Source organism: Neobacillus soli NBRC 102451, from assembly GCF_001591665.1.
Taxonomy (GTDB): domain Bacteria; phylum Bacillota; class Bacilli; order Bacillales; family Cytobacillaceae; genus Neobacillus; species Neobacillus soli.
The window spans coordinates 115344-173014 of sequence record NZ_BCVI01000039.1 but is presented as its reverse complement, the minus strand read 5'-3'; the positions used below and the strand labels follow the sequence as shown (position 1 = coordinate 173014).

General features: G+C 39.6%; 57 protein-coding genes and 1 riboswitch (1 of these 58 only partly in view). Of the genes, 23 read left to right on the top strand and 34 right to left on the bottom strand.

Features of this window, described 5'->3' with window-relative positions; all coding sequences use genetic code 11:
- Positions 1 to 206: 206 nt before the first annotated feature.
- Positions 207 to 293, bottom strand: a riboswitch (cyclic di-GMP riboswitch).
- A gap of 259 nt (positions 294 to 552) precedes the next feature.
- The 6 genes from BSO02S_RS14395 (at position 553) to BSO02S_RS14370 (ending at position 2567) form a co-directional block, all read left to right on the top strand.
- Positions 553 to 774: a spore germination protein gene (locus BSO02S_RS14395; protein ID WP_066068451.1), complete on the top strand. Its 222-nt coding sequence runs from the start codon at positions 553 to 555 to the stop codon at positions 772 to 774.
- Positions 775 to 791: 17 nt separating this feature from the next.
- A complete protein-coding gene (locus BSO02S_RS14390) occupies positions 792 to 1046 on the top strand; it encodes a spore germination protein GerPB (protein WP_066068448.1) in 255 nt (84 codons plus the stop codon).
- A 71-nt stretch (positions 1047 to 1117) separates the two neighbouring features.
- Positions 1118 to 1741 carry a spore germination protein GerPC gene (gene gerPC / locus BSO02S_RS14385; RefSeq protein ID WP_066068445.1) on the top strand — a complete coding sequence of 208 codons (624 nt, stop codon included), beginning with the start codon at positions 1118 to 1120 and terminating at the stop codon, positions 1739 to 1741.
- Complete coding sequence (locus tag BSO02S_RS14380; RefSeq protein WP_066068440.1) at positions 1731 to 1913, top strand: spore germination protein GerPD; 183 nt, start codon at positions 1731 to 1733, stop codon at positions 1911 to 1913. Before gerPC ends, BSO02S_RS14380 begins: the two co-directional genes overlap by 11 nt.
- Before the next feature lie 2 nt (positions 1914 to 1915).
- Positions 1916 to 2305: a spore germination protein GerPE gene (locus tag BSO02S_RS14375; protein WP_066068437.1), complete on the top strand. Its 390-nt coding sequence runs from the start codon at positions 1916 to 1918 to the stop codon at positions 2303 to 2305.
- A 43-nt stretch (positions 2306 to 2348) separates the two neighbouring features.
- Positions 2349 to 2567 carry a spore germination protein gene (locus BSO02S_RS14370; protein WP_066068434.1) on the top strand — a complete coding sequence of 73 codons (219 nt, stop codon included), beginning with the start codon at positions 2349 to 2351 and terminating at the stop codon, positions 2565 to 2567.
- Positions 2568 to 2604: 37 nt separating this feature from the next.
- On the opposite strand, the gene addA is transcribed toward BSO02S_RS14370, so the two are convergent.
- The 5 genes from addA to BSO02S_RS14345 all read right to left on the bottom strand — a co-directional run bounded on the left by addA (position 2605) and on the right by BSO02S_RS14345 (position 12246).
- Positions 2605 to 6390 carry a helicase-exonuclease AddAB subunit AddA gene (gene addA, locus BSO02S_RS14365; RefSeq protein WP_066068431.1) on the bottom strand — a complete coding sequence of 1262 codons (3786 nt, stop codon included), beginning with the start codon at positions 6388 to 6390 and terminating at the stop codon, positions 2605 to 2607.
- Positions 6383 to 9877, bottom strand: a complete 3495-nt coding sequence (addB, locus tag BSO02S_RS14360) for a helicase-exonuclease AddAB subunit AddB (RefSeq protein ID WP_066068428.1) — start codon at positions 9875 to 9877, stop codon at positions 6383 to 6385. Before addB ends, addA begins: the two co-directional genes overlap by 8 nt.
- 167 nt (positions 9878 to 10044) lie before the next feature.
- Entirely contained in the window at positions 10045 to 10599 is a 555-nt protein-coding gene (gene lepB, locus BSO02S_RS14355; protein ID WP_066068424.1) for a signal peptidase I, read from the bottom strand.
- Positions 10589 to 11254, bottom strand: coding sequence for a TVP38/TMEM64 family protein (locus BSO02S_RS14350; RefSeq protein WP_066068420.1), 666 nt, complete (start codon positions 11252 to 11254; stop codon positions 10589 to 10591). Before BSO02S_RS14350 ends, lepB begins: the two co-directional genes overlap by 11 nt.
- Positions 11255 to 11304: 50 nt before the next feature.
- Positions 11305 to 12246: an LCP family protein gene (locus tag BSO02S_RS14345; RefSeq protein WP_066068416.1), complete on the bottom strand. Its 942-nt coding sequence runs from the start codon at positions 12244 to 12246 to the stop codon at positions 11305 to 11307.
- A 267-nt stretch (positions 12247 to 12513) separates the two neighbouring features.
- Here BSO02S_RS14345 and BSO02S_RS14340 point away from each other — a divergent pair, with 267 nt between their 5' ends.
- A complete protein-coding gene (locus BSO02S_RS14340) occupies positions 12514 to 12879 on the top strand; it encodes a YhjD family protein (RefSeq protein WP_066068413.1) in 366 nt (121 codons plus the stop codon).
- A gap of 19 nt (positions 12880 to 12898) precedes the next feature.
- Here the strand turns inward: BSO02S_RS14340 and BSO02S_RS14335 are convergent, their stop codons facing one another.
- Positions 12899 to 13459, bottom strand: a complete 561-nt coding sequence (locus tag BSO02S_RS14335; protein WP_235846925.1) for a competence protein ComK — start codon at positions 13457 to 13459, stop codon at positions 12899 to 12901.
- Between the two features lie 193 nt (positions 13460 to 13652).
- Between BSO02S_RS14335 and BSO02S_RS14330 the strand changes: the two genes are divergently transcribed.
- On the top strand, positions 13653 to 13889 hold the full coding sequence (locus BSO02S_RS14330; protein WP_066068410.1) for an IDEAL domain-containing protein: 237 nt from the start codon (positions 13653 to 13655) through the stop codon (positions 13887 to 13889).
- A 277-nt stretch (positions 13890 to 14166) separates the two neighbouring features.
- Here BSO02S_RS14330 and BSO02S_RS14325 read toward each other — a convergent pair whose 3' ends face one another.
- The 11 genes from BSO02S_RS14325 to hemE all read right to left on the bottom strand — a co-directional run bounded on the left by BSO02S_RS14325 (position 14167) and on the right by hemE (position 27638).
- Positions 14167 to 15438 (bottom strand): M48 family metallopeptidase, encoded by a 1272-nt coding sequence (locus tag BSO02S_RS14325; protein ID WP_066068407.1) that lies wholly within the window; start codon positions 15436 to 15438, stop codon positions 14167 to 14169.
- A gap of 98 nt (positions 15439 to 15536) precedes the next feature.
- Positions 15537 to 15845 carry an AzlD domain-containing protein gene (locus BSO02S_RS14320; protein WP_066068404.1) on the bottom strand — a complete coding sequence of 103 codons (309 nt, stop codon included), beginning with the start codon at positions 15843 to 15845 and terminating at the stop codon, positions 15537 to 15539.
- Positions 15835 to 16566, bottom strand: a complete 732-nt coding sequence (locus BSO02S_RS14315) for an AzlC family ABC transporter permease (protein WP_066068401.1) — start codon at positions 16564 to 16566, stop codon at positions 15835 to 15837. The genes BSO02S_RS14320 and BSO02S_RS14315 overlap by 11 nt, the downstream gene beginning before the upstream one ends.
- A 100-nt stretch (positions 16567 to 16666) precedes the next feature.
- Entirely contained in the window at positions 16667 to 17443 is a 777-nt protein-coding gene (locus BSO02S_RS14310) for an enoyl-CoA hydratase-related protein (protein WP_066068398.1), read from the bottom strand.
- 69 nt (positions 17444 to 17512) lie between these two features.
- Positions 17513 to 19075, bottom strand: a complete 1563-nt coding sequence (locus BSO02S_RS14305) for a fatty acid--CoA ligase family protein (protein WP_066068395.1) — start codon at positions 19073 to 19075, stop codon at positions 17513 to 17515.
- 403 nt (positions 19076 to 19478) lie between these two features.
- Entirely contained in the window at positions 19479 to 20468 is a 990-nt protein-coding gene (gene lplA / locus BSO02S_RS14300; RefSeq protein WP_066068392.1) for a lipoate--protein ligase, read from the bottom strand.
- 16 nt (positions 20469 to 20484) lie between these two features.
- A complete protein-coding gene (locus tag BSO02S_RS14295) occupies positions 20485 to 21219 on the bottom strand; it encodes an MBL fold metallo-hydrolase (RefSeq protein ID WP_066068390.1) in 735 nt (244 codons plus the stop codon).
- Positions 21220 to 21309: 90 nt separating this feature from the next.
- Positions 21310 to 23949: a YhgE/Pip domain-containing protein gene (locus tag BSO02S_RS14290; protein ID WP_066068387.1), complete on the bottom strand. Its 2640-nt coding sequence runs from the start codon at positions 23947 to 23949 to the stop codon at positions 21310 to 21312.
- A gap of 197 nt (positions 23950 to 24146) precedes the next feature.
- Positions 24147 to 25592 (bottom strand): protoporphyrinogen oxidase, encoded by a 1446-nt coding sequence (hemY, locus tag BSO02S_RS14285; RefSeq protein WP_066068385.1) that lies wholly within the window; start codon positions 25590 to 25592, stop codon positions 24147 to 24149.
- A 39-nt stretch (positions 25593 to 25631) separates the two neighbouring features.
- Positions 25632 to 26564 carry a ferrochelatase gene (hemH, locus tag BSO02S_RS14280; RefSeq protein WP_066068382.1) on the bottom strand — a complete coding sequence of 311 codons (933 nt, stop codon included), beginning with the start codon at positions 26562 to 26564 and terminating at the stop codon, positions 25632 to 25634.
- 27 nt (positions 26565 to 26591) lie between these two features.
- Positions 26592 to 27638: a uroporphyrinogen decarboxylase gene (hemE, locus tag BSO02S_RS14275; protein WP_066068379.1), complete on the bottom strand. Its 1047-nt coding sequence runs from the start codon at positions 27636 to 27638 to the stop codon at positions 26592 to 26594.
- A gap of 249 nt (positions 27639 to 27887) precedes the next feature.
- Between hemE and BSO02S_RS14270 the strand changes: the two genes are divergently transcribed.
- Both BSO02S_RS14270 and BSO02S_RS14265 read left to right on the top strand, forming a co-directional pair.
- The gene (locus tag BSO02S_RS14270) at positions 27888 to 28385 is read left to right on the top strand and encodes an antibiotic biosynthesis monooxygenase family protein (protein ID WP_066068376.1); all 498 of its coding nucleotides are present in this window, start codon (positions 27888 to 27890) and stop codon (positions 28383 to 28385) included.
- 167 nt (positions 28386 to 28552) lie between these two features.
- Positions 28553 to 29950 carry a type 1 periplasmic-binding domain-containing protein gene (locus tag BSO02S_RS14265; protein ID WP_066068374.1) on the top strand — a complete coding sequence of 466 codons (1398 nt, stop codon included), beginning with the start codon at positions 28553 to 28555 and terminating at the stop codon, positions 29948 to 29950.
- Between the two features lie 429 nt (positions 29951 to 30379).
- Here BSO02S_RS14265 and BSO02S_RS14260 read toward each other — a convergent pair whose 3' ends face one another.
- The gene (locus tag BSO02S_RS14260; protein ID WP_066068371.1) at positions 30380 to 31015 is read right to left on the bottom strand and encodes a phosphatase PAP2 family protein; all 636 of its coding nucleotides are present in this window, start codon (positions 31013 to 31015) and stop codon (positions 30380 to 30382) included.
- A gap of 139 nt (positions 31016 to 31154) precedes the next feature.
- Between BSO02S_RS14260 and BSO02S_RS14255 the strand changes: the two genes are divergently transcribed.
- Positions 31155 to 32333, top strand: a complete 1179-nt coding sequence (locus BSO02S_RS14255) for a M20 family metallopeptidase (protein WP_066068368.1) — start codon at positions 31155 to 31157, stop codon at positions 32331 to 32333.
- 25 nt (positions 32334 to 32358) lie between these two features.
- On the opposite strand, the gene BSO02S_RS14250 is transcribed toward BSO02S_RS14255, so the two are convergent.
- The 3 genes from BSO02S_RS14250 to BSO02S_RS14240 all read right to left on the bottom strand — a co-directional run bounded on the left by BSO02S_RS14250 (position 32359) and on the right by BSO02S_RS14240 (position 35104).
- Positions 32359 to 33084 (bottom strand): EcsC family protein, encoded by a 726-nt coding sequence (locus BSO02S_RS14250; RefSeq protein ID WP_066068365.1) that lies wholly within the window; start codon positions 33082 to 33084, stop codon positions 32359 to 32361.
- Positions 33085 to 33159: 75 nt separating this feature from the next.
- Positions 33160 to 34371: an ABC transporter permease gene (locus BSO02S_RS14245; protein WP_066068362.1), complete on the bottom strand. Its 1212-nt coding sequence runs from the start codon at positions 34369 to 34371 to the stop codon at positions 33160 to 33162.
- On the bottom strand, positions 34364 to 35104 hold the full coding sequence (locus BSO02S_RS14240) for an ABC transporter ATP-binding protein (protein ID WP_066068359.1): 741 nt from the start codon (positions 35102 to 35104) through the stop codon (positions 34364 to 34366). The genes BSO02S_RS14245 and BSO02S_RS14240 overlap by 8 nt, the downstream gene beginning before the upstream one ends.
- A 594-nt stretch (positions 35105 to 35698) precedes the next feature.
- Between BSO02S_RS14240 and BSO02S_RS14235 the strand changes: the two genes are divergently transcribed.
- Together BSO02S_RS14235 and BSO02S_RS14230 are read left to right on the top strand one after the other, a co-directional pair.
- A complete protein-coding gene (locus tag BSO02S_RS14235) occupies positions 35699 to 36118 on the top strand; it encodes an HIT family protein (RefSeq protein WP_066068356.1) in 420 nt (139 codons plus the stop codon).
- Positions 36119 to 36269: 151 nt separating this feature from the next.
- Positions 36270 to 36803: a tryptophan transporter gene (locus BSO02S_RS14230; RefSeq protein ID WP_066068353.1), complete on the top strand. Its 534-nt coding sequence runs from the start codon at positions 36270 to 36272 to the stop codon at positions 36801 to 36803.
- A gap of 69 nt (positions 36804 to 36872) precedes the next feature.
- Here the strand turns inward: BSO02S_RS14230 and yhzF are convergent, their stop codons facing one another.
- Entirely contained in the window at positions 36873 to 37064 is a 192-nt protein-coding gene (yhzF, locus tag BSO02S_RS14225; RefSeq protein ID WP_066068349.1) for a membrane protein YhzF, read from the bottom strand.
- Positions 37065 to 37317: 253 nt separating this feature from the next.
- On the opposite strand from yhzF, the gene BSO02S_RS14220 reads away from it, so the two are divergent.
- Entirely contained in the window at positions 37318 to 37893 is a 576-nt protein-coding gene (locus tag BSO02S_RS14220; protein ID WP_066068484.1) for an HTH-type transcriptional regulator Hpr, read from the top strand.
- Here BSO02S_RS14220 and BSO02S_RS14215 read toward each other — a convergent pair.
- Positions 37890 to 38240: a DUF1878 family protein gene (locus BSO02S_RS14215; protein WP_066068346.1), complete on the bottom strand. Its 351-nt coding sequence runs from the start codon at positions 38238 to 38240 to the stop codon at positions 37890 to 37892. The genes BSO02S_RS14220 and BSO02S_RS14215 overlap by 4 nt on opposite strands.
- Positions 38241 to 38485: 245 nt before the next feature.
- Here BSO02S_RS14215 and BSO02S_RS14210 point away from each other — a divergent pair, with 245 nt between their 5' ends.
- Positions 38486 to 38665 carry a hypothetical protein gene (locus BSO02S_RS14210; protein WP_066068343.1) on the top strand — a complete coding sequence of 60 codons (180 nt, stop codon included), beginning with the start codon at positions 38486 to 38488 and terminating at the stop codon, positions 38663 to 38665.
- Between the two features lie 96 nt (positions 38666 to 38761).
- On the opposite strand, the gene BSO02S_RS14205 is transcribed toward BSO02S_RS14210, so the two are convergent.
- Positions 38762 to 38854 carry a YjcZ family sporulation protein gene (locus tag BSO02S_RS14205; protein WP_066068341.1) on the bottom strand — a complete coding sequence of 31 codons (93 nt, stop codon included), beginning with the start codon at positions 38852 to 38854 and terminating at the stop codon, positions 38762 to 38764.
- A gap of 212 nt (positions 38855 to 39066) precedes the next feature.
- On the opposite strand from BSO02S_RS14205, the gene BSO02S_RS14200 reads away from it, so the two are divergent.
- The gene (locus BSO02S_RS14200) at positions 39067 to 39945 is read left to right on the top strand and encodes a peptidylprolyl isomerase (RefSeq protein WP_066068338.1); all 879 of its coding nucleotides are present in this window, start codon (positions 39067 to 39069) and stop codon (positions 39943 to 39945) included.
- 39 nt (positions 39946 to 39984) lie between these two features.
- On the opposite strand, the gene BSO02S_RS14195 is transcribed toward BSO02S_RS14200, so the two are convergent.
- From BSO02S_RS14195 to BSO02S_RS14170, 6 genes are all read right to left on the bottom strand, one after another.
- Positions 39985 to 40173, bottom strand: coding sequence for a sporulation YhaL family protein (locus tag BSO02S_RS14195; RefSeq protein WP_084375027.1), 189 nt, complete (start codon positions 40171 to 40173; stop codon positions 39985 to 39987).
- Between the two features lie 117 nt (positions 40174 to 40290).
- Positions 40291 to 41235 carry a 3'-5' exoribonuclease YhaM gene (gene yhaM / locus BSO02S_RS14190; RefSeq protein WP_066068336.1) on the bottom strand — a complete coding sequence of 315 codons (945 nt, stop codon included), beginning with the start codon at positions 41233 to 41235 and terminating at the stop codon, positions 40291 to 40293.
- Between the two features lie 52 nt (positions 41236 to 41287).
- A complete protein-coding gene (locus BSO02S_RS14185) occupies positions 41288 to 44290 on the bottom strand; it encodes an AAA family ATPase (RefSeq protein ID WP_066068333.1) in 3003 nt (1000 codons plus the stop codon).
- Positions 44291 to 44306: 16 nt separating this feature from the next.
- Positions 44307 to 45527 carry a metallophosphoesterase family protein gene (locus BSO02S_RS14180; protein WP_066068330.1) on the bottom strand — a complete coding sequence of 407 codons (1221 nt, stop codon included), beginning with the start codon at positions 45525 to 45527 and terminating at the stop codon, positions 44307 to 44309.
- A 109-nt stretch (positions 45528 to 45636) separates the two neighbouring features.
- A complete protein-coding gene (locus BSO02S_RS14175; RefSeq protein ID WP_066068327.1) occupies positions 45637 to 46890 on the bottom strand; it encodes an ABC transporter permease in 1254 nt (417 codons plus the stop codon).
- Entirely contained in the window at positions 46883 to 47782 is a 900-nt protein-coding gene (locus tag BSO02S_RS14170; RefSeq protein WP_066068324.1) for an ABC transporter ATP-binding protein, read from the bottom strand. Before BSO02S_RS14170 ends, BSO02S_RS14175 begins: the two co-directional genes overlap by 8 nt.
- A 124-nt stretch (positions 47783 to 47906) precedes the next feature.
- Between BSO02S_RS14170 and BSO02S_RS14165 the strand changes: the two genes are divergently transcribed.
- On the top strand, positions 47907 to 48092 hold the full coding sequence (locus BSO02S_RS14165) for a YhzD family protein (protein ID WP_066068322.1): 186 nt from the start codon (positions 47907 to 47909) through the stop codon (positions 48090 to 48092).
- A gap of 41 nt (positions 48093 to 48133) precedes the next feature.
- On the opposite strand, the gene BSO02S_RS14160 is transcribed toward BSO02S_RS14165, so the two are convergent.
- The 4 genes from BSO02S_RS14160 to BSO02S_RS14145 all read right to left on the bottom strand — a co-directional run bounded on the left by BSO02S_RS14160 (position 48134) and on the right by BSO02S_RS14145 (position 52203).
- A complete protein-coding gene (locus BSO02S_RS14160; RefSeq protein WP_066068318.1) occupies positions 48134 to 48925 on the bottom strand; it encodes an enoyl-CoA hydratase in 792 nt (263 codons plus the stop codon).
- Between the two features lie 102 nt (positions 48926 to 49027).
- Positions 49028 to 50647: a long-chain fatty acid--CoA ligase gene (locus tag BSO02S_RS14155; RefSeq protein ID WP_066068313.1), complete on the bottom strand. Its 1620-nt coding sequence runs from the start codon at positions 50645 to 50647 to the stop codon at positions 49028 to 49030.
- A 188-nt stretch (positions 50648 to 50835) separates the two neighbouring features.
- Complete coding sequence (locus BSO02S_RS14150; protein ID WP_066068310.1) at positions 50836 to 51705, bottom strand: Cof-type HAD-IIB family hydrolase; 870 nt, start codon at positions 51703 to 51705, stop codon at positions 50836 to 50838.
- Between the two features lie 150 nt (positions 51706 to 51855).
- Positions 51856 to 52203, bottom strand: a complete 348-nt coding sequence (locus BSO02S_RS14145) for a YlbF/YmcA family competence regulator (protein WP_066068307.1) — start codon at positions 52201 to 52203, stop codon at positions 51856 to 51858.
- Between the two features lie 219 nt (positions 52204 to 52422).
- Here BSO02S_RS14145 and BSO02S_RS14140 point away from each other — a divergent pair, with 219 nt between their 5' ends.
- The 6 genes from BSO02S_RS14140 to BSO02S_RS14115 form a co-directional block, all read left to right on the top strand.
- Entirely contained in the window at positions 52423 to 53808 is a 1386-nt protein-coding gene (locus BSO02S_RS14140; protein ID WP_066068306.1) for a YheC/YheD family endospore coat-associated protein, read from the top strand.
- Entirely contained in the window at positions 53805 to 54908 is a 1104-nt protein-coding gene (locus tag BSO02S_RS14135; protein WP_066068304.1) for a YheC/YheD family endospore coat-associated protein, read from the top strand. Before BSO02S_RS14140 ends, BSO02S_RS14135 begins: the two co-directional genes overlap by 4 nt.
- Entirely contained in the window at positions 54886 to 56250 is a 1365-nt protein-coding gene (locus BSO02S_RS14130; RefSeq protein WP_066068301.1) for a YheC/YheD family endospore coat-associated protein, read from the top strand. The genes BSO02S_RS14135 and BSO02S_RS14130 overlap by 23 nt, the downstream gene beginning before the upstream one ends.
- Positions 56247 to 57290, top strand: a complete 1044-nt coding sequence (locus tag BSO02S_RS14125) for a YheC/YheD family endospore coat-associated protein (RefSeq protein ID WP_066068298.1) — start codon at positions 56247 to 56249, stop codon at positions 57288 to 57290. The genes BSO02S_RS14130 and BSO02S_RS14125 overlap by 4 nt, the downstream gene beginning before the upstream one ends.
- A 76-nt stretch (positions 57291 to 57366) precedes the next feature.
- Entirely contained in the window at positions 57367 to 57576 is a 210-nt protein-coding gene (locus tag BSO02S_RS14120; protein ID WP_066068296.1) for a YheE family protein, read from the top strand.
- 74 nt (positions 57577 to 57650) lie between these two features.
- A protein-coding gene (locus BSO02S_RS14115) for a hypothetical protein (protein ID WP_066068294.1) crosses the window boundary here: on the top strand, positions 57651 to 57671 show its beginning. 171 nt of this gene lie beyond the right edge of the window; only the first 21 of its 192 coding nucleotides appear in the window; its start codon is at positions 57651 to 57653; its stop codon lies beyond the right edge, outside the window.

The window sequence follows — 57671 nt, the reverse complement described above, 5'->3', positions numbered from 1 at the left end:
GTCTCTTTTTATAGAAAAAAGCCTCACGTTTGCAACGAACGCAAGGCTACAATAACAAATTCTTTCAAAACCAAAATCTTTATCTCCATAAAATAAAAATAACCCCACCTATACCGAAAAAGGGGGGGTTAGTAGACATAGAACAACTATATACACCTAGAGAACCTATGTGAACATAGCATATCTAATATGAAACACCCTGATCTTTCGGTAACTGGCTGGCGTAGTGCAAATGCACCTTAGCCCCTGTAGCTTTGCGTCACTGATTTTCATCAGCTTTGCCTTTATCGAGACTCAGTGTTTATTTTTCCGACTGATCTCTTACTCACATAATAGAACCTTTTCACTTTAGCGAATATCCTACTAATTTATCATTTTTCACGAAAAATAATAAGCCTTTATTCCTATTTTTTATTAATACGCTTATAAAAATGTATAATCAGCGTAAATATGCTCTACCCCCTTGCAACTACTTTATTTGGGCAAATGATTCACATTACATTCGCCCAGTCATAAGATGTAAAAGACCATACTACAAAAAGGGTGTTAATCATGCCAGCCATTGTTGGAGTTGCGCAAGTCCTTACGCTGGGGAACAGTTCTGTTTTCCACATTGGAGATGTCTATAAAATCATGCCATTCTCTAATGCAAAAACCTTCTCAGGTGCTGGTTCGTTTAATACCGGCGAGAGGTTAAACGTCGAAAACAAAGTAAGTTCTACAAATACAATTGATCCGGATACTCTTGATCAAGGAAACTTCCTTAATATGTGATAAATGGGTGGTCTAACATGAATTTTTATATCCAGCAGTCCATTCAAATTCATTTCATCAAAATTGGAGGGATTACCAATTCCTCCGTCCTGCAAATTGGCAGTGCCGGGATTATTAAACCTGCCGCCTATTTGTATAATACCGGGGGATTTACACATGCTGCGCCATCCGCATTTAAACCTTTAGGAGGGGAGCAGCCATCCACTCTAATGGAAGCACCTGCAGTTCCATTACAAGCCCCGGTAAGAAGGCTGGAAAAGAACTCCTTATGATGTTAACTGACTTCAAATTTGGATGTTACAATGTGCAGAGAGAGATGGAGAGCACATAGTGAGGTGATAAAATGTACCAAGATGTTTATCAATACCTTCAATGGCTACAGATGTGTATTCAAGCACAAGAGAAAAGAATCAATTCTCTGGAAGAGACCGTCAAAAAAATGAGCGAAGAAATAGTGCAATTGAATGAAAAGAAGTCCATCCATGTTGATAGAATTGAATATAAATTTGATCAATTGAAGGTCGAGACTCTTGAAGGCACATTAAACATTGGCTTGAATCCTTCCGACTTATCCGGAATCGAAGATTTCGCGGTACAAAATCAATCACTAGCAACCCCCTTTTCTCCTAAAGCGCAAATGCAAAGGTCGATGAAAATCGAAGAGGCCATATATCGATATTTAGAAACAGACTTACCACAAATCATTGAGGATACTCAAAAACGGTTAAGTATGGAACCTGGTGAAGCCTACTTATCCTTCATAAAAGAAGATATTATTAAACAACTGCCTAACCGGATTGAATATCATCTAAAAGCTCACAATGTCCAAAACCGTTCTTCTGAGAATGGCACCGACACTGACATATTAATCATTGAAGCCTTAAAACAGGAAGTCCAAAATGGCGTATTTATCTTTTTAAATCATCTGCCTGAAAATGTGAAAGGAATGAAGACGAATGAACTTTGAAGTCTATAATCGGGATCTTTGTGTAGAAAACATAAAAATCACAGGGGTAGCAAGCTCCTCCCTCGTATTGATTGGAGATACCGAATCCATTCAACTGGCATCTACATTTGACACGCCGGCGGAATCATTAATAATCGGACCATTTGTCCCATTAGCACCGGAAGTGACCTGAGTATGCTGAAGCGCACTTCCTTTGTAGACAAAATTCATATAGATATTGTATCCTACTCCTCTATTTTACAAATCGGTGATTCCTCCATCGTTAATGGACTGTCACGGGCCCTTGCTGTTCAAAGAGAAGCGGAAATTGATTTCGGATATGAAGGAAGCTTTTCTGCTTATCCTGTTTTTACTGAACCCATTCCCTTTCAGCCGCTTAATGAGCCTGTAACACTCCTAACACACAATCCCACGCCATTAATTAAGGTAAATAAAATTGATATCATCGGGATTTCGTCCGCTTCCATATTGCACGTTGGAAACAGTAAACATATATCGATGGAAGCAAGGATTAAGCACATCAGACAGTTGCTGCTGGAAGGACATGAACAAGATCTGGTATAAAAGCATACGTTACTTTATAGGCTAATTGAAAAGGATGTTTGCGATGCCAGCGATAATTGGTCCAGTACAAATTGTTAATGTGGGTGGAGGAATTGTGCAATTTGGCGATACCGTTTATATCTCACCAAAGAGCAGCACCAAAACATATGCTGGCTCTGGAGGTTTTAATACGGGGGGACTTATTGTAACGAATAATGGCTTAAGCGGTACCAACGTACTTGATACGAATCTAATTGACCAGCCGATTGCCGGGAATAATTAAAATGACATAAACCATCTCAATGGTCTATGTCATTTTTTTATTCTTGATTCAAATATAATATATGGGCACCGTCGAAGAAAAATAGGTAGCGTTCACTTACTTTCCTTTTCCAAATCTGTTCGATTGCCTTTGTATATAAGTTAATTTGGAGCCTATATCTATCTTCCAGGATTGGTTTAGCTTGTTCGAAGCCGCCCTTATACCGGTCAGTAATTCCATCCGATTTATAATCAATCAAAACTAGGCCGTTTTCATCCTCAAAGACGCAATCAATAATCCCTTGAACAAACACGGATTCATCTTCATCCGTCCATGACGGGTAAACCTCATGGGCAGGCATGGAGAGCGTGAAAGGAATTTCCCTGTTAATTACTTTAGCATTGAAATATCTTTTCCCTAGCTCTGATTGAAAGAATTGAACGATCAAACGTCGATCAATAACGTCAGCTTGCTCATGTGTCAGCAATTCATTGTTAACCATCGATATTAATTGTTCCGCAATCGATTCTTCACTAACTGCTTTTGTCAAATCTACATGCTGCATTACTAGATGCATAGCTGTCCCCCGTTCAGCAGGGGTTAATTGTTTTTCCTGCATAAACTTGGGCCGTTTTAGAATGGATTGTTTAAATTTATGAACAAGGTCTGTACCGCTTTGTTCATCAGCAATTTCCTGCCCTCGTTTTATTTCAGAAACCGATTGCTTCGAATGATGGGTCGCAGCGTTGGGGTAGGAATATTTCCAAGCTAAGCGCGACTTAATTTCTTCATCAAAAGGTGACTTTACGGGAACCTTTGCCCCTGTTTGAACCATTTCCAGGAATTGATCTTCTTCCATTTCTAAGGCTATTTCCTGACTTGTAATTTCTTCAGCACTAAGTAGTGAAATTTTCCAGGAAGAGGGATGGCCCGTGATTTCCTCTGGAACAAGGACATTGGTTTCTCCCGTAACTCTTAATTCTCCGCAGTCGTGATGACGAATAAGTGCAGGACCAATCCAATCGATATAGCTCATCGCAGATGCCCGCTCATAATCCTTTAGCAGCCATTCGGTATTCGCGGAAACGTCATTCCATTGGTCGATTTTTTTCGCCGCATCCTTTAATGTGGCTGTCACATACAGCCTTTCTTTCGCCCTCGTCATCGCCACATATAACACGCGCATTTCTTCCGCGAGCATTTCCATTTTCTTTTTTCGCTTAAAAGCTATTTGCGGCAACGATGGATAGGAAATTCTTTTCTCCACATTTACATACTTGGCAGCAAATCCATATTCTTTATCGAGCATATATGATTTGCGAATATCGGCGATATTAAAGTTTCGCGCCATCCCCGCCATGAATACGACGGGAAATTCAAGTCCTTTACTGCTATGGATGGTCATAACCCGAACAACATCCTCTTGCTCACCAAGTGCCCTTGCTGCCCCGAGGTCGTTCCCTCTTTCGATCATTCGCTCGATAAAACGTAAAAAGCGGAATAAGCCGCGAAAGGAGGTTTGTTCGTATTGGCGCGCTCGATCGTATAAGGCCCGTAAATTGGCTTGGCGCTGCTTCCCTCCTGGCAGGCCGCCTACAAAATCATAAAACTGTGTGTCGCTGTATAACTGCCAAATTAATTCCGAAAGTGAGCCTTGTCTTGCCATTGACCGCCATTCTGTCAGTGAATCATAAAAATGGCGGACTTTTTCAAAAAAAGCCTCTGTCGTTTCGTCTGTTTTGCTCCGGCAAAAAGCGGAAACCGCCTCCCAAAAAGTACCTCGCTTCTGATGGATGCGAATTTTCGAAAGCTCTTCTTCGTTTAGTCCGATAATCGGCGAACGTAGTACAGATGCTAATGGGATATCTTGGTATGGATTATCGATAACCTTGAGCAGCGACATCATGATGGCCACTTCGGTTGCTTCAAAATAACCAGTTGAAAGGTTTGCGTAAACGGGTATCCCTTGCTGCTTGAACTCTTCGATGATTTGTGGTGCCCAGGTCATCGAACGGAGCAGGATCACCACATCCCGATACATCAAGGGTCGATTCGATTTTGATTTCGTATTATATACAGGAGCACCGCTCGATACCAATTCCTTTATCTTAGCTGCCATTACCCGCGCTTCTAATTGTGATTGTTCGAGGTCTAAAACATCAAATTCTAGCGCCTCGGTCTCAGTCTCTGCTGATGCATCTGACGGCTTTTCTGTCTTTTCCGCGTTTTGATCAATTAGCAGAAGTTCGACAGGAAATGGCTCATCCTCTGGATACGGTGCACCGGTACGTAACTCTGCCGCCTCATCGTACTCGATTTCACCCACCTTAACTCCCATGATTTGTTTAAATAAATAATTTGTCGCCTCAAGTACTTCCTTCCGGCTTCTAAAATTACGAGCTAAGTCAATGCGCAATCCGGATGGTTCACCGTCAACAGTAAAACGATTATACTTTCCTAAAAAGAGGTTAGGCTCAGCCAATCGAAACCGGTAAATTGATTGCTTGACATCACCGACCATAAACAGGTTGCCATTCCGCTCATCTTCTTTCGTTACCAGCTTTAGGATTGTCTCCTGGACCATATTTGTATCTTGGTATTCATCACAATAGACCTCTATAAAATGCCTTCGATACGCTAAGGCTGCTTCAGATGGAAGGAATTGTCCCTCAGGCGAGCTTTCATCTTTCAAAATTTCAAGGCAGTAATGCTCCAAATCTGCATAGTCAACAAGCCCTTTTTCCCTTTTTACCCTTTCAAAACGCTTAGAAAATCCTTTTACAAGCTGGACAAGCGTGTCGACTAATGGAAGCATCTCCTCCATATCACGTAAAAAGCTTTCCGGCTTACGGGAGAAGAGTTCTTCTTTAATGTCTTGAATTTTCTTCTTTGCTTTGTCACGCAAATTTTGAGCTTTATCTGTCAGCTCTTTATCATAATGGTCGCCCTTCACCTGTTTTGCCCTTGAAAAAGAACAGGTCTGCATCGCCTGATAAAGTGCCGACCATGAGTCCCGCTGCGCTAATATAAGCGTATCAATGACGTTTAGGTCATCCAAAAAGCTTTCCGCTTTTGGTGCCGGACCGCCTGGAAGCTTTGTTAGCTCTAATCCCCGCTTAATCATATCCTTAGCTGCTTCTAGCTGCAATTCAATATCAAAAAGGAGTGCCTTAATAAAAGGGAGTTCTTCTAAATTTGTGATTGCGCCAACATCATACATGTCAATAATTGAGTGCAAATATTGCTCCGGCATAGGGTTTGAACGGGCAAAATCGTAAATAGACCGAACAATATCCCTTAATGCATCGTCACTGCGATCACTTGTAAACGAATCAACCAATTTGAAAAAGGGCTCATTATCTTTTTTCCCATATTCGTCTTCAAAGAGTTCCTCCATTACCTCATCTCTGATTAATTGCGCCTCTGTTTCATCGGCAATTCTAAAACCAGGGTCCACTTCGATTAAGTAATAATATTTACGGATAACCTCCATGCAAAAGGAATGAAGCGTAGAAATAGATGCTTTATTCAATAAGCTAAGCTGTTTTCTTAAATGGCGGGACTTTGGATCCTCATCAATCGCTTTATCTAGCGCTTCACCAATCCGATGCCTCATTTCCGCTGCCGAGGCATTTGTAAATGTCACTACCAATAATTCATCGACATTGATTGGGTCTTCCACCGAAAGGATTTTTTGGATAATCCTTTCCACTAGGACAGCCGTTTTCCCCGAGCCGGCTGCGGCCGCAACGAGGATATCCTTATTTTTCGCCATAATTGCTTTCCACTGGTCTGCTGTCCAGGTAACATTTTCAGGCATTGGCGGAATCAGAAAATTACTCATCACGGTGTACCTCCTCCCGAATTAACTCAAGGACCTTTTCGTTTGAAAGCGGTGTAAGAACTCGATATGGATCGCTTTCAACCAATACATCTATTTGGCAAACTGATTTATAAGGGCAAAATGTGCAGGCTGTTTTATCTTTTCGTTTATATGGATCAATTTCCACATGCCCATCAATAATGGCGTTCCCCGATTTTTGATACAAGTCTCTGACATAATGTCTTAAATCGTTAAAATTCTCCATACTTGCTACTTTAGAGCGCTTCGTTAAATTTCCATCTTTTTTGATACCAGCTGAAATAATTTGTGAATCTCCGGATTCAAGCGTTTGATCCATCAGCCTAATCACATTTTGATCATTTAGTAATAAGCCATTCATTTTGAACTTCTTCATGATTTCCTTTTCAATCTCATCCATTGTAAGCATTCTTTTTGAGCTAATCAGTGGATTATGAACATGGAAATAAAGAACACCTGCAGGGCTCGCCTCCATCTCGACTAATTCTTTTGAATAGGTCATGACAATATCCAAATACGTTACCATCTGCAAGGAAAGACCATAATATACATCGCTCAAATCCACATCTTTTTCACTGGATTTATAATCAATGACCCGTAAAAAGACATGGTCGTCATCGCCCTTGGCTTGATCGACCCTGTCAATCCGTCCGGCTAGTTCCATTCGCTTACCATTTTTCAATGCAAAGCTTAATGGCGGCAGCTTTGCATTTGCTCCAAAGCCCAATTCCAATCCAATTGGCGAGAACCCGCTGACTTTTGCATGTTCACTCAATACGAGGGAGGCACGGGTAATAATTTGTTCCAATTTCCGTTTGATATAATGATGACGCTCCGAGCTCAGCAAAATTTCATTTTGCAATCTTGGTGCTAAGGCATTGACGGCCTCTCTCGACAATTCCTCACATTGCTGCTTAGAAAGCCCTGCCCAAGAAATCCTCCGCTCATTGACAGTATCCGAAATATGTTTAATGGCTGCATGAAATAATTCTCCAATATCAGGGGCTTCCAAACGATAGATTTGCCGCTCGCGCAGCTTTAATCCATGCTGGACGAAATGGGTAAAGGCACAGCTGTTAAATAATTCCATTCTTGATACACTCGCCTGAATGGTTTCTCCATACAATTCATCCGCCGTCTGTTTTGAAAGCTGGATCGTCCTATTCATGTAAAAAAGGCTTGAAAATACCTTTTGAGCCTTTTCCTTTCCAGAACTCTCAAGATAATAGTTATAAACATCCCACCATAGGACGGAAATGGGGTAATGCCGTTTTTTCAATTGCAGCTGTGCATTGAGATAGGATAATGTAGTTGTAAAGTTAGAAACAAAGCTTAGCTGATCTGCTTCCGGTAATTCAGCAGGGTCTGTGACATAATACCGCTCACTTGCCTCTGGAAACATATCTCTTATTCTCTTAATATACGAAGAAGGAATTAACGCTTTTCCTTCTTCATTGGCGAGCGGATAGCTGATATAGAGCATATCAGATGGTGCTGTAAAGGCCTTATAGGCTAGAAAGTTTTCATCGAGCAAGCGTGTACGGCTGCTTGGTGCGACATTGATACCCGCGGTAACCAGCATTTCCCGGTCTTCGTCAGAAAGGATTCCTTCATCTGTGATTTTTGCAGGCAATACTCCTTCAGTAACTCCCACCATGAAGGTCACCTTGATGTCCGTCAGCCTTGACTTTTCAAAATCACCAATCAAAACCTGATCCAATGCTGGAGGGATAAGCGAAAAATGTAAGGATTCAAACCCAGCCTCTAAAACAGCGGCAAATGACTTTACCGTATTGGGCTCGTCTCCAAGGATTTCGACATATTGGTCCAGAAGGTCAATAACCGCATTCCACACTTGTTCATGCTCTCGCATCTTAATAAGATCGCCTTTTGCCTCAGCGTCAGTTTTCCAGGCTTCCAGCTTTGCTGGAATATCCAATTCTTCCAAAAATAAATAGATAGCTTCACAAAGCTTCCTCCCTGAGTCGGCTTTTTTCAATCGTCTTGAAAGCCGTAGGATTGGTGCAGTTACCATGAGCTTTAATTCATTTAACTCTTGTTCCATCTTTTTTTCAGCATCCGTTTGGATAGTTGCCTCTAATTCCAGCCCTCTAAAACGCCGGTATCTCCAACGATCCTTTTTCGTCCATTTACTTCCGTTTATCCCGTAGGCCAGCACATAGTTTTCGAGCCTGTCCATCTTCTCACGCATTTTTACAGGACTTTCCTGCAGGGGGTATATTAATTCCGTCTTAATCATTCTGAAAACTGATTCATAGCGCCAATAAGTATTAATCACTTCAAGGCTTGAGCGAATTAATTCAATAAGCGGATGATTTAGCATAGTCCTTTTTTGATCGATAAAATAAGGAAGCTGATAATCGTTGAAAACAGGTTCAACAATATCATGATAGTCCCCGCCATTTCTAATTAATAACGCGATATCCCGATATCGGTAACCCTTTGACTGAACTAAATGGCGAATTTCTCGTGCAATGCCTTCAATCTCTGCACGTCGATTGGCTGCTTGGCAAATATTAATGCCTGTCCCGCCATAAAATGAGATAACCGGGCGGGCATCAAAGTTTTTCTCTAAATGCGATAATGAAGGCTGATTCCATTTTTTTTGTTCTTTTAGAATTACTGGCTGATCCATTCCAATGCCTTCAGCCCTTGCTAAATCATAGATGTTATAGCAGGTCTCACCCGAGGCGCGGAATAAATCAAGCTCGTCCGGTGCGGAATCAAAAAATAAGCGTTCTGTCGTCACCGCGATTGACACACGTTTACAATGCTTCATTAATTCCGCCATCACTCGATATTCCTGCGGTGAGAATTGATAAAAACCGTCAATATAGATTTCGGCCTCTTTTAAGTAAGCGGAGGCTGATATTTTCTCCGCTAGGAGGCGAAAGTAATCTTCTGAATCAATGTATTTTCCAAAGACCTCGTCTTCAAATTTCTGATAGATAAGTTCCAAATCATTTAATTTATCGTGTAGTGCTTTTGAAACGGATGTTTCACCACCGAATTGTAATGAACCTTGGATGATCTCCTCCGGTCGGATACAATATCGTTTAAATTCGGTGATCATTTGCTCTACTTGTTGGACAAATCCATTCTTATCTGCGGCCCGCTGGAAAAGCTTTAGCTGCTCCTTTTGATCATCAATAATTTTGCGGATTAACATACTCATCCCAACGCTGCTTAAATGGATTCGGCTAATACCGCCCGTTTCCTGCAGTATTCGCCACGCCAAACGGGAAAAGCTATATACCTGAGCACGAATCATGCCGCCGCTTGCCGTCTGCGCTGCCAAGCGATATTCTGATGAAAACGTCATCTGGTCAGGAACGATATAAATAATTGGCGGGCCTTCTGGGTTTTCCTCAAGCCGTATCCGTATTTCATCAAGAAACATCGCTGTTTTACCGGTTCCTGACCGTCCACTTACCATTCTTAGAGACATAAGATTAACCTCTCTTCTCTCAAAAACTCTTATCTCTCATTCTACCATATTATAAGCACAAACGTTTGGATTAACTCGAATAGATTATCACCAAAAATGGTAATTCTATGATTTAATCAGAAAAAAAACACGACCTTTATTATCGTGCTTTCCCCTAGAAAATATATTTAAAAATGAATATCCATTTCATTTAATGGCCAGTAGCGTAAATCAACTTTTCCGACAACCTGGTTTGCCGAGATGAAACCAAATTGACGGCTGTCCCAGCTCCCTAATCGATTATCACCAAGGACAAATAATTTTCCATCCGGGACCTTATTTTCACCGGTAATTTCTTTCAAACTAAAATCACCAGTTATCTTAATGCCAGGTGATGACTGTTTATAGACATTTAAAAATGACTCCTCATACTTGTGTCCGTTAACATACAAGCGATCGTCGCGATATTCAATTCTATCCCCCGGCAACCCGATGATTCGTTTGACAAAATCCTCCTTGGAATTGGCATGAAAAACAATGACATCAAATCTATTTAATTCCCCAACCTGATAACCTAGTTTATTGACAACCAGCTTATTCCCATCCTGGAGTGTCGGCATCATCGATTCGCCTTCTACTATATAATTTGAAAAGAAGAATGTACGTATAAAAGCAAAAATAATGATTCCTATTGCAAACGCCTTAACCCATTCCATACCTTCCCTTTTCCATTCAATCTTCATTAAGACTCCTCCTTTTCTCCTGCTCTTTGTTTCTATCTATTTCTTCATTATGGTCAGTTTCTGTACCCTTATTCAATCTAACTTCAATTCTTTTACCAGCATACCAAAGAATGAAAATAACAAATAAAACCATGACCGTTCGAAAAGGCTTTGTAATCAATGACTGTATATCATAACCAATAAAGCTAATGGTAAAAATCATCACCATTTTCCCGATACACACAGCCAGCATATATTGGGCTGTACTTATTTTCGAAAGACCAGCAACAATGTTTACGACCGCGGAGGGGGTAAATGGGAAGCATAGCAGTAAAAAGAGTGGACCAAACCCATGACGTTCCACCCAATCCATCAGTTTGCGGACTTTCGGATGCTTGGACAAAAAAGAAAATAACCTTTTCTGCCCATACCTTCTTATTAGTAAAAAAACAAGCAATGCCCCGATGCAAGCTCCAAGCCATGAGTATAAAAATCCTAACCAGAGTCCAAAGGCGCTTGCATTGGCCATTACAAATATAAACAAGGGGAGAAACGGCAAAAATGCTTCAAGGACAATCAGCAATATGCCAGGTAAAGGGCCGAGGGCTCGATATTCCTGTATGAGACTCATTATATGTTCAAGTGTAAACCAAGCTTTTAGCGATTCAAAGTCCATACTTTTTTCCCCTTTAATTATTTTTCTCACACTTATAGCAAGTGAATTGTTTACTTTGTAATAAATTGATGGAGTGCCTGTTTATTTTTTTCAACATCGATATCTAATACGGCTCCTTCCCCCTGTATTCGCGGCTCCGTAAAACTGTTCTCGACTGGAATTCGTAATGCAGCGATATTCCCTCTTTTGTCTGAAAAGAAATCCTTACCCATAAATAAAATGTCTGAAGTATTCATGTTTGTATTCACATAAGGTGTGAGGACGCCTATTAGCTTAGGGAGCTTCGTAATGGTTTGCAAACCGCTTAATTGATTTCCAATCGCCTTTACAGCTTTTTGCTGGCGTTCCACCCGTCCAAAATCGCCGATGGCATCATGGCGGAAGCGGACATAACCAAGCATTTGTTTGCCATTTAGTCTTTGAAGACCCGGCTCTAACTTCGTATTAATATTTTTTGACATTTTCTTTTCCACATCAATTTCCACACCATTAGGGAAGGCCTCATCAATCAGCTGAACAAATCCCTGAAAATCAGCAATTGCAAAATATTGGAGATCGATATCAAAATTTTGTTTGATTGTTTTTCTCATTAATTCTGGACCTCCACGTGCAAAAGCGGAATTGATCTTATGCTTGCCATGCCCCGGGATTTCCACGTAACTATCCCTCATTATCGAAGTTAATTTGAATGTTCCTTTGTCTTCGTTATAATGAGCAATCATGATGGTGTCTGCACGGGATTTCTCCTTTCCACGGGCATCACTTCCAAGCAATAGGACATTCGTATCCCCATACTGATCCTTCTGGCCCTTAAAGGTATAGACGACATCTGCCTCTTTATTATCCTTATTTAACTTTTTTAACGATTGATTGACACCTTGTTTAAATTGAAAATAAGCATACCCAACGCCTGCACCGATTAGCAGCAAAAAGATAAGCAAAATAGCCGGCCATCGTCTTTTTTTCTTACCCTGATATTTATCAGCTCTCATATATTTATACCCCATTCGTTGATGTTTTTTTATCTTTACCTTATATTTCATTTTTTTTAGGTATCCTCATTTAATTCATTTTCCCCTAACGGATATCCTTCTATCATAAAAAACTTTCTCATATTTTGGCTTTAATTTGCAACAAAGAAAGCTTGCCATTTTGGACAAGCTTTTGTGAGAGAAAAGTTCTATTGCTTTTGCCGCTGTTTTTTTGTAAAATAAATTAAGAACATTTGTTCGAAAATATAGGAAGGTGCGGATGGTAAGATGAGCAGAATTCCGGAGGATGATCGCGACATAATGGAGAAAGCTATGTATTTACCCATGGTTCTAATCGTCTTAAACCGAGATTTATCCGTTGTGGAAAATAGTCCATTTAAATTAAAGAAGCCTTATTTGGATTTGATTGAAGATACGATGAAGGAAATACAAAAGGAACTTGCTGAAGTGAAGCAGTATATGAAGAAGAATAAACTTCAAGTCATTGAAACAAAACGGGACGATGCTTTTACGATGTACATGTTTATTTATAAGGGCTATGAAGAAAATCATAATTACTTTAATCCAAGAATTCGAAATAAGGTCCAAGAATTAATGGAGGCCTACTTATTAAAAAAACATCAATCCCGTTAAAAAGGTTAAAATAGTGCTCTTATTTCGGATCGTTTAAATAAAACTCACTACTTTCCGAGGCCTTAAGGGATTTTGGTCTGTACTGCAAATAAAATAACTTTCTCTCATTATTTTCAATTCGCTGCAAAAGTTTTGTTTTTAAAAAGGAAGTTCGTAACATTTGTGTATTGATTGTACTAAAGGAAACTGGAAAAACGTATGATTTTTTATTTTGAAAAAAGACCTTAGTTTGTTGCGCTGCCAATCGAAGATAATCCTCGACATGCTCTAAAGAAATCCAAATACACTCTGGGTCACCCGGTGATTTGGTTGGAAAAAAATAGATATGTGTTGTTGGTTCAATGACAATTGGGATTTTTCGTGAATAGCCAATTAATTGCCGGGTCCCCCTCTTTCGGCTATCGTAATCGACACCATAATACTTGCAGCTATTTTTAATGATATCCAAAGGTTTAAGGGGAGACAAAAATTCATCTTTGATTTCTACAATAAGTGTATAAATTTTACCTCCGTATTCCACTGGTTTCAAAAACATCGTGCAGGAATTCACCTCATAATCATGGATTACATTTTTCTTCAATACAATCAACTCCTTTTTATTTTATCCACCATATCTTACCACCTTTGGTAATCAAATTTCTCCAACTTTCGGAATTGTTGCTAATTTATTCACAAAATCTATGTCAAGAAAATATTTATCGGAAAATTGTAAAAATTATTGATATTCTTTTAAAAAATCCATATAATTAAAAAAAGCATCAGAGGTGATTTTCATGAATGAAAAATCATACACGGAATTGATGAAGCTTGGTGCCATGAAACGCAATCAAAAGAAGGAGAACTTCGTCCAAGATCTATACATCGAAATGCTCTTATCCGAAATCCAACTAACAGTTGAAAAGGAAAAATTATTACGGAAAATTGACTTGGCCATTGATGGTCGAGACAAAAAAGAATTTCTCCTTTTATCCGGGCGGCTTAAAGACGTTAACAAACGATTTGGAACGTAAGAAAAGCGCAAGCGCCCTGGTCAGCGGCGTATGGCCTGGACCGCTCCAACTGAGATAAAGGAAACACGAAGAGACGGAGGTGATTCGATGTTGACTTATCGTAGGGCGGAGAGCAAAGGACACTAGCCGCTAGGGCGCTGGAGCTAGACAATACTTAAAGTCGAAAATTATATACTTTTTAAATGAGATGAACCGTCACATTTTGACGGTTTTTTTGTTATAAAAGGATTCAAATAGGCTGAAAACGTGCAGATTGCTTTCAGCCTATTTGAATTTTTTATTTATTTCGATGCTCAACTTCATATTCCTCCAGCATGGAGATACGATCAAGCATGGAAGGATGAGAATAACGGAAAACTTTCACTAACAGCGGCGGTTTCACCTGACTTAAACCAGAACGAGTTAATTCTTGAAAAGATGTGATTGCAGCTTCAGGATTTTTTGTCATGTTAATCGCATATCTGTCCGCCCGTGTTTCCTGATAACGGGATGCAAGATTTGTTAAAGGACTTGAAGCAAACAAAAGTATGGAAAGTATCATAAAAAATAACGGCAGCGAGCGAATATCCCTTACATCTGTAATTTTCAGTTCTTTCCCCCAACGCCTTGTCGCCCAATTCATTAGTCTATAAGTGAAGTACAGCCCAAGCAATGAGAGAAGCAGGTATCCGCCAATGCCGAAATAAATATGCTTTTCGACATAATGGCACATTTCATGGGCCATTATGAATAAAATTTGGTTGTCTGTTAGTTTATTTAAGGTGGTATCCCAAAGGACAATCCGGGCATTGGAGCCAATCCCGGTTACATAAGCATTTAAAGAATTAGTTTTATCTGCCATATTTACTTCAAATACATGCTTGGCGGGAATCTGCGCCTTTTCTGCAAGCGTTAGAATTTTTGTTTCGAGTTCCTTGTTTTTCAAGGGATAAAAATCATTGTATAACGGGTCGATCACCACAGGCTGGAGAAACATCATAAATAAGGTAAACGGAATGGAGAGCAGCCACCCGTAAAGCCACCAACGCTTTTTGCTTTTCTTCATGAGCCAGTATAAAACCGGAACAATAATCAGCCAGGTTCCATAATTAATCCAAAAGTCAATCAACTCATCCTTCATCCAGGAAGGGAAGGTCTGCGTCGAAACATTATACGTTTTTGCTAAAGAATAACTAATATAGCTTATCGGAAAGGTTGCCAAAAAGGCGAAAAAAGATAACCAGATTAGATAGATGGCTGTTTGAAGCAGCTTATATTTAGAAGAACTTTCCGCCCAGCGCTTGAACGCCCTTGAAAAGCCAAATAATAAAATCAGGAAGTAGAAAAGCCATTCTAACGGAGTGGCTAAGAAAAACAAAAGATTTCTTATTTTTGAATACTCTTCGCTCAACATGAGTTCCCTTCCATTGAAGAAGGTGCTTGGGTCTGCTTTTGATCCTTCATATTCGAAGGGCAGTTTCGTATCGGCAAAATAGAATAAATACCAATAAAAAAACAATCCATATAGGACGTAGCCCAAAACCGCATAGACGCCCATCTTTCTTACCATAGTATTTCCTCCTTTGTGTACAGGCTCGCTATTCTTAGTTTAGTTAAAAAACGATGTTTTAGAACTAGACAATGAAAAAAGCCAGTTCAACAACCGGCTTACATAAGATACGAGTATAGGGCAAGGACCGTTATCGATCCAAGTACAACAACGATTACATTGGCACCTAAAAAGGCAGCAATAAATGCCGCGGCAGCACCTAGCACACCATACCAGACATCACCCTTTTGAATGAAGAGGATAGCTGGAAAGATTAACGCACCCAGTGTGGCATATGGGACATTTTTTAACACCCCTTGAATAAATGGCGGAAGTTCCTTCCCCTTAAATAGAACAAATGGCAGCATCCGGGGAATATAGGTAACCAAACCCATTCCGATAATCATCCAAACAATTTCAGTCTTCATGGTTTACACCTCTATACCTCGTTTTAATCACTTCAGCTATTTCAATGATCATGCTTGCCAATAGAGTGGCTGTAACAATTGCCCAGCCTTGAGCCATGACGTGACCAATGGTAAAAATCGAGTTAAAGACCGCACCCAGCAGCGCTAAAAAAATCACTTTTGCACTTCTTTTCATTGATGGGACTAAGAGTCCAATAAACATCGCATAAAGAGCCACTCCCATGCTTTCCTGTAATGTCTGTGGAAGGCTGGCTCCGATAAGATGACCAACTCCGGAACAAACCACCCAGCTAAAATAGGACACCGAGATAACCCCAAACATGAAGCCTGTTGTAGCTTTCCCTTCTTTTGTTGCCACAACCGAAAATGTTTCATCAGTAATACCAAAAGAATAAACTAGCTTATTGATTAAATGGTCCTCTTCACATTTTTCATTTAATGATGTGCTCATTAGAAAATGCCGTATATTGACAATGAACGTCGTTAAAATAATTTCGAATATGCCAGTTCCATAGGCGATTAGGCTTAATGAAATATATTGCGATGCACCTGCAAACACAATCAGACTCATCAAAACCGTTTCATAAATGGACAGCCCTGAGGTTTTGGCGAGGAGACCAAACGTCAGGGCAATCGGAAAATAACCAATCCCGATGCTTATCCCTGCCTGGAGACCTCTTTTAAATTCGGACGATTCTCTCCCTATTGCTAAATCCGCCAACTTAATTCTCCCCTTGTTTCAAATTAACTCATTTAAGAATAGATTTTAGCAAATTTTCTGTAAAAGTGAAACAAAAAAACATGGCAAGGAGCTGCCATGTTTACTTACCTTTAAAAATAGGTTTTCTTTTTTCCGAGAAGGCTTTTAATGCTTCGATTCGGTCTTCTGTTGGGAGGGTCACTTCGTATGCCTTTCGTTCAATTTGAAGCCCTGTGTTTAAGTCTGCATTCATTCCATTTTTTATCGCAAACTTCGCTTGCTGCAATGCGATCGGACCATTGGCAAGTAATTGGGAGCAAAACCCAAGACTCCCAGCCAGTAAATCCTTCCGTTCAACAACCTTTGTTAGCAGCCCATAAGAAAATGCCTCGTCAGCAGACAAGCGCCGTGCGGTCAAGATGAGCTCCAATGCCTTCGCCTGGCCAATAAGCCTTGGAAGACGCTGCGTCCCTCCTGCGCCCGGTATAATCGCCAGACTCGTCTCCGTAAGCCCCATTACGGCTTCTCTTGCCGCAAAACGAAAATCGCAGGCCAAGGCAAGCTCCATTCCGCCGCCAAAGGCAAAGCCATTGATTGCTGCGATTGTCGGCTGCGGGAGCGAATCGATCGCTGAAAAAACCTCATTAATTTTGTAAAGGTTTCGCATCACTTGTTGATTAGTTAGCGTTTTTCTTTCTTTCAAATCTGCACCAACGCTGAATGCTTTTTCACCGGCACCAATAAATATGACAGCCCGAACCTCTGGATTGATCCGCATTTCTTCCACTTTGTTCTGTAATTCAAGCAATGTCTCATAATTAAAGGCATTGAGTGAATCAGCCCGATTAATGGTAACGACCGCCACATGTTCTATTACCTCTAGTAAAATTTGCTCCACCTTACTCCCCCTCAAATTATCTTTCAAAAAGCAGGCTAAAATGACCTGCCCTTCATAATAAAATATAAATTACTTACCGACCATTTGGGTGATCTGATTCTTTAGGGCACGTCTTAAGATTTTCCCAGTTGTATTCTTTGGCAATTCTTCTAAAAATTCAATCACGGATGGTACTTTATATTTAGCAAGATGCTCTTTACAATAGTCAAGCACTTGTTCCTTGCTCAGCTGTGGATTTTTGCTAACTACATAGGCACTTACTGCCTCGCCCTGGTTAGGGTCCGGAACACCGAGAACGGCCACTTCGACCACATCCGGATGATTGTAAATAACCTCTTCTACTTCACGTGGATAGACGTTATACCCGCCAACGATGATTAAATCTTTCTTCCGATCAACAATATAAAAATATCCATCTTCATCCATCTTTGCTATATCACCGGTGTAAAGCCATCCATCACGAAGGGCCGCAGCGGATTCTTCAGGCATTTTATAATAACCCTTCATGACATTCGGACCGCGAACAATAAGCTCACCAGCCTCACCAACAGGAACCTCTTCTCCTAACTCGTTCACGATTTTATTTTCAACACGAAGGATCGATGTCCCGATTGAACCAGGCTTGCGCGGGCGGTCTAGAGGGTTAAAGCTAGTAACCGGTGATGCCTCAGATAATCCATACCCTTCAGAAACCAACACATTAAATTTCTGTTCGAAATTCTTTAATAATGCGACCGGAAGCGCGGACCCGCCTGAAATGCATAAGCGTAATGATTTCAAATCCTCTGGATCTCCTTCTGGATTCTGATAGAGGAAATTATACATGGTCGGGACACCGGCAAAAACAGTCGCCTGATAATCTTTGATTAGCCCAAACGTTTCCTTCGGACTAAATCTTGGTGCAATTAATAATGTTGCACCAAATAATAACGGGGCATTTAGGGCAACTGTCAAGCAGAAAACATGGAACATTGGCAGGACTGTGACTACCTTATCTTCTGTATTCATTTTTAAATATTCACCAACATCTTTGGCATTACTGAATAAATTCTTATGGGTTAACATCGCCCCCTTCGGTTTTCCAGTTGTTCCAGATGTATAAAGAATGATGGCTGTATCCTCCTCCTGAAGCTCAGGACCCTGAAAAGCTAAATCTCCAGATGAAACCACACTTGTAAACGATTTCATTTTTGGATAAACTAAAAGATTTTTAATTTCAGATTGTACTAGGCTGCTAGGCTTTGTTTCACAGAAAATGTAGTGCTCTATTTTTGGAAGGAAACTATGCATTTTTTCCGCTAATGGTACAGCCAAGTCCAGGGCTACAACTGCCTTAACATCGCCGTTATTTAATATGTAACCAATTTCATCTGCCGTGTAAATAGGGTTAACAGGAATCACGGTTACCCCTAGCCGTAATGCCCCGTATAAACTAATCACAAAGTGTGGTGAGTTCCCCAACAATAACGCGATGTGATCCCCTTGTTTGATCCCTAACTTTTCAAGTCCTGATGCAAATTTCGTAATTGCCACATCCAGTTCAGCATAGGTGCTGGCTTGGCCCATAAAATGATAGGCAGATCTAGTGGCAAAGCGCTTGGCTGTTTCATGAAGCTGTGATGAAAGATTCATAATTCTCCCCCTAATATGAATGAATACTCATTCATAAATTCGTAAAAATTTTCTAAATATATTATATTGCTAGAAATATAAGTATTCAAGTATAATACTCGAAAATTTCAGAAAAATAAGGAAAGCAGAAGCGAACAGCTATCAGATATCCCTTTATGAACAAAAGGCGGAAGCGCCCGTTTAGCGGCGTATGGACTGGAGCGCTTTGACTGAGATAAAGGAAACACGGAGAGCGGAGTGCATCCGATGTTGACTTATCGTAGGGAAAAGAGCGAAGTCCACTAGCCGCTGGGTGCTGAAGCTGGATTCAGATAACTAATTCAAAGTTATCCACACTAAATTATTTTATAAATTCCTGGTGTACATCTAAAAAACACAGCGTCGTTAAACGCTGTGTCTCTTCTTAATAGATTAAGTTTATGAACTCTTCCTTCGATACATTACCAAAATAATGGGTGGTATCGGCGTCTACAAGTGCCTTCTCTATTTCCTCTTTTTCATACCGAATCCCTTGTAACCTGTTTTCGATTTCACTTACATCGCCAACACCAAAAAAGTCACCGTAGATTTTACAATTTTCAATGATTCCTTTATTCACCTCGAGACGTACATCAATCGAACCGACAGGGAAGCGGTGAGAGTGCTGCAGATTGAACCTTGGTGATTTGCCGTAGTTCCATTCCCAGTTTTGATAGCGTTCCTTTGATAGCTGATGAATTTTTTCCCAATCTTCTTCCGTCAGCACATATTCGGATATTTCTTCTTTTCCATCAAAAATGTATTTTAAGATTAAGGACCGGAACTCTTCAATATTAATCTTTTCTGTCAGAAACTCAGAAATATTGGCAACGCGGCTGCGAATCGATTTAATCCCTTTTGATTCAATCTTATCTTTCTTTACCTTTAATGCCGATACGACGTGGTCCATTTCCGAATCGAACAGAAGCGTTCCATGGCTGAACATTCTGCCTCTAGTCGAAAATTGGGCATTTCCAGAAATTTTTCTTCCTTCTGCTAATAAATCATTCCTGCCGCTCAACTCTGCGTTTACTCCTAATTTTTGCAGTGCAGCTACCACTGGCTCGGTGAATTTGCGGAAGTTATGAAAGCTTTCCCCATCATCCTTTGTAATAAAACTAAAATTCAAATTGCCAAGATCATGATAAACGGCTCCCCCTCCAGACAATCTCCGGACAACGTGAATACCATTGTTCTCAACATACTCGGTATTAATTTCTTCAATCGTATTTTGGTTTTTGCCAATGATAATCGACGGTTCATTTATGTAAAATAATAAATACGTTTCATTTATATCAAGGTTTTTCAATGCATATTCTTCAATAGCCAGGTTAATGCGCGGATCGGTGATGCCTTTATTATCGATAAATAACATACTACTCTTCTCCTTCTTATAATGAAATAGATTGAAATTCGTCTGCCAGCTTAATTATACCAGTAAATTCACGCGATGCCTCGGCAATTAAATCGGATAAATTTCCGTAATGAGGAAGGTGTGTGAGAATTAATTGCTTTACAGCGGCTCTGTGCGCGAACTTTCCTGCATCGATACTGTTCATATGTCCAGCTGACTTACCGTTTTGATGTCCATAGAAATTACATTCGCACAATAACACATCAGCATTGCGACTGAACTCGATAAACTCGTCCTTAAAGGAACTGTCAGCCGTATAGACGAGTACTTTACCACCTGCTTCAATTCTCATTGCATAGCATGGGACGGGATGGTCTGTTTTTAGAAACGAAACTTGAAAGGGTCCGACCGTGAGAACCTCGTTTAGATTATAGGCAATTCCTTTCGTGATCTTCTTATAGGTTAATTTGCCAAATTCACTTTCATCAAATTGATGCCCATAAAGAGGCAAGGCCGGAAATTCCTTTCCCAAGAAGCCTTGGATTAATCTTGCATGCTGCAGGACGCCAATATCGGCGATGTAATCTGGATGATAGTGGGAAATTAAAACCGCATCAAGGTCTTCCGGCTGAATAATATTTTGCAGCTTAGCGAGAACCCCGCTTCCACAATCAATTAATAATTGAAAACCCTCATGTTCAAGCAAATAGCCAGAGCTTGCGGCGTTTTGTTTCGGATAGCCGCCCCAAAAACCTATTATTGTTAGTTTCATGTATACTCCTCCATCTCAGGTAGAATCTCTCTTTACTATACTCAAAAAACAGGAAAAAACCAGCCAAATCATAAAGGCTGGTTTAATATCTTATTCACTTACTAAATGATTACTTTGATGTTTGGTTACGTGTCTATGCCTCATTGTAAAGTAAGCGATCGTTACAAGAGCAAATGCTGCAAAGAAGCTTAATAAAATGATGATATTTTGCCACATGAAGCTATAATCACCGCTTGAAATCACTGCCTTAAAGCCTTGAACCGAATACGTCATCGGCAGGAATGCATTAAAGTGTTGAAGGAAATTTGGAATTAATTCAAGCGGGAATGTCCCTGCACTTGTCGTTAATTGTAAAATTAATACGATAATCGCGATAAAACGTCCCGCATCCGCAAATACCGAAACAAGCATCTGAATTAAAGCGATAAAAGCTAAACTTGTAATAATCGAGAGTAAAATGAATTTCGGTACACTTTGCACATCAAGACCTAAACCTCCCAGAAGGATAATGTCTGCAAGCAAGGCTTGGAAGATCCCAACACCCGCCATAATCGAAAATTTGCTTACAAACCAATTAAATCCGCTTGATGGGACAACCGCTGTATCGCGCAGTGGGAATACAATCGATAAGAGTAGTGCACCAACAAACAAGCCTAATGACAGAAAGTATGGTGCAAAACCTGTTCCATAGTTTGGTACATGATTTATATTTTCACTATCAAGTTTTACTGGTTTAGAGATCATATTAAAGGTTTTATCATCTGCATGGACCTTAGAAGCTTCATTAGCACCATCTGAAAGCTTATCAGCTAACTCCTTAGCACCGTCAGCAAGCTTTGTCGTACCATCTTTTAATTGGACCGAACCATCAGCTAACTGACCCGTGCCAGAAGTAATGGCAGATGCGCCTGCAGTTAATTGATTCATTCCGTTTGAAAGATCGGAGGCCCCGTTTTTGAGATCATTGGAACCTGATGCTAATTTCCCTGCACCTGTTGATAATGCATCGGATCCAGCGGCAAGCTGATTCATACCTGTTAATAAATCATATGCACCTGTTTTCAGGGTGCTTGAGCCTGTAGCTAACTGTCCAGTCCCCTCATTTAAGGCATTAGAACCATCCGTTAACTGCTTCATTCCGTTCGCGAGAACTGAAGAGCCGCTAGCTAGTTGATCCCCGCCAGCTTTTGCTTCTGTAAATTTCTCGCCAAATAACTTCATTTGACTTACAAATGTATCCTGACCGCTAACAAGCTTATTAGCGCCGCCTTCAAGTAATTGACTGCCATCAGACAGTTTAGATACTCCGGCTTGCAAGGCCTTTTGACCATCATTTAAATCAGCAAGTTTTGTTGATAATTGACCCGCGCCTGCCGAAAGCTGGCCAGCTGCATCTGATAAACCTTTGGTTCCCACTTTCAACTGAGCACTGCCGGCTTCTAAATCATTTAATGACTTCACAAGCTCCACTTTTTTGTCCTCTGGCAAAGCATCTAATAAAGGCATCATTTGGCTTAGCTGATCCTTTAATGCTGCAATCCCCTGATTTAATTGGTCAGCCCCAGCTGATGCGCCATTAGATTTCTCTTGCCATTCACTTAATTTTGTTGATAGATCTTGGGCTCCTGTCTGAATCTTTTCAGTTCCGTCAACAAGTTTTGGCAGTTCACCGTTCATCGTTTGAATTCCAGTTTTGGCTTCTTGAATACCAGCTTGTAATTGTTCCCCGCCATCTTTAAGTTGCATGGAAGCTGTTTCTAGCTGGTGATGACCTCCGAGAAGCTGCCCAAGGCCCTCGTTTAGGCTTTTACTGCCTTTTTCCACATTTTTAGCACCAGAATCTGCTGTTTTCATCCCATTGTTGAACTCAGCCGATTTTTTGGACATCGTTGCAAGACCATTATCCAAATCCTTTGCACCGGAAGCTAATTTATTTGCACCGGAATCCGCTGTGGTCATACCATTATCAAATTCAATTGATTTTTTTGCCAGCGTAACAAGGCCGTTATACAGCTCCTGTGAACCGGAGGCGAGTTTATTTGAGCCTGCGTCCGCCGTATTCATTCCGTCTTTAAATTCAATTGATTTCTCTGCAAGTGTTGCAAGGCCCTTATTTAAATCTTTGGATCCTTTATTTAAATCCTCAGAACCATCACTTAATTTACCCGCACCGTCACTTGCTTTTACAACGCCATCTGAAAGCTGATTAATTTTTTCAAATATCGTTTCAGCGTAGGTTTCTGTCACTTTTTCAGCAACAGCTGTTTTAATCTTTTCGGCAGCTGTTCCACCAATTTGCGCTGACAGGAAGTTATAACCTTCATTTGGCGTATAAATCAGCTCCAACTTTTTCGGCTTCTCATCCATTAAAGTGGTGGCATTCTCCGAAAAGTCCTTAGGGATTTCGATAACCATATAATACTTTTGGTCTTTTAGGTTATCATAGCCCTCTTTCTTGTCGACAAATTCAAAACCGAATTGCTTATTTTTCTTTAACTTAGAAACTAAGTCATCCCCAAGCTTTAGATGATCCCCATCAAGTGTTGCCCCCGCATCTTCGTTGACAACAGCGACAGGCAGTTCAGTAAGCTTGTCATATGGGTCCCAAAACGCCCAGAGAAACATTCCAGCATACATTACTGGTACAAACATAACAGCAATAATCGGGATTAAGATTTTTTTATTTTTGAAAATAGCAAAAAGCTCTTCCTTTAATAAAATGTTTTTCACTAAGATGCCTCCTTTTCGCATTGACTACTTTGTTCATTTGGTCATTTATTTTTTAAAAATAAGGACTATCAATTGATAACCCTTTGATCCTTATTCATCAGAAATGTTCACCCATGACCATTTGAACATTTCGGTCAGTTAATACTTTAAGAGTATACAATTATTTTTTACTTTTGGCAAGAAAAAAGAAGCTGTCATCAACGAACAGCTTCTTTGGAAGTATCTTTTACTTTTAAATAATCCAGCACGTCTTGGACTGCGGCCTCGCCTTGGTCAATACAATCCGGAACGCCAACACCGCCATAGGAGGCACCTGCTAAAAATACGCCAGGTAACTCTGCTTTCACATGCTTAAGAATGGTTTCTAGACGTTGTTTATGTCCCACGGTATACTGCGGCATGGAATTTTTCCAGCGGGAAACAATCGCAAAATCAGGTTCCATGGTAATATCCATGGTTTTCTTCAAGTCATCGAGTACAATCTTTATGATTCGGTCATCAGAGAGATCGACAATCGTTTCATCACCCGCTCTGCCTACGTAGCAACGAAGTAAAACCTTACCTTTAGGAGTGGAATGGGCCCACTTTTTATGTGTCCAGGTGCAGGCAGTGATGGAATAATCTCCGTTTCTCGAAACAACAAAGCCAGTTCCATCAATATCCGTTTTAATCGCTTCTTCAGGAAATGCTAAGGCAACAGTTGCAACAGATGTGGAAGGAACTGATTTAAATGGATCAAAAAAGCTGTATTCCGAGAACATCGCTTGTGTTACCTTATGAGGAGTTGCTGAAATGATAGTATCAGCCACCAGCGTTTCCCCATTATTAAGAAATAATTCATATTTTTTTCCGTCTTTTAAGATTTTATCAACACGATGCCCTTTTAAAATCGACTTCGGATCCAATTTTGCCTCGATGGCTTCTGCAAACGATTGAAGCCCCGTTTTGAAGGTTAAGAAAGCTCCTCCTTTTGGCTTTTCCTCGCCATCAGGCTTTTTCGGTTGGGATGGGGTCGTTTTTTTCATGCCAAGAATTAGGCTTCGGTATTTTTGTTCTACCTCGTAAAATTGCGGGAAAGTTGACATTAGGCTTAGTTGATCAATATCTCCGGCATAGATTCCCGATAATAATGGTTCAATTAAATTTTCAACAACTTCGTTGCCTAATCTCCTTCTGAAGAATTCCCCCAATGATTGGTCTTTTCCACTTTCCGACCGAGGTAAAAGAAAATCTGCCACAGCTCTTAGTTTACCTGGAATGGAGAAGAGGTTAGTTGTCATAAACGGCCTTATTTCTGTTGGGATTCCCATAATCGATCCACCGGGCATTGAATGAAGCTTCTCATTTACTAAGACATATGATTTACCCGTAGAATTAGGAACTAACTGGCTATCCATCCCGACTTCCTTCGCTAGCCTAATCATACTCGTTTTCCTTGCTAGAAATGAATCAGGCCCTCTCTCAATCGTATAACCATCCTTAACAACGGTTTGCATCTTGCCGCCGAGACGGTGTGATGCTTCGATCAATTTAATATCGATTGGCAGTTTATGCTCCTGAACCGCTTTTTGTAGATAGAATGCTGATGTGAGGCCTGCAATTCCACCCCCGATAATGATAATTTTTTGCTTTTCTTCCGTCACGGACGTCACCTGCTTCCATTTAATTTTTCCTTTCGACTCCTACTCTGCTACTGTTTTAAGGATGACGGTCGAAAGTGCATCAATAAATTCTTCCTTAGCATTAGGCATTTCCGGGCGATAGTAGCTTGCTCCTATTTCATCCGTAACATTTTTACATTCAAAATCGTTATCATAAAGCACTTCTAGGTGGTCGCAGACAAACCCTACCGGTGCAAAAACAAATGCTTTATATTGATGCTCTTTAAATAAATCTCTAGTTAGATCCTGAACATCTGGACCAATCCAAGGCTCTGGGGTATTCCCAGCACTTTGCCAGCCAATTTGGTATTTCTTTATTCCTGCTTGCATAGCAATTAAATCAGCCGTTTCCTGTAATTGGGCCGGATAAGGGTCACCAAATTGCAGGATCTTTTCAGGCAGGCTATGCGCAGAAACGATAAGCATTGCGTCTTCCTTTTCCTCTTGAGGCATTTGCTTAAAGATTTGTTTAATCTTTTCCGCCCAATAGCCAATAAACTTCGGCTCCTGATACCAGCTTTCAATTGTTTTTATTTTGAGATCACCTAATTTTTCCGCTTCTTCTACAGCTCTTCCATTATAGGATTTTACGCTGAAGGTTGAAAAATGCGGCGCCAGAACGATACTTACGGCCTCTTTTATCCCGTCTTCATGCATTTGTTTAACTGCATCTTCAATAAACGGGGTAATGTGTTTTAATCCCAGGTACATTTTAAATTCAATTTCTTCTTGATTTTTATTTAGATTTTCTTCGAGCTTTTTCGCTTGATCAAGCGTGATCTTTGCTAATGGAGAAATCCCGCCGATTGCTTCGTAACGATTGCGAAGGTCGTCAATCATTTCCGGAGTTGGCTTTCTTCCATGCCGTATATGTGTGTAATATCCTTCTAAATCATCTAGTGTGTATGGGGTACCATAAGCCATTACTAGCAGACCCATTTTCTTTTTTGTCATCGTTCGCACCTCGTTGTCAAGTCACTATTATTTACTTAATTTTGATGATGAATACTCATGGATGAAAGAAGCTAATCTTTTCAACGTTTCAGGTTTAACAGATGGGAATACACCATGACCTAAATTAAAGATGTAACCATCTTGAGCCATCCCTTGATCTAAAATCGCCTTGGCCTTTTCCTCAATCACTTCCCAAGGGGCTAATAGAAGGGCAGGGTCAAGGTTGCCTTGAATAGTTTTATCAACACCCATTCCTCTTGCTTGCTGAATCGGCAAACGCCAGTCCAAACCAACGACATCAAGCGGCAGGTCATTCCACTCTAAGGCTAGATGGCTTGCGCCGACACCGAACATAATTAACGGAACTTTTTCTTCTTTTAAGGAAGTAAAGATTCGATTCATAACAGGCTTGATGAAATAGCGGTAATCCTCGACGTTTAACGCTCCAACCCATGAATCAAAAATCTGGATAGCTTTTGCTCCAGCCTTTATTTGTGATTTCACGTATGTAATAATCATATCAGCCAATTTTTCCATCAAAGCAAACCATGCCTTCGGCTCGGTGTACATAAACGCTTTTGTCTTATTGTAATTTTTGGAAGGTCCGCCTTCAATCATGTAACTGGCAAGTGTAAACGGTGCGCCAGAAAAACCAATAAGTGGCACGGACAATTGCTCCTGAGTCAATAACTTGATCGTATCTAATACGTAAGGAACATCGTCTTCTGGATTAATTTCACCGAGTTTTTCAACATCTGCTAAAGAACGGATTGGATTATCAATGACTGGACCAATTCCACCCTTTATTTCTACTTCCATGCCAAGCGCCGGAAGCGGGGTCATGATATCTTTATATAAAATAGCCGCATCGACGTTATATTGCTCAACAGGTAAACGGGTGACATAGGCACATAACTCAGGCTGGTGAGTAATTTCAAATAGGGAATATTTTTCTTTAATCTCTCTGTACTCCGGCTGAGAACGCCCTGCTTGACGCATATACCAAACAGGCACATGGTCTGTTTTTTCTCCTCTTGCTGCTTTTAAAAATGTATCATTCATCAGTCTGGTCATTACAAAAGTCCACCTTTCAAAGACATATCTGTTATTCATTTTAATATATATAGCATGAATTTAAAACTTTCTCATTCTATTTAGACTTCCTTCACTATAGCTATTAATCCTATTTATGTATAGCAAACGATGAAAACTGTCAAAAAAAAGTCGTTTTTACGGTTGAAAAATTGTAAGAATGGCTATGGAATACTGAAAAGCAATAAGTATAAACTAACAAAAGATCAATAAGTAAGGGGGAACGTAAAAATGTATGTCTACATGACCGCTGGTACGTTCGAGTTTTTAAAGAAGGTTGAAACTAAGTATCCTAAAGAAAATATGATAACAATGATGAATGAAAATGGGGCATTATTGCTCCATGAATCAATTGGGGCAACTGTATTTAAAGAACCTCGCAGATATGAAGTATTAGAAACAAGCGGGGAAATGAAAAAAGAGGGCTATGCTGTTATGAATAACATACCCGTGACAGAGGAAGGCCGCCCATTATTTGAACATCAGTTTAAGAATCGATATAGTAAATTCGAAAACGAGCAAGGTTTTATTGCTTTACGCGTTCTTCGTCCTTTATCATCAAATACGTACGTGATTCTAACCGTATGGGAAAAAGAAATTTATTATCAAAAGTGGCAGAACTCCGAATCATTTTTTGAGGCACATAAAAACAAAGCAGCTGGGATTGACCTGCAGCCAAAAATATTTGCAAGTGCAGCCTATGTAAGCAAGTACACGATCACTGAATAACCGTTGGTACAACTGGAATGGAGTGCTTGCTCCGTTCCTTTTTATTTTGGATTTCTACCCGCTATTTTTTCTTTTTTTTGCCATCACCACTTGATACAATTTTCATATCCTGTATTACATCCAGCAGGGCTATAGCCCTTGGATATAAGAAAGGAGGTTGAAATTGTATGATTGTCGAGCTTACAGCACTTCATTGGATCTATGTGACCTTTATTGTTTTGATCATCGGGTTTATGGTAATGAAAAGAGACACGACCATTGTTTGTATTGCTGGAATTTTCTTAATTGCCCTCACTGCTACTGGCAGCTTAAGTCACTCTGTAAGCAGTATCTTCAACAGTTTCAGTTATTCTATTACAGAATTATTGTCTACTATTCTTGTTATTTCAATCATTGTCGCGATGAGCAATACCTTGACAGTAACTGGGATTAACGATGTCATGATTTCACCTTTTCGAAAATTAATTCGCAACCCGACACTTGCCTATTGGACGATTGGAATTTTGATGATGGTCATCTCTTGGTTTTTTTGGCCCTCGCCAGCTGTTGCTCTGTTAGGTGCTGTTCTTCTTCCAGTGGCGATTAGAGCAGGACTGCCGGCCCTTGGGGTCGCCATGGCTATGAACTTGTTCGGGCACGGGATTGCATTATCGGGCGATTTTGTCATTCAAGCTGCACCAAAGCTAACCGCAGATGCAGCCGGGCTTCCTATCCAAGATGTCATTAATGCCAGCATTCCCTTGGTATTTATTATGGGGCTGGTGACAACGGTTACTGCCTTCTACTTTTTAAAACGGGATATGAAGCGAGGTATTCTAAAAACGACTTCTACTGTTATACCCGGCGCACCAACAGAAGAATCTGTTCAACCGGCATTGTTATCACTCGCCCAAAAACGGTTCTTCGCTCTATTGGTACCATTGTTATTTGCTGCCGACGTTGCGGCCATGTCAATCCTTGATTTGGCCGGTGGTGATGCCACCGCCTTGATTGGCGGCACCTCCATCCTTATTCTTCTGTTAATCTCTTTAACGAGCCACAAAAATAAAGGACTTGAAAAAACGACCCACTATTTAATTGAAGGCTTCCAATTTGGGTTTAAGGTCTTTGGTCCAGTGATTCCAATCGCGGCATTCTTCTATTTAGGTGATAGCGGCTTTACAAAAATCATTGGAGATTATTTACCGAAGACTTCACAAGGTATTGTTAATGATTTAGGGGTCGCCCTTGCCAATATCGTCCCATTAAGCAAGGTTGTGGGAGCGGTTACATTGACAGCAGTTGGAGCAATCACAGGACTCGATGGTTCAGGCTTCTCCGGGATTTCCCTTGCCGGGTCGGTTGCCAGTTTGTTTGCCGTCGCCATTGGCAAAGGTGCCGCGACACTGACAGCGCTTGGGCAAATTGCTGCCATTTGGGTGGGCGGTGGAACACTTGTCCCATGGGCATTAATCCCAGCTGCTGCCATCTGTAATGTCGACCCCTTTGAACTAGCAAGACGTAACCTTGTCCCAGTAATGATTGGTCTTATTGTGACAACGGTAGCGGCGATATTTTTAATATAAACCAAAATAAAACCGGCCAGCACTGTGTGTAGAACTCAGTGTGCCCGTCGAGATCAAAAATGGACCTGGGCGGGCACTGTGAAGAGCTCAGAGTGCCCTTCGAGATCAAAAAAAGCTCCGCTCGGGCACTGTGAAGAGCTCAGAGTGCCCTTCGAGGCCAAAAAAGGATCCGGGCGGGCACTATGTAGAGCTCAGAGTGCCCTTCGAGATCAAAAAAGAACCTGGGCGGGCACTGTGAAGAGCTCAGAGTGCCCGTCGAGTCCAAAAAAAGTTCCGGGCGGGCACTGTGTAGAGCCCAGAGTCCCCGTCGAGGCCAAAAAAAGCTCTGCTCGGGCACTGTGAAAAGCCCCGAATTCCCATCGAGGCCAAAAAAAGCTCCAGGCGGGCAATGCGAACTAAAAAGAGGCTGACTTTTGTCAACCTCTCTTCCTATTGAATCCGCTTCTTAAAATAATTATATAAAAGAATCCATATAAATACCCAAATATATCCTAAAGCATAACCCCCAAGTACATCTGAAGGATAATGAACATGTAATATAATTCTGCTTGCACCTATTAATAAAAGCAGTATGGCTGCAATAGTGGCAATGATAATTTTAGTGGTTTTTGATTTCACTGCTTCCATAAGTAAGTAAGCGATCAGAAAATAGACAATCATCCCAACCATGGCATGCCCGCTTGGAAAGCTATAGCTTTTTACATGGACAAGATGCTCAAGGTCTGGTCTGAGGCGGCCAAAAAGATTTTTAAGAAGCTTACTTGCTTCGTTCCCTAATGCCACTGATAAAGCTAGCACAGCGGCTCCAAGAAAGTTTCTCTTTCTAAGTAATAGCCAAACTAACATAAGTAAGACAACAACCCCAATCCCTTTTTTATCACCCATTTCCGTTAATTGTATAAAAAAGGGAATGACTGATGCAGACACATGTGAAAACAGCCCCGCAACTTTGTCATCGATCCAAAAGGGACTGCTCACCGCCACTTTAACTGAAGTATAAAACGCGAGTAATGCAGCGATAATCATAAATATCAAAGAAATATTCCATTTATTTTTAAATTCCATACTTCTAATCCTTTCCCACTTGTAACGAATGTAAATCCACTAAAAGTATAATGAAAATACACTTAAAAATCTACATAATAGTTAAATAATGCTAAAATAGTTTGAAAATACATTTTCCACTAAAAAAGGGGGATTTTTTATGTTAAATAAGCTGTTTGCACAATTGGATGGGTACTATGAAGAAATGGTCTCCATACGCCGTTATATGCACCAGCATCCGGAACTATCTTTTCAGGAATTTAATACTGCTGAATTCATCCAATCCTATTATAAAAAGCTCGAGATTGAGGTAAAAGGGAACGTGGGTGGCAACGGGGTCATTGCAAAGATTTACGGAAAAAAACCTGGGAAAACCGTGGCACTACGAGCAGATTTTGACGCTTTGCCCATCCAAGACGAAAAGGATGTTCCTTACAAGTCATTAGTACCTGGGGTTATGCATGCATGCGGCCATGACGGTCATACTGCGACTCTTCTCATTCTTGCGAAGACATTAAATGAGCTAAGAGAGGAACTAGAAGGTACTTATGTCTTTATCCATCAGCATGCAGAGGAGTATGCACCGGGCGGAGCTGCTTCAATGATTGAGGCTGGCTGCTTAGATAGTGTCGATGTTATTTTTGGCACTCATTTATGGGCGAGTGAACCGACTGGAACAATCCAATATCGCTCAGGTCCAATCATGGCGGCGGCAGACCGATTTGAGATTGAAATTCAGGGCCAAGGCGGGCACGGGGCACAACCCCATAAAACAAAGGATGCGATTGTAACCGCCTCACAGCTCGTATTAAATCTTCAGCAGATTGTTAGCCGCAAGGTAAATCCCGTTGAAGCAGCGGTTGTTACCGTCGCCTCTTTTACGGCCCCAAATGCCTTTAATGTCATTGCCGACAAAGCAAAACTGATAGGTACCGTTCGTACCTTTAATGAAGATATAAGGCAATTCATCGAAGAGGAAATGGAACGAATCATTCATGGCACTTGCTATGCAGCCCATTGCACCTACCGGTTTGATTTTGTCAGAGGTTATCCTGCCGTGGTCAACCATCCCAAAGAAACAGAGTTTTTGATAATCTGTGCACAGGAAATCGAAGAGGTAAAAACAATCGAGGAAACCGAGCCGCAAATGGGCGGTGAAGATTTTGCATATTATTTAGAAAAAATTCCAGGAACATTCTTTTACACTGGGGCAAAACCGCATGGTGTTGAAACGGCCTATCCGCACCACCATCCTAAATTCGATATCGATGAAAAAGCAATGTTAATTGCAGCAAAAACGCTTGGAACGGCTGCGATAAACATCCACAAGAAATCATAAAAGACCATAACAAATACCCCTGAAATCATTCCATTTCAGGGGCCTTTTGTAATAATCTTAAGCGGTAAGAGTTCTTTGCGGTTTCACCTAGATGTTTAAGAAGGTTATTATTCGCATAGGCACCGACAAACGCGCCAATTCCCGGCACAAGCTGGAGCATTTTTGCAAGGTCGATATAATCGCGGTACTCCTGCTGGAACTTGCGCCAATCCATTTCAACAAGAACTTTCTTTCGATTCTCCCAGTTTTCAATTTCAAATAAGGTATTCTGGCGAATTTCCTCACTTGAAAAGGCTAGCTGAAAAACGTGGAGAATAAACAGCCTTTCTCCGTATTCACTTGTATTAAAACCGTAAACAGCTGCCGTCTCGAACAGAAATTTCATCTTAATCGATAGGAGTAACGGGAAATCAGCCAGACCTAGCAAAATCCCCCCTGCCCCAGTCCCAGCTCCTTCTATGATCGCGGTCTTCTGGTAAGTCGATATTTTCTTTTCAGCCAGCACATCTCTTTCAGCAAATGTTAACGCGTGTGCCTGATTTTTATTTGTGGTAAGCTGTGAGCCGAATAATGTCGCCTTTACCATCGCCTTGATACTCTCAGTCATTACTTCATGAACCTTTTCAGGAATTAGTTCATTGATCTTCCCTTGAGCCTTTTTCGAGATTCGATTCATCATTCCAGAACGTCTGGTTAATTTCCTTTTCCATTCTTCTACTTCCTCATACACCTTTAATTCATACTCGTTCATTTGTCGCACCGCCTCAATCATACTTTATGCCCAAGAGTTTCAAAAAATCTATTCACCTTGAAAGAGATTCTCCAACTAGGCTTTTAAGCGATTTTTACTATAAAAATAAACGAATAGATAGCTGAAAACAAGACCTGCCAATAATGAAAGCAGCCCGTTTACCATTTCACCCTTAATTAATATAAACAAAGCAAAAAGTACCGTCTGGATGGTTAAAATCATCATTAATAAATAATGGAAGGCAGCTGTTTTATATTTTTGTGCTACAGGATACAAATCAACCCAGAGCTTGTTTTGATAATGATTCCAAAGCGGAAGAAGCTGGAAACCGGTTAAATATAAAAATAAAATACTTAACAGGATTTGACCCAATCCAAACGTTAGGAAGTAAATAGCCAGCAAGCCAATGACCGTTAGGCGGATAAACAGACCAAGATAATCAGATGAGCGCAAAAAGGCCCTTGAAAACAAATAAAGATAGGTTTTTTCTTGTGAGAACGGGATTCCATTAATAAATATATCTAACCATTTTCTTCTTTTAACCGTATCTTTTAATTTTGGAACATCAGTAAACAGGTTGGCCAACCGGTAAAAGGAAGCCATCCGTTTTTCTTCGTGTTCAATTAACAAATCCCATTTTAGACCCAGTGTTCTTGTTCGAACCTTAAAGGCGCGATAATAAAGTATACAGACCAACACAATGACCAATAGAATAAAAATGGTTGCCTGTTTAAATAACAGATAGGTAAATGTTGCATTTAAGAAATAACGAACAACCATGTCCCATCTATGTACGGATAACTGAACGAAATAATGAATTCGCCAACTAGCGGCTAGATTCCAGGCTTTTATTACCAGCAGTGCGACCAGAAATGGTAGGAAGAAACGAAAGCCGCTTTTATTTACATGTGCATACATTGGCATAAGTACTGCTAGAACCATTAACAGAAGGTAGCCTTGGAAGACAAGGCTTGCTATTCCAGAGCGAAGGAAATAACCTTTCAATTTGTCTTCAAGCGGTAGTAAAAAAACCTTGTCAGCTTCAAGCAAAAAATTATAAACAGGACTATAGGTTAAGAATATTGCCAGCAAAACAGCGAGGATGATTTCGGCAGGAAACCCAGTTGAAAGGGTTTCAATCCATTTCTGATAATAAAATGCTCCACTTCCAATTAGAAATAACAAGACAATGACAAGATGCCCATTGAAAATATAACGTAAATACCTGCCTAAATTTTTCACACGACCGCCGGCACGGTCCTTCCAAAGTTTTTTATCATCAAACATAATTTTCTTCCTTCGTCAATTGAATATACAAATCATCTAAAGAAGCTGTTGGCATCGAGAATTGTTCTCTTAACTCCGCTAGTGTTCCTTTTGCACGAATTTTCCCTTCATGAAGGATAATAAACCGGTCACAGTATTTTTCGGCTGTTGCAAGAATATGGGTTGACATTAAAATACCTGCTCCATTTTCTTTCATTTTTTTCATCAAATCGAGCAAGGATTGGATCCCCAGCGGATCCAAACCAACAAAGGGCTCATCAACAATATAAAGTGAAGGCTGGACTAAGAAGGCGCACATGATCATTACCTTTTGTTTCATTCCTTTTGAAAAATGAGCCGGAAACCATTTTAAGCGCTTTTCCATCCGAAATTCAGACAATAACGAGGTAATTCTCTCTTTATAGTTAGACTCATCCAGACCATACGCCATAGCCGTTAATTTCAAATGTTCTTCCAGCGTCAATTCTTCATATAATACCGGTGTTTCCGGAACAAACGTAAACAATCGGCGGTAGGCTTCTTTATTTTCAGTAAAGGATTGTCCATTAATTTTTATTGCTCCACGATGCGGTTCCATTAATCCAATAATATGTTTAATTGTTGTACTCTTCCCTGCCCCATTCAAGCCAATTAAGCCAACCATTTCTTTTTCTTTTACTTCAAAGGAAACATCCTTTAAGACAGGGTTTCTCGTATAGCCCCCGACAAGATTTTCAATCGTTAATAAAGACATGTGCAAACGTCCCTCCGTAGCATGATTATGCTTTATATTTTATCAAATTAGTTTCAATAAAAATAGGAATTCAGTTTTTCGTTATTATTTTGTATATTTCTTTTGCTATCGGACATCATAATATTTGAAGGGGAAACAACTTACTTCGATGAAGAAATTCATCAAAAATTGAAATGAGGTGTCTGTTAAAGACAATTTCCTTTCAAACAAGTGAGCTTCTTAAATCGTTTCAACTAAGGGGATGGTTGTTTTGTACAATGTGCATGCAAACCATTTTGAGTTCAAGTAACACCAACTGTTTATCTTAAAAAAATAAACGGAAAATGAGGTGTTTACCGCAGATCGCTACCCGTTTTTATAAGTTGGGAAAACATATAAAAACAAACATAGGGGATGGTCAGCTTGAACAATGATGTCTCTTTATAAAAAACACTCTACGAAAAATGAGGTGTTTATCAAAGAACACTCCTAAATGAACGTCACTTTGAAGCAATACCCCTTCGAGAGGGCAGGATTCCACGCGGATCCTGTCTTTTTCTTTTTTAAATTTTTGTGGTAAAATAATACAAACATTTATTGAAGGGCTGTGTTTGAATGAGCGACTGTATTTTTTGTAAAATTGTTAATGGAGAAATTCCGGCAGCTAGGGTATTTGAAAATGAACATGTTGTTGCCTTTTTAGATATTAGTCAGGTGACGAAGGGCCATACACTGGTTATCCCGAAGGAGCATAAGGAAAACTTATATGAATTGACACCTGAAATGGCCCGAAATCTTTTTGAGGTGGTCCCTTCCATTGCCAATGCATTAAAAAGAGAATTTGAACCAATTGGTTTAAATACGATCAATAATAACGGTGAACATGCCGGGCAATCTGTTTTTCATTTCCATATGCATCTGATCCCCCGTTATGGTAAAGGTGATGGTTTTGGAGCCGTTTGGAAAATGAATCAAAGCGATTACACACCACAAATGCTGCAGGAAATGGCAGTAAGTATTAATAAACAGCTTTAAGCCGCCATTAACTGTATTTCAATTATCTGAAAATTATATCTTTATTATTATTATCGTAATATGTTATAATGAAATCAAGTTTTTCGCTGCAGGCATCTAGGGCACTGCAGGAGGAACCAAATTGCTTAGAAGAGCAGAGGAGAGATGAGAAATGAAAACAAAAAATCTGGTGGTTTTAGCACTTTTAGCGGGAATTGGGGTAGTTTTGCACACGGCAATGCCGGCTTTCCTTACCATTAAGCCTGACATGATGCTGGCAATGATGTTTTTAGGGATTGTTCTTATTCCTGAAATTAAAAGTGTCATGCTTTTAGCCATTGTGACTGGGGTATTGTCTGCATTAACGACTAGTTTCCCAATGGGCCAAATCCCTAATATCATTGATAAGCCCATCACTGCATTAGTCTTTTTTGGTTTATTTTTAGCCTTAAAAAAGTACCGAAATTCCGTTGTAAGTGTTGGAGTTTTAACAGCTGTTGGAACGCTGATTTCAGGCACCATCTTTTTGGGAACAGCCTTTTTTCTAGTTGGTCTGCCTGGTAACACTCCTTTCACAGCATTGTTTGTAGCAGGCGTATTACCTGCTGTTGCACTAAATACCATAGCCATGGTTATTTTGTATCCAGTAGCCCTATCAATTGTTAAACGAACTAAATTATCATCAGCTTCCGTCATTCAAAAATAATGCACGGGGCCCTCTTTTAAGAAAAGAACCCTGTTGGGTTCTTTTCTTAAATTAATTACATACTCCCTTCTACAAAAAATAAGAAAGCATTACAGCAACTAGCAGGCAAATTCCTCCACCCCCAGCTAATGCAGCTGCTCTTTTCTTTAATACTTGTTTCGGCGGATAGACACCAGGTCTTTTTAATTCCAAAAAGTATTTAAAGGTTCCTAATAAAAGGATCGCACTAAAGATAAAAAACAACACAGCTGCACTTTTCATTTTTTCCCCCTCCTTAGATTCGAACAATTCTTGTAACTATATTTATATGTCATCCCGTCCAATCCTATGAGCAATGTCTACCTGTTTAAACTAAGGGAAAAAATTAAACTATTTAAACAAGAAATAGCCAAGATTAGAGATTAAACTACAAATTTACTTCAATTTCTAAAAATTTTGTGAATTTTTACTTTATTAATTTTTACTTTATTGGCATAATGATAATAGAGAAATAAAAAAGTGGGTGAAAATGGGGATGACTGAGAAACAGTATTCAATGAAGGAAGCAATGCTTTTTAGTCAGAGAATTGCACAATTAAGTAAAGCATTATGGAAATCGATTGAGAAAGACTGGCAGCAATGGATAAAGCCATTTGATCTAAATATTAATGAACACCATATTCTTTGGATTGCTTATCATTTGAATGGTGCTTCTATATCGGATGTGGCAAAGTTCGGGGTTATGCATGTCTCAACAGCATTTAACTTTTCAAAAAAGTTAGAAGAAAGAGGTTTGCTTACATTTTCGAAGAAGGAAAATGACAAACGTAATACTTATATCCAAATCACTGCTGAAGGTGAAGATATTTTACTTCAGCTAATGGAAACCTATGAACCGAATGGCAATGCTGTATTTTCTGGTGCTTTACCGCTTCGTGAATTGTACGGCAAGTTTCCAGACATTGTTGAAATGATGGCAATTGTTCGTAATATTTATGGCGAAGATTTCATGGAAATCTTTGAGCGTTCTTTTCATAATATTGAAAATGAGTTCACTGAAGAAAATGGGAAGCTAAAGAAAGCGAGTAAGAATGAACAAGAACTCGCTTAATCCTTTTCATTTATGTATTTTTCAAACTCCTGGAAAAGGGGCACGAAAAGTTCCTGTTTTAAACATGCCTTAATTACTTCTTTCATATCAAGTTTTGCAGGTAAAGATGCTGATAATTCATCAAAAAGCGGATAAAAGTAAACATACCCTTCCGCTTTTTGTTCTTCAAATTCCATGCTCATTTTGTCACATAATGTATAAAAATGCTCTACTTCCTGCTCGGTTATCCCATTTTCAATAATTAACTTATATAATTCGAGCATTGGATTGCCTAGCAGCTTTAATAACAACTTTTGGTGATATTCAAGAAGTTTGATCCTTTGCAGCAGTAATTCATGTCCATTCATGCAATAGCCCTCTTTTCAGACGTTTAAAAATACCCTATGTTCATTATTCACCTTTTTCAGACCAGGGTAAACCATTTTTAAAAACAATAGGGAACTTTTTTATGGATAGTTTTAGCCGCTGGAAAACAGTCTATTCTAGCGTAGTTCGAAAAGGCTGACATTCTAACATTCTTTTTGACTATCTTTTTTTTGTATTTTTTGATATTGTAGTAAACATAACACGAACAACAGGGAGGGATTCATTGATGATCTCCGTTTTTATTGTCTTCGCTATTTTCATCTTGTTTTATGTAAATAAAATGACCAACTCACTTTGTATTCAAAAAGAAATTCCAGAAGAACGCCAACATAAGGTGTTTCGAACGATTAATGTTTTAATCACGATCCTGCTGATATCATCATACTTGGAAATTTTATATACATAATCCAACTGTTAACGGTGTTCGAACGAAGGGGATATGTACGAGTAAAAAATAGAAGCGATGAGGCATTTCTCATCGCTTTTATTTTGTCACTTTTTATTAATAAACCCATGAAGCGCCGATGATAATTAATAAAATGAATAGAACCACGACTAACGCAAATCCTCCACCGTAACCTGCCGCACCAGTCATTTATTTTTACCTCCTTTTTCATTTGCTAAGATATACTATTCATCCCTTATTTTTTTCGTTTAGGCACTACCTATATTTTTTTGGAATAGTCCAGCTAAGATATTTTATAAAACCATTACAGCTAAATTTTTGCAGTAATTCTTATTTATGTTATTATTATAGTTGTGGACAAACGGACCCACAAGAATTTAACTGTTTAGGAGAGATTCATCATGAAAAAATGGATATTAGCCCTCACATTAGCTGGCGGGGTTCTTGCATTAGGTGCATGTAATCAAAGTAGTTCTGATACAGTGGCAGAAAGCAAAGCAGGTAATGTTACTCAAGAGGAATTGTACAAAGCGATGAAGGATAAGATCGGGGATCAATCTCTTCAGCAGCTCGTATATGAAAAAGTTCTATCAAAGAAATACAACGTTACTGATAAAGAATTAAATGCAAAAATCGATCAATTAAAAGCTGATCTTGGGACAAATTTTGAATCTACCCTTGCACAATATGGCTATAAAAGCGAAGCTGATTTAAAGAAAACAATGAAACTTGGCATGATGCAGGAAAAAGCAGCAATGAAAGGCGTTACGGCAACTGACAAGGAATTAAAGGATTACTACGATAACTTTCAGCCGGCAATAAAGGCCCGTCATATTCTTGTTAAAGATGAAGCAACCGCAAAAGATGTTAAGAAAAAGCTTGATGGCGGTGCAAAATTTGATGAAGTCGCAAAAAAATATTCCACAGATACCGCTTCTGCTAAAAATGGCGGCGATTTAGGTACAATTAATAACACAAATAAAGAACAGTTTGATAAGGACTTTATAGCTGCCGCATATGCACTTAAAGTTAATGAAATTAGTGCTCCTGTGAAAACACAATTCGGTTATCACATTATCCAAGTAACAGAAAAGCAAGAGAAAAAGCCATACGCTGAAATGAAGAAGGAAATCGAATATCAAGTAAAATCTTCTAAATTAACAAGTGAAGATATTTCTAAAGCAATGCAGAGTGAACTTAAAGCGGCAAACGTAAAAATTAGTGATAAAGACTTAAAAGACGCTCTAAAACCACAACCTGCAGCACCAGCCAATCAATAAATAAAAAAAGCGGAAACGCCAAGGCGCTTCCGCTTTTTTTTATTCCCCTGTAGCCCTAAGGTCTTCCCGCTTTTCCTTTTCCCGCTCCAGGCGTTTCATATAAATTTCCCCTTCTTGCTCAATGTTTTCCATCTCCACCAATCGCTCTTCTCTACCCGTTTTTAATGCCATCATTGCACTGGCAACAATTCCAACCACCACTGCATATATCCAAATAGGAATAGTCAATTTCTATTGCCCCTTTCTTTAGTGGTTGTCCACTAGTTATTACATGATATTCTAGTAATCTGAAATTATTCATCCATTAAAAAAGATAACCCAATTTTCGTGGGTTATCTGGAATTTCTAATTATGAAAGACAGGCTTATAAAATGAACGATTATCCAAGGCAAAAATCCGCTCTGTGAATTCACCTGGCTTCACTCTTTCTAAAGCACGGTCAAGCATATTCATTTTCGCATCTAGATTATCGATATAATGTAGAATTTCTGCTTCTCTAATTAAAGGTGGCTTTGGACTTCCCCATTCAGCCTTCCCATGATGGCTAAGAACAAGATGCTGAAGGATTAGAACCTCTTCCCCAGAAATCCCCAGGTCTTCTGCAGCTTTGCCAATTTCATTAATCATAATGCTAATATGCCCAAGTAAATTCCCTTCAATCGTATAGACGGTCGAAATAGGCCCGGATAATTCCAATACTTTACCCATATCATGTAAAATAACTCCGGCATATAGTAAATCCTTATCTAGGCTTGGATATAGCGCTGCAATTGATTTGGCTAGGTCAAGCATACTAACAACGTGATAAGCGAGTCCTGACACAAACTCATGATGATTTTTTGTTGCTGCAGGAAACTCTAAAAAGGCTTTTTGATGCTTCTTGATTAAGTGTCTGGTAATCCTTTGGATATTTGGATTTTTCATATCAAAAATATACTGTGTGAGCTTACTAGCCATTTCTTCTTGACTTAATGGTGCCGTCTTCAAAAAGTCATCTAGTTTTACATCATCAGCTGGTCCAGTTTTCCGGATTTGGCGAATTTTCAATTGGCTTTTCCCGCGATAATTTTGCACATCACCGATGATCTTAACAATATTTTGGGCGGAATAGCTTTTTCCGTCCTCATCATTGATGTCCCAAAGCTTTGCCTCAATATCACCACTTTGGTCTTGAAGGATTAAAGTCAAAAATGGCTTTCCATTACTTGCAATCCCTTTCGTAGAACTTTTTATTAGGAGGAATAATTCAACCTGTTCCCCAACATCGTAAGATAAAATTCCTTTACCCAACGTATTCACACCCCTTCTCAATAGTATGAGTATAGCATATCCAACTATAAATCTATGAAATAATTTGAACAGCACCTTTTTCCAAAAAAAGAATATTATCCTTTTGGAAATGCTGAAGTACGTGTTGATGACAGGTGAAAAATAAAATTTGATTACGCTCGAGCCTCTTAAGAAGTTCTATCACTTTTTCCGTTCTTTTGGCATCAAAATTGACAAAGCTGTCATCAATCATAATCGGGAACCGATATTTTTCATACAGCGTTGTTGCCAGTGCGAGCCGAATCGATACATATAACTGCTCTGTTGTTGCTTGGCTTAGTTCATTTGCTTCAAATAAGGTACGGTCCTCGCGCTCAACCAAGAAACCGGGACCAGACGAATGTAAGTGAATCTTTTGATAGCTTTCATTTGTAAGAAACGATAAATACTGTTCCGCTTTGGAAAGCATCCTTGGTAGATGAACATTTTTATATTTTTCAATCGTATTTGAAAGGATCGCTTGAGCTAAGCAAAAGACAGACCACTCTTTCGCTTCTTCTTCTAGTTCAAACTTTTTCTGTTTATAGTGGTGGAGGATATCCGAATAAACGCCGCCTTCTTCCAGTTTTTGAATCTCGTACCTAATAGACGCCTGTTCCTCTTGAAGCGTTTTTAATTTTGTTTGTAAACGATGTGTTTCATTATTGCATTCATCTGCCAATTCAGCACTGTTATGAATTTGTAAAAAACTTTCTCTTACTTGTTTAGGCAGAATTGAATATTGCAGCTGGCTTTGAATCGTTTCAAGTCTTTGGTTAAGCTTGCCTTGTTTTCCCGCCATCTCCCCCAGTTCATAGAATTGCCTCTCTGTTTCGACATTTGCAGCACATATCAGCTTGTCATATTCTTCCTGGAGGTGCTCTAGCTCCTGAGATTTTTGCATCAAATCAGCTTCGAGCTCGGTAAGCTTTGCCAGTCGCTCTTGACCCTTAATTTGTTTTTCATGCTCTTGTTTAAGCTTATTTCGCAATAAATAAGCTGAATTATGTAACTCTATTCCTTTTTCTTGTAAATATCGGCTCTCTAATTGATTAATTCCATCCACAATTCTTGCCTGCTGCTGATTTATTTGCTCAAGTCTTGTTTGAATTTGTTTTTTCTCTCTGCAAATTGATTTGTATTGTTCAATTAGCCCGAAAGCTTCCAGTAAAAAAGCTTTCGCAATATATTCTGGAATCTTTAATTCACTGCTGATTGATAGTATCTTTTCTTTATTTCGAGCCGAATCCGATTTCCATTCTTCCATTTTTCCCATTATCTTTTCAAATTGGGATTGCTGCTGTTTTAGCTTTATTTTTAACAATTGCAGCCGTTCTCTATGCTGATTATCTTGCCTTAATTGTTCCTCAAGTTTTGTGATATCCATATATTCAGCAGATTGACGTTTTTGGATTAACTTGTCTTCCTTTTCCCTTAGATCCGCTAGCGTTTGATTTAGCTCTTCTTCTTTAGACTGTCTCATACTCTTCGTCATAAACATGGCGATTCCAATACAGCTCAGCACTCCTAAAAATAACAGCACCCATTGCTTTGTCAGCAAGCCATAAAATGTTAACCCGGCTAGCAGCAGCTCAACTAGGAAAAATTGAAGCTTTTTTTGCCTTTTCATGCTGACCCTTTCCGCTTTATTACGTTCATTTGCGGCTTCATAAAATGCTATTTTATCTTGTATCGCGCTAATTTCCCATTCTAAGCTCTTCTTATCATGTCCGTGACTTAGCTGCTCCTCAAGCAGTAACCGTTCCTGTTTTGTAAGAACCTTGTCGGTTTCTAACAAGACATCCTTTTCTATGACATCCAAACTGTTTTTTTCTTCCTGGTAACGATCATCTAGTTCTTCCTTCAATTCTTGAAGCTTGCGGGTTTTTAAAGAAACGACTTCCACTTGATTTTTCATATAAATATTTGTATTGATGGCAAAGATGTCTTCTTCGCTTATAGGTAAATGAAGTTTCTCTCTAGTGAGGGAAAGGCTTTCTTCCAACTCTAAAAGTTTTGTTTCACAATGCTGCTTTTCAAGCATCAATTGTTCATAAAGTGGGACTTGATCAAGTACTGCTAGAATCGCCGGCTCGTTTTCTAGGAAAGAATGGTCTGGCTGAATTGCTGCTAATTCCTTTTTCATATTTTCTATTCTTTCTGAAATGCTAATAATCTCTGCCTTATAGGGATGGATTAGCTGATTTATTTTTTCTAGTCTTTCAATCCCGCGTACCGGAAATTGAATTTCTCCAAGATCCCCTAACTCCTTCATCATCCATTTTTCTTCTTTTACCAATGACTCAATTCGCTTCCACTCATTCAACTTTTCGACCTTCTCTTGAATTCCCTGAAGCATCCTGTTAATATCTATCATTTCCTGCTGAAGCGTTCCTTTCTTTTCAATAAGATTTTCATATTCATTATTTTTCGCTGCAGCTTTTTTCAATTCCCCATTTATTTCATGAAGTGCTTGTAATTTTTCATTCATCAGAGGTTTTTTTCCTGATGGCTTAAAGCGCAAATCGAGCTCTTTTTGGAGAACAGTTTCTGTTTTCGATAACCGTTCTGTGCCTAATGTTCCGGCGGAAAACAGGAATTTGCCAATATCCTCACTCTTCATTTGATGAATATTTTGCAATCCATGTAAATTAAAGGAAAAGACCGCTTGGAATAGCCCTTTATCAAAGTTCGCTGTTAGTTCTTTTAAAAGTTCTTCGCCGCCAAGTGTTCCATTGTCCAAGGCTACACTAACATCGCCTGCGGCCTTTCCCTTCACACGTTCAATGACTGCAAACCCGTGCCCTTCGTGGTAAATTCTAATTTTTCCGCCATATTTGCTGCTATGTTTTGGCTCATAGCGGAGCTCAGATTGTTGTTTTGTCGGAAAACCGAATAATACTGCATGGATAAAGGCCATAATCGTGGACTTTCCCGCTTCATTCTCACCATAGAAAACTTGAAAATCAGACAGATTGGTGATTTTAACATTCTCTAATTGTCCGTAGCCGTATATATGTATCTCGATTATTTTCAAATGCTTTCCCCCCTTCCTATGATTGATATAGTAATTCGATTAGTAATTTCTCTGCTTTTTCGATTAGCTCCTCCTGCTCCATTTTAGGTAAATGCGATAAATATTTTCTTCCTAAATGATGCTGGTATAATGGAGCTATTGTGTCCTCTATATCTTCATAATCAGCAGCCGTATCAAAAAGCTCGGCATAAAAGTTTGCTTCGGTTTTCAATTGTTCTTTGTCAAAAAGCTTGCTTTCAATGACGATTAAATTAACAATCCAAACAAACGATTCTTCATCTATTTCATTTTCTAAAAGGATCTCTAAAAGTTCACTGTCCAGGTTTCTTTTTTCGCGGTAATCCTCCAATTGGAGATTTTTCAAAAAAAGAGTTACGAGTGTACCCGATTTTTCCTTGCGAAGGTCATTGATTGTTGAATGACATAATTGAAGAATCGCGTTAAAACTACTTACTGAAGCAGCATCAACCACCGCCTCCTCCCAAACAATATCTGAGGTTTCAACAAAGTTTATTTTTGTATCTAAATCGTTCAAAGTGACATGATAGAAACCTTTCCCGCCGGTTTCTTTCTTATTTCTTCCTTGAATATTGCCTGGATAGATGATTGGTGGGGCTTCTGACAATACAGCACGTTTATGGATATGTCCTAATGCCCAATAATCAAAGTCTTTTTCCTGCAAATCCCTTACCGAAAAAGGAGCATAGTTATCGTGCTCAGTTCCCGCACTTTCGTTGCCATGAAGAATGCCAATATGAAAATCAGCACCCTCCTCCTTTTTATAATCATCAATTTTTCTTGAAAACACATGTCTGGTCGGATAGCTAAATCCATAAAGATGTACGATTTCACCATTCTTCGTTTGCAGGACCTTTGCTTCCACTTCACTATGAAACACATGAACATTTTTAGGCATGTCAAGGTGAACCCAAGAACCGTTTAGATGGTCATGATTACCGTGGATGACATAAACGGGAATGTCCTTTTCCGCGAGCCTAAGCATTTCCGTCCGAAAGCGTGATTGCGCCCGCAGGCTGCGGTCCTCTCCATCAAATAAATCGCCTGCAAAAATGACAAAATCAACCTGACTCTCGATTGCAGCCGTTGTAAGTTTCTTTAATGCCGTAAAGGTGCTCTCTTTTACCCTTGTAAAGATGTTTTCCGGCAAATGCTTTAAGCCGACCATAGGGCTGTCTAAATGGAGGTCCGCCGCATGAATAAACGATATCTGTTTCATAAATATTTCCTTTCATCCTCTTTTCTCCATTGTAGCATCTTTAAAATGCGAATGCACGTTCCTCCTGAAAAATAAAGAGCTTTGCCAAAAATGGCAAAGCTCTAACAGCCTATTCGTTCTTTGTTAATTGTAACGCCTTTTTAATATCTTTAAAGGAGTTGGACTTCCCATACATTAAAACACCGCCACGGTAAACACGGGCTCCAAATATGGCTAGAACAGTAATTGTCGCAACAAGAATAGCTATTCCTAATAATGCCTCCCAAGCAGGTATTGTCAGCATGCCTACACGTAAAAACATGATCATCGGTGTAAAGAAAGGAATATAGGAGGTTACCGTAATAAACACGGCGTCAGGTTTTCCAAGACCAAACATAGCGATCATAAATCCAGCAACAACCATCATCGTCATGGGCGTAATCATCTGCTGAACATCTTCAATCCTACTGACAAGTGAACCCAAAAATGCGGCAAGAGTCGCATAAAGAAAATAGCCGAGGATAAAGAAAATCACTGCGTACACAATCGTTGCGAGAGGGATATCCCCAAATCCATATACCCCAAAGAATCCTTCTTTTAATGATTCCATATTTCTTGTTAGCGAAAAATACCCTACTAACAAAAATGCGGCAAGCTGTGTCAAACTTAATAGACCTATGCCAAGAATTTTGGCAAACATCTGCTTAATCGGTGAAACACTTGATATTAATATTTCCATTACCCGTGAGGACTTTTCCGTCGCCACTTCCATTGCAATCATATTGGCGTACATAATAACGGCAAAATAAATAATAAACAGCAGGACATAAACGAGGCCTCTGGCTTGATTTAATTCCTCTTCTGTCTTTGCATTTTTCTCAAGCGCAAATTTTTCAAAAGAAACCGGTTCATAAAGCTTTTTAAGCTGCGCAGGTTCCAAATGAATCTGTGAAGCGGCCAGCATCGTTTTTACCTGCTGCAAACTTGTCTGAAGGTCGGTATGCAATGCTGAATCAGCAATGCTCATTGCTTTATAGGTTGCTTCCGGCAATTTTTCTTTATTAAAACGAAGCTGAATAATCCCTTTAATATCTCCCTTTTCAACCGCTTTTTCTGCTTCTTTTTCATTGCCCTTGTAAAGGGTAAGTTTTATATCTTTATTAATTGTGTTTACCTGCTGCTTAAAAGGCTCGTATAGCTGATGAGTTTCATCTAGCACGGCAACCTGGTCTTTTTCGCCATTTTTATCAAAAAGGCCAATGATAGTATTGATATTGGTTAGCGCTAATACAATGACCACAGTTATGATAGTCGTGATAATAAATGATTTACTTTTCAATTTGTTTAAATAGGTATGAAATAGAATAATCCAAAAACTATTCATAAGAATTACCTACTTTCTCGATAAAAATATCATTTAAAGAAGGCTCTTCAAGGGCAAACTTTCTGATAAATCCCTTGCCGACTATTTCTTTAAGGATCTTTTCAGCAATATATTCACCTTCAATTTGCAGATGGATTCCTTCCATAGTCGTTTTTGTCTTGACTACCCCGGGATAATTTCTCAATGAATCTAATGAAAAATCAGCATGGATAACAAGATTCTTTTTACCAAATTCACGCTTGATTTCTTTTAATGAGCCGTGTACTACGGGACTTCCTTTGTGCAGAATACATAGATGTTCACACATTTCCTCGACATGCTCCATCCGGTGGCTTGAGAACACGATTGTTGCCCCATTTTCCTTCAAGGCTAATACGGCTTCTTTTAACATTTCCACATTTACCGGGTCAAGGCCGCTAAATGCCTCATCAAGGATTAATAATTTGGGTTTATGTACAACAGCGGCAATAAACTGGATTTTCTGCTGGTTCCCCTTTGATAGTTCTTCAACCTTTTTATTCTCATACTCTGATATTTTAAACCGCTCCAGCCAGGATTTTAGTTCGATTAGCGCCTCATTCTTTTGCATCCCTCTTAACCTAGCTAAATAGATGATTTGGTCGCGGACTTTAAGTTTCGGATACAAGCCTCTTTCCTCGGGAAGATAGCCAACTAAGTGACTGGTGGAATAATCAATTGCTTGGCCGTCCCAAGTAATCCTCCCTCCGTTGGTGTCTAGTAAACCTAAAATCATCCGGAATGTTGTTGTTTTTCCCGCGCCATTCGCTCCTAAAAAGCCAAATATTTCCTTTTCAGGAATAGTTAGCGATAAATCGTCGACAGCTGTAAATTTTCCAAAACGTTTCGTGACATGTTCTAACTTCAGAACCATTACACACACTCCTCTCCTACCTTATTACGAATATACCACATAATGGTTTCACTTTCTTTTTGCACAATTTTAAAAGATATGTAAAAATAATAGTAGCAATATTCTTTTAAAGGGAGTTTGTAAAATGAAAACATATAAATTAACGGCTTTTGAATCCAATGGAGAAAAAATTCTAGACGTAAGCTTTCAGGCTGAAAATGATGATACAGCAAAAAAACAAGCTGAAAACCAATTAGCAGAGAAAAACTTATTAGAAAGTACGCACCGTTGCACCTCACCTAGCGGCAAACTTCTGCTTTTCCATTCTTAATCTTTCTTAAAAAAAACAAAGAAGCAGGGCTTCTTTGTTTTTTACTTTCCTATAAAGTTCGGTTTCCTTTTTTCGATAAAAGCCTTGATTCCTTCTTGATGGTCCAATGTTTCGCGCATTTTTTGCTGGGCGTGTTTTTCTAATTCTAATATTTTCAGCAGCTGCGGCCGATTCTTTTCTGCTAATATCTTTTTCGTCTTAATCATTGCCTGAACGGGGCGGCTTAACCAATCTGAGCACCTAGCTTCTAGCGCCTCTTGAAGCTCGCCCTCAGCCACTTCTTGAATTAACCCCAACTTCAACGCTTCTTCGGCACCCATCGCTTTCCCATCCCAGATTACTTGCTTTGCCTTTGTCTCACCTAATCTTTTTTCTAAAAAGAAATGAGCTCCGCCATCCGGAATTAAACCGATCCCGATAAAATTCATCGCAAGCTTACTAGTTTTGTCTACGATGATATAATCCGTCGCTAATGCTAGACTAAACCCTAGGCCAGCGGCTGCTCCTGATACCGCACTAATCGTTATTTTAGGCATGCTATAGAGGGTAATGATTAATTCGCTAATCCAATCCATGACTGGAAGGAAATCGCTCTCATTCATGTTTGAAAGCATTGTTTTAATGTCGCCGCCTGCAGAGAAGGCCCGCCCCTTCCCTGTTAACACAACAATATCAATATCATCTGATTCACTAATCTCTTTCAAATTACAAACAAGTCCCTTAATCAAATCAATATCCATTGCGTTTAACGATTCAGGTCTGTTCATTTCTAGTGTGGCAACGCGGCCATCTACCCGCAAATTCACCTTATCTGTAACAAAATTCAATGACATTCATACTCCCCCCAACTCTTCATTCCATTCCATTATATATGGAATTTGGGAGAATAAGAATAAGTTTTCTTAATATATTGAATTCTATTCTACCCTTTTGATTTAGCTTTTTCGCAAGACCTCTTTTTGGACCTGATCCCTTAATGACATCTTTAGGAACTTACCAACTGATGTCTTCGGAATTTCCTCAAGGAAAAGAATATCATCTGGAATCCACCATTTTGCAAACTGGGGTTTTAAAAAGTCAAACAACTCTTCTTTCGAAGTTTTTTCTTTATAGGCATCTTTTAAGACCACGCAGGCAATTGGTCGTTCCTGCCACTGTTCATGTGGGACGGCTACAACTGCTGCTTCAAACACAGCATCATGGGCCATTAATGCGTTTTCTAAATCGACCGACGAAATCCATTCGCCGCCGCTCTTAATTAAATCCTTGGTGCGGTCAACAATTTTAACAAAGCCTTCTTCATCAATGGTTACGACATCGCCAGTATGAAGCCAGCCATCTCGGAAAGCATCTTCCGTACGTTCATCCTTATAATATTCTGAGGCAATCCATGGGCCGCGAATACACAATTCACCCATTTCCTTACCATCCCAGGCAACCTCTCCATCTTTACCCAGGATTTTTATTTCCAACCCGGGGACGAGGGTTCCCTGCTTTGCTCTCAATTCTAATCTTTCTTCATCATCCAGCTCCTCTTGATAGCTTTTAAGAGTTGAAATAACAACGAGCGGACTTGTTTCTGTCATGCCATAGGCATGCATAAATGGTATCTTATGACGTTGCTCAAAGGCCTTAATCATTCCTTTCGGTGCTGCTGATCCTCCGCATAAAACGCCTCTTAAGCTGCTCATATCATAAGAGCCTTCATCTAGTTCCTTTAATAAACCTAACCATATCGTCGGAACCCCTGCTGTAACGGTTACTTTTTCCTGCTCAATAAGCCCAGCAAGCAATTTTGGGGTAAAATATGGTCCAGGCAATACTAAGGTTGTACCAAACCAGACAGCAGAAAACGGCATTCCCCACGCGTTAGCATGAAACATCGGTACTACTGGAAGGGCGATATCTTTTTCACTTAATGCTGCACTATCAGCAAGACCTAGTGCCATACTGTGAAGAACTATCCCCCGGTGGGAATAAACGACACCCTTTGGATTTCCTGTCGTGGCTGATGTATAGCACATGCCGGCCGGATCATTTTCAGCAATATCTTCTGGGTAACTAAATTCAGGATTGGCTTCAGCCAAAAGCTGTTCATAATGATAGACTGGAGAAAGCGTTGTTTCAGGAATTTCCGTTTCATCGCTCATGATAATATAGGCCTTTACGGTTTTTAATTCTGGCGCGCATTTTTCAAGTAATGGGAGAATGTCAGAGTCTACGAGTAGGACCTTATCCTCTGCATGATTGATAATATAGGAAATGTGCTGGGGTGATAATCTGATGTTAATGGTATGCAGGACTGCACCCATGCATGGAATCGCAAAATATGCCTCTAAATGACGGTGATGATTCCAAGCCAGTGTCCCTACCCGCTCGCCTTTTTTCACCCCTAATTTGGTTAGACTATCGGCAAGCCTTCTTGTTCTTTCGGCAATTTGTTTGTAGGTAAATCTGTGGATGCCGCCGCCCGTTCTTGATACCACTTCTTTCTTTGGAAAATACTTTTCGGCTCTTTCCATCATTTGCGTCATCGTTAAAGGTGTTTGCATCATAGTCAAGGTCCCTCCATTAATGAAAGTGTTTTATTACTTCTTGTATTCTAATCCTTTAAATTATTCGACATTTCCATAGAATAGCCCTTTATTAAGAACAAAAAACAGTCAGGAGGATGACTTTTTTGCGATGCGGCACACTCCACAAAAAAATATCAAAGGCGATGGCCAATGATATCTTTGGGAACCTATCTTTTTATGATGTTCATCTTCCTTAAAAACTCAATTGGCTGCTGCTTTCTAAAGTGTTCCTTTACCATATAGGCTACACCGTTTTCATTTTCAGACCTCGTTACCCAGTCCGATGCTTTCTTCACTTCGAAATCTGCATTCCACATCGCAACCCCCAGACCAGCCCCTTCAATCAATGGGATATCATCAAGAGCATCACCAATATAGACCATTTCTTTTCTGTTGATTCCAAGTTGTTTCCCAAGGTAGGTCAAACCAGTCAGCTTTGAAACACCCGTGGGCACAATATCTAAACGTAATGGGTCAAGTTCAATTACTTCAATCTCCGTAAACATTTTACTTAGCGCTTTTTTTGCATCCTTAAGGTCACTCTCTTCTTCAAAATAAACTTCAATCTTTGGCGGGGTAACAGGCTGGTCATGTAAATATTCGGTTAGTGAAGATACAAATTGCTGGGAATAAAAAACAGGATCTCCGGAAGTAAAAACGGTTTTTGCCAACAGATTATTATTTAATTTTAACTTATTTGCTAATGAAAATTGCTCATGGACAAGGCGGATTTGGCATGGCAGTGCCTCAAGGAAGCTAACTGTATCATAGGTAATCCCCTCTTTAATTCTTTTTACATAAATCGGCTTTTCCTCAGAGCCCGCAATATAGGCCCCTTGATGTGTGATCAGCGGTGCTTTTATTTTTAACGCCTTAGCCACCTTTTTAGCCGAGGGAAAGCTGCGTGATGTAACAAGTGTGACATAGATCCCTTTTTGCTGGACATATTCAACCGCCTCTTTTGTTGATTTATGGATCTTTCCATTTGTTTGAAGAAGCGTGCCATCAATATTCAACGCAAGCAAGCGATAAATCATAATGTTGCCCCCTGTTCTTGGTGAAATTACCTTTATATCACTTTTATGATTTCTCGACCATTAATAGAACAGAAAAGCGGAGGAGCCTGTAAAACAAGCGGAAAAGAAAAAATCCCCGGATTAACTGTACCGAGGACTTTGTTATTAAGCTTACATTTTTCCATATAAATCTTCTAATGGTTTCATAATCACTTGGTTTAATTCACCGATGATCATACTCATCCGCTGTTCTGCTTGCATAAGAGCGGCAATCTTTTCATTCTGCTGAACAAGGGCAACTGTGGATTGAGCTTGCTGTACTTCTTGTTCAGAAATATCTTGCCCCATCATTTGTTTCTGCTGCAGGTTCATTTGGATTTGACGGAATTGCTCAAACATACTCTTTGTAGTTGGGTCAGCATTTACCTCGCTGTATGCTTGCTGTAATTGTCTATACTCATCACTTTGACGAATGGCTGTTTCTAAGGCATAAGCAGAATCATATAAATTTACTGCCACGTGAATTCACTCCTTTAAATTTAATAAATTTCTAGCTCCAACGCCTAGGGGCGAATCCGCTTTTCTTATTCGAATTCAACTATAACAAATTATTCGCTGAATTGCGAGAATGTTAAAATCACACTCTAGAATGCTTTCACATACATTACCATATCAGCTAATGCCCATAAGAAAAGCGGAATGTCCGTCTTTAAAGATATGCGAAAATGAGGAGTGCTTATGTCATTTTCATTAACCCAGATAACCATTTCACCTAGAGAACCCCTAAATAGAAATGATTCGATTATACAAATTTCCGAGAAATTATTTACCGAGTTACAATTAAATAATAACCGGGACTTAAAGATCACGTTGGGGAAGAAAACGATAATAACAACCATCCAAATCGTAGAGTGTGCTGCAAACGAGATGCTTTTACCCAAAAATATCATAAAAGCTTTTTGTCTGCCCATTCAATCCTATAAATTTCAAGCAATCTATCATTTAGAATCTCAAGAACTGCAGCTTGGACCTGTGATTGGCTTACTAACCGACTTTCCTATAATGAAGAATGGAGAACCCCACTTTCGTTCCATCCATACGTTTTGTGAGGAGCTTCATCACGGAATAACTGAACGTGGCGGTTTTTTTTATGTGTTTCCCTATGACAAATTTTTAGAGCAAGGGTATTACTTTGTAAATGGAAAATGGACTACTGCTGAGCTTCCCCTGCCCGATGTAATCTACAACCGTATTCATTCTCGAAGGCTTGAACGCTGGGAGCCATATAAGCATTTTCGAAAAAGACTAGACCAGTTAATGATCCCCTTATTTAATGACCGCTTTCTTTCTAAATGGGAAGTTTATGAACATGTCCACAAAGAAAATCAGCTTTTTCCTTTTATGCCAGAGACAAAGGTTTTTTCAAAGGAACATCTTCATGATTTTGCCCAAAAATATGAAACAATCTTTGTTAAACCTATTCACGGCAGCCAAGGCCGAAACATTGTTAAAGTGACCAAGGAAGCTGAAAACTGCTATTCTATGCAAAGCTCGTTACCAAACCAAGCTAATGATTTACGGAAGAACTATAGCTTAGAGGAAATTTATCAACAAATAAAACCAATCCTTCATAATCGAATTTATATTATCCAGCAAGGGATCCTATTAGCCGCGCATCAATCCGCCGCAATGGACTTCAGGGTTCTATGCCACAAAAATCTAAACAACGATTGGGAAGTTACATCCACTGTAGCTCGGATTGCAGCTGAACAGGAATTTGTCTCCAATCTTGCCAGGGGAGGAACACTAGTAAAGCCGCTACATGCCTTACGAACGTGTATGAGTCCAAAGAAAGCGCTAGAGGTTCTTGCACTAATGAAAGAATTGGCCCTTGAAACAGCTTCCGTTATTAGTCGCCGCACAGCAGGTTTAACGGGAGAACTTGGAATTGATATCGGTGTCGATCAGGACGGAAAGCCTTGGCTAATTGAGGTAAATTCTAAACCCTCTAAAAGCTTCGAGGATGGGTTGGGGAAAATAAGACCATCCGCAAAAGCGATTATTCAATTTTGCACAATCATTGCTTTTGATTCAACGATCATTGAAGGGGGAAACATACATTGATTACATTTGGAATCATGACTTTAAGTATGGAAAGTGAAACTTTATATATAAATGAAATGGCAGCCCTCGCTGCAGCGTGCGAAATGGAGTGCTTCCGTTTTATTCCATCCGCCATCAATCCACATACACTTCAGGTTAGAGGGAAAAGGTTTGATTCTACAGTAAAAGGCTGGCTGGACTGTGAATTACCAATTCCCGCGATTGTTTACGATCGTTGTTTTTACGGTGATGATGAACATTCTAAGCAATGTTTGCCAATTGTCTCTTGGCTAAAAAGCAGAAATGATATAACCTTTTTAGGCTATGGGTTACCAAATAAGCTGGAATTATATAAGGTATTAAAAAACACGGTTTTAACTTCCTACCTACCTGCTACGCATTCAGTCATTGATCAAGAAATCGTTTTAAATGAATTATCTGCAATGAAAAAAATCATTTTAAAACCAATAAGCGGTTCGCAAGGATACGGTATTTATTACCTGAAAAAAAATGATAAAAGCTTTCATGTAAAGACAGAAAAGCAGAAAAAGATTATTTCACGCATTTTTCCAAATGAGGCCAAGCTCATTCAATGGCTGAAAGTATTAATTAAACAGCGCGATTATCTACTACAACCATATCTGGAATTATCCAATCATGAACAACAGCCCTTTGATATCCGCATCCTTTTGCAAAAAAACGAGCACGGAGTTTGGGGCGAACGCGGCAGAGGGGTTCGGATTGGAAGCACTGGAGGAATTTTATCAAACTTAAGTGCTGGTGGTTCTGTCGTCACCTTTGCTGAGTGGACATCATCCCTTCCACCCGCCAAAGGGGAATATATTAGGCAGGAATTAAATTATATTCTTAGCAAGCTTCCGTTTATTCTTGAAAATGAATTTTTGCCGCTATTTGAGATTGGCGTCGATATTGGCATCGCCAAAAACGGCTCAATCTGGATTCTTGATGTCAATTCGAAACCAGGGAGAAAGGTCCTTATGCACACCCAGCCAGACATAAAGGAGACCCTAAATCTCGCTCCGCTTCTATATGGAAGACATCTTTCCCAGACGGATCAAAAAGAAAGGAAGAACTATTATGAGAAAACGTTATCTCATTGAGGTAGTTCAAAATGATCAAATGGTTATTTTTTGTCCTCCTGCGATCATTCGAGATAAACAGGTTAACAGGATTGCATTTGGATCAAAATTCATAGAGGTTGACTTCCTCCCACATCCTGATCAAGATGACCGCATTGTCATGAGCAGGAAAATACAAAAGGCATTGCAATTCCCTAGTTTCGACATTCCCCTTCATGTATTTTTTGATAACCAAACGATGCTGATTGGGCCGCTTGTTGGCATATTCACTTCAGGCTTTACCACACTGCCTTTACAGCCAATTGGTGAAAGAACGTTGTTTTTCTCGAAACTGCTTTCTGTAAATAAAACGGTCGGCGCCCTTCCGTTTGTCTTTGGAGAGCAGCATATCGATTGGGAACAAGGAACCATTGATGGTTATTTTTTTCATAACAATGCTTGGCAAACGGTTGAGATTCCTTTTCCTAATGTAGTTTACGACCGGCTTCCAAATCGAAGAAGTGAAAATAACCCAAAATTAATTAAAGTGAGGGACCGCTTGCAAAAGGATTATCTTATTCCATGGTATAATCCTGGATTTTTCAACAAGCTTGATATTTATGAACGACTTCATCAAGATGCTTCCGTTGCCGGCTTTCTTCCGGAGTCCTATCCGTTTACGTCCTTTTCCATAATTGAAACAATGCTTTCCAAGTATGGGCACATTTTTTTAAAACCTAAAAACGGCAGCCTCGGTTTAGGTGTTCACCAAATTATTTATGACAAACACACTGACGATTATTTCTGTCGATACCAGGATAGTAATGGTGTAAATCGTCTGCGCAAATTTTCAAGCCTGGAACGTTTGTTTAACTCAGTATTTGCCAATCAATCACTTGAAAAGATGTTGGTCCAGCAGGGTATTTATTTGCTCCGAAAGGAACACCGCTCCGTCGATTTTCGCGTCCATACGAATAAAGATGACCAAGGGGAATGGCATGTCACAGCGATTGCCGCAAAAATTGCTGGCGTTGGCAGTGTAACAACGCATGCACGAAGCGGCGGGGATATCAAAACAATCGAAGAGATATACTCAAAGGATGAGTGTGCCTTATTTACCGAAAAGCTATCCAACGCTGCACTTCTGTTAAGCACCACCTTGGATAGAAATGTAGAAGGCATCATTGGTGAGATTGGTTTTGATTTAGGGATTGATCGCAATGGTGAGGTTTGGCTTTTCGAAGCAAATTCCAAACCGGGCAGGTCCATTTTTAGTCATCCTGAATTAAAAGGCTTTGATTTACTCACACGGAAATTATCGATTGCTTTTTCCATTTTTCTGACCGAGCAATCATTATTACATCCAGAGGAACTATTCAAATGATCAGCGGCCATCCAGGTCCACTTATTGGGATTATGACCGCACGTAATGCGAATGGTTCAATAGCTGGTAACGGCCCGCTTTTTATAGCATTACAAAAAAAGCTTATTTCATTAGATGGAATAAGCTTCGTCTTTACAGCAGAAGAAGTTAATGAAGATTATATTGATGGTTATTCCTATTTACCCGATAAAAAGAACTGGATAAAGGCTAAATTTCCTTATCCCGATCTTGTTTATAATCGGATTCCCTTTCGAAAGTCAGAGCAGGATGTACATTGTCAAAAGTTTTTTTCCCTGTTGAAGGAAAAACAAATCCCTTTTTTCAATCCTTGTTTTATCGATAAATATGAGTTTTATGATTTGCTGAAAAACCACGAGCTCCTTCACAGCTTTTTGCCGCAAACAATCCTTGTCAAGCAAAAGAAGGACTTGTTTTCTTTTTTAGAAAAACATAAAAGTATTTATGTAAAACAAACGCAATCCTCAAGAGGTAAAGGGGTTTATCGCCTAAAGCTGATAGAGTCCTTACAGATTCAGCTAGAAGGGTTAAACATAAGGGAAACTTATCAATCCTTTCATCATTTTTGGGACGAATGGAACGGTCAGCTGCTTGAGAGAGATTATTTAGCACAGGAAGAAGTAAAATCAGCAGAGTATGAAGGGAATCGCTTTGATTTCCGAATCCTTGCTCACGCAGCTAATGATGATTATCTTCTAACAGGAGTCGGGATTAGACAATCACAGAATCAGGGAATCACCACGCATATTCCCGCTGGGGGAAGGCTTCTTCCCTATGAGCTTCTACAGTCCAGCGCCCATGACCAATTTATTCAAACGGTTGTCCCGCAGATTGGCAAATCATTATCGAAACAGTTTGGTTATTTCGGTGAATTTTCCATTGATGCAGGTGTCAGTAAATCCGGTGACTATTATATTTACGAAGTAAACTCCAAGCCAATGAGCTTTGACGAACCTGGGATAGAAGAGCGGAAAATTGAGCAGCTCTGCCGCTTATTCCTTAAGTTGGCAGAGCTTGACTAACAAAGAATTTTATTTGAATAATCCCCTAAACAAGGTATGCTAAAGGTAATTAAGCGTAATTAAAGGGGGATTCACGATGCTAATGCACTTTCAATTCAAGCCCTTATTTGAAAATAAAAATATTCCCGGTTGGAATTTTTCTTTTTACCACAAAAAACAAAGGATTACAGGGATTTATCACCAAACTGGAAAAATTGAATGGACGACGAATACTCCTGAACAAGAAGATATTGAGGCATTAACAAGCCAGATTCATGAATTAATGCTTTTCCATGTGTATGAGTAATCCAGATTAACCCACGTGCATGAAAATATATCCTTTCCACAAACTAAAAATAGAACTGGGAAAGGATTGGTGACATGGAAAAGGAAAAAGGAAAC

Bases quoted from the DNA above. Each gene is read 5' to 3' on its own strand.
- BSO02S_RS14395 (WP_066068451.1), top strand. From the start codon at position 553: ATGCCAGCCATTGTTGGAGTTGCGCAAGTCCTTACGCTGGGGAACAGT.
- BSO02S_RS14390 (WP_066068448.1), top strand. From the start codon at position 792: ATGAATTTTTATATCCAGCAGTCCATTCAAATTCATTTCATCAAAATT.
- gerPC (WP_066068445.1), top strand. From the start codon at position 1,118: ATGTACCAAGATGTTTATCAATACCTTCAATGGCTACAGATGTGTATT.
- BSO02S_RS14380 (WP_066068440.1), top strand. From the start codon at position 1,731: ATGAACTTTGAAGTCTATAATCGGGATCTTTGTGTAGAAAACATAAAA.
- BSO02S_RS14375 (WP_066068437.1), top strand. From the start codon at position 1,916: ATGCTGAAGCGCACTTCCTTTGTAGACAAAATTCATATAGATATTGTA.
- BSO02S_RS14370 (WP_066068434.1), top strand. From the start codon at position 2,349: ATGCCAGCGATAATTGGTCCAGTACAAATTGTTAATGTGGGTGGAGGA.
- addA (WP_066068431.1), bottom strand. From the start codon at position 6,390: ATGAGTAATTTTCTGATTCCGCCAATGCCTGAAAATGTTACCTGGACA.
- addB (WP_066068428.1), bottom strand. From the start codon at position 9,877: ATGTCTCTAAGAATGGTAAGTGGACGGTCAGGAACCGGTAAAACAGCG.
- lepB (WP_066068424.1), bottom strand. From the start codon at position 10,599: ATGAAGATTGAATGGAAAAGGGAAGGTATGGAATGGGTTAAGGCGTTT.
- BSO02S_RS14350 (WP_066068420.1), bottom strand. From the start codon at position 11,254: ATGGACTTTGAATCGCTAAAAGCTTGGTTTACACTTGAACATATAATG.
- BSO02S_RS14345 (WP_066068416.1), bottom strand. From the start codon at position 12,246: ATGAGAGCTGATAAATATCAGGGTAAGAAAAAAAGACGATGGCCGGCT.
- BSO02S_RS14340 (WP_066068413.1), top strand. From the start codon at position 12,514: ATGAGCAGAATTCCGGAGGATGATCGCGACATAATGGAGAAAGCTATG.
- BSO02S_RS14330 (WP_066068410.1), top strand. From the start codon at position 13,653: ATGAATGAAAAATCATACACGGAATTGATGAAGCTTGGTGCCATGAAA.
- BSO02S_RS14325 (WP_066068407.1), bottom strand. From the start codon at position 15,438: ATGGTAAGAAAGATGGGCGTCTATGCGGTTTTGGGCTACGTCCTATAT.
- BSO02S_RS14320 (WP_066068404.1), bottom strand. From the start codon at position 15,845: ATGAAGACTGAAATTGTTTGGATGATTATCGGAATGGGTTTGGTTACC.
- BSO02S_RS14305 (WP_066068395.1), bottom strand. From the start codon at position 19,075: ATGAATCTTTCATCACAGCTTCATGAAACAGCCAAGCGCTTTGCCACT.
- lplA (WP_066068392.1), bottom strand. From the start codon at position 20,468: ATGTTATTTATCGATAATAAAGGCATCACCGATCCGCGCATTAACCTG.
- BSO02S_RS14295 (WP_066068390.1), bottom strand. From the start codon at position 21,219: ATGAAACTAACAATAATAGGTTTTTGGGGCGGCTATCCGAAACAAAAC.
- hemH (WP_066068382.1), bottom strand. From the start codon at position 26,564: ATGACAAAAAAGAAAATGGGTCTGCTAGTAATGGCTTATGGTACCCCA.
- hemE (WP_066068379.1), bottom strand. From the start codon at position 27,638: ATGACCAGACTGATGAATGATACATTTTTAAAAGCAGCAAGAGGAGAA.
- BSO02S_RS14270 (WP_066068376.1), top strand. From the start codon at position 27,888: ATGTATGTCTACATGACCGCTGGTACGTTCGAGTTTTTAAAGAAGGTT.
- BSO02S_RS14265 (WP_066068374.1), top strand. From the start codon at position 28,553: ATGATTGTCGAGCTTACAGCACTTCATTGGATCTATGTGACCTTTATT.
- BSO02S_RS14260 (WP_066068371.1), bottom strand. From the start codon at position 31,015: ATGGAATTTAAAAATAAATGGAATATTTCTTTGATATTTATGATTATC.
- BSO02S_RS14255 (WP_066068368.1), top strand. From the start codon at position 31,155: ATGTTAAATAAGCTGTTTGCACAATTGGATGGGTACTATGAAGAAATG.
- BSO02S_RS14250 (WP_066068365.1), bottom strand. From the start codon at position 33,084: ATGAACGAGTATGAATTAAAGGTGTATGAGGAAGTAGAAGAATGGAAA.
- BSO02S_RS14245 (WP_066068362.1), bottom strand. From the start codon at position 34,371: ATGTTTGATGATAAAAAACTTTGGAAGGACCGTGCCGGCGGTCGTGTG.
- BSO02S_RS14240 (WP_066068359.1), bottom strand. From the start codon at position 35,104: ATGTCTTTATTAACGATTGAAAATCTTGTCGGGGGCTATACGAGAAAC.
- BSO02S_RS14235 (WP_066068356.1), top strand. From the start codon at position 35,699: ATGAGCGACTGTATTTTTTGTAAAATTGTTAATGGAGAAATTCCGGCA.
- BSO02S_RS14230 (WP_066068353.1), top strand. From the start codon at position 36,270: ATGAAAACAAAAAATCTGGTGGTTTTAGCACTTTTAGCGGGAATTGGG.
- yhzF (WP_066068349.1), bottom strand. From the start codon at position 37,064: ATGAAAAGTGCAGCTGTGTTGTTTTTTATCTTTAGTGCGATCCTTTTA.
- BSO02S_RS14220 (WP_066068484.1), top strand. From the start codon at position 37,318: ATGACTGAGAAACAGTATTCAATGAAGGAAGCAATGCTTTTTAGTCAG.
- BSO02S_RS14215 (WP_066068346.1), bottom strand. From the start codon at position 38,240: ATGAATGGACATGAATTACTGCTGCAAAGGATCAAACTTCTTGAATAT.
- BSO02S_RS14210 (WP_066068343.1), top strand. From the start codon at position 38,486: ATGATCTCCGTTTTTATTGTCTTCGCTATTTTCATCTTGTTTTATGTA.
- BSO02S_RS14205 (WP_066068341.1), bottom strand. From the start codon at position 38,854: ATGACTGGTGCGGCAGGTTACGGTGGAGGATTTGCGTTAGTCGTGGTT.
- BSO02S_RS14200 (WP_066068338.1), top strand. From the start codon at position 39,067: ATGAAAAAATGGATATTAGCCCTCACATTAGCTGGCGGGGTTCTTGCA.
- BSO02S_RS14180 (WP_066068330.1), bottom strand. From the start codon at position 45,527: ATGAAACAGATATCGTTTATTCATGCGGCGGACCTCCATTTAGACAGC.
- BSO02S_RS14175 (WP_066068327.1), bottom strand. From the start codon at position 46,890: ATGAATAGTTTTTGGATTATTCTATTTCATACCTATTTAAACAAATTG.
- BSO02S_RS14170 (WP_066068324.1), bottom strand. From the start codon at position 47,782: ATGGTTCTGAAGTTAGAACATGTCACGAAACGTTTTGGAAAATTTACA.
- BSO02S_RS14165 (WP_066068322.1), top strand. From the start codon at position 47,907: ATGAAAACATATAAATTAACGGCTTTTGAATCCAATGGAGAAAAAATT.
- BSO02S_RS14160 (WP_066068318.1), bottom strand. From the start codon at position 48,925: ATGTCATTGAATTTTGTTACAGATAAGGTGAATTTGCGGGTAGATGGC.
- BSO02S_RS14155 (WP_066068313.1), bottom strand. From the start codon at position 50,647: ATGATGCAAACACCTTTAACGATGACGCAAATGATGGAAAGAGCCGAA.
- BSO02S_RS14150 (WP_066068310.1), bottom strand. From the start codon at position 51,705: ATGATTTATCGCTTGCTTGCGTTGAATATTGATGGCACGCTTCTTCAA.
- BSO02S_RS14140 (WP_066068306.1), top strand. From the start codon at position 52,423: ATGTCATTTTCATTAACCCAGATAACCATTTCACCTAGAGAACCCCTA.
- BSO02S_RS14130 (WP_066068301.1), top strand. From the start codon at position 54,886: ATGAGAAAACGTTATCTCATTGAGGTAGTTCAAAATGATCAAATGGTT.
- BSO02S_RS14125 (WP_066068298.1), top strand. From the start codon at position 56,247: ATGATCAGCGGCCATCCAGGTCCACTTATTGGGATTATGACCGCACGT.
- BSO02S_RS14120 (WP_066068296.1), top strand. From the start codon at position 57,367: ATGCTAATGCACTTTCAATTCAAGCCCTTATTTGAAAATAAAAATATT.